The sequence below is a fragment of the Micromonospora citrea genome (assembly GCF_049629545.1).
Lineage (GTDB): Bacteria > Actinomycetota > Actinomycetes > Mycobacteriales > Micromonosporaceae > Micromonospora > Micromonospora citrea_A.
Genome location: NZ_JBNADX010000029.1, coordinates 1 through 55,926, shown reverse-complemented (window position 1 = coordinate 55,926; position 55,926 = coordinate 1). Strand labels below are relative to the sequence as shown.

At 72.3% G+C, this 55,926-nt stretch carries 54 protein-coding genes and 1 pseudogene (1 of these 55 only partly in view); 37 read left to right on the top strand and 18 right to left on the bottom strand.

Going from position 1 to position 55,926, the window contains the following annotated elements:
- Positions 1-1,723: the 3' end of a carboxyl transferase domain-containing protein gene (locus tag ACPFP2_RS25405; protein ID WP_424092104.1), read on the top strand. 3,734 nt of this gene lie to the left of the window's left edge; only the last 1,723 of its 5,457 coding nucleotides appear in the window; the start codon falls outside the window, past its left edge; its stop codon occupies positions 1,721-1,723.
- A 152-nt stretch (positions 1,724-1,875) separates the two neighbouring features.
- Here ACPFP2_RS25405 and ACPFP2_RS25400 read toward each other — a convergent pair whose 3' ends face one another.
- Genes ACPFP2_RS25400 through ACPFP2_RS25390 form a run of 3 tightly spaced genes read right to left on the bottom strand, consistent with a single transcriptional unit; the run spans position 1,876 to position 3,112 of the window.
- Positions 1,876-2,085, bottom strand: a complete 210-nt coding sequence (locus ACPFP2_RS25400; RefSeq protein WP_424092102.1) for a tautomerase family protein — start codon at positions 2,083-2,085, stop codon at positions 1,876-1,878.
- Positions 2,073-2,498, bottom strand: a complete 426-nt coding sequence (locus ACPFP2_RS25395) for a nuclear transport factor 2 family protein (protein ID WP_424092100.1) — start codon at positions 2,496-2,498, stop codon at positions 2,073-2,075. The genes ACPFP2_RS25400 and ACPFP2_RS25395 overlap by 13 nt, the downstream gene beginning before the upstream one ends.
- Entirely contained in the window at positions 2,495-3,112 is a 618-nt protein-coding gene (locus tag ACPFP2_RS25390; RefSeq protein ID WP_424092098.1) for a flavodoxin family protein, read from the bottom strand. Before ACPFP2_RS25390 ends, ACPFP2_RS25395 begins: the two co-directional genes overlap by 4 nt.
- A 120-nt stretch (positions 3,113-3,232) precedes the next feature.
- Between ACPFP2_RS25390 and ACPFP2_RS25385 the strand changes: the two genes are divergently transcribed.
- Together ACPFP2_RS25385 and ACPFP2_RS25380 are read left to right on the top strand one after the other, a co-directional pair.
- Positions 3,233-4,165 carry a LysR family transcriptional regulator gene (locus ACPFP2_RS25385; RefSeq protein WP_424092096.1) on the top strand — a complete coding sequence of 311 codons (933 nt, stop codon included), beginning with the start codon at positions 3,233-3,235 and terminating at the stop codon, positions 4,163-4,165.
- A gap of 127 nt (positions 4,166-4,292) precedes the next feature.
- Positions 4,293-4,427: pseudogene (locus ACPFP2_RS25380) on the top strand (ricin-type beta-trefoil lectin domain protein); the annotation flags it as partial.
- 111 nt (positions 4,428-4,538) lie between these two features.
- Here the strand turns inward: ACPFP2_RS25380 and ACPFP2_RS25375 are convergent.
- Both ACPFP2_RS25375 and ACPFP2_RS25370 read right to left on the bottom strand, forming a co-directional pair.
- Positions 4,539-5,447, bottom strand: a complete 909-nt coding sequence (locus tag ACPFP2_RS25375; RefSeq protein ID WP_424092095.1) for a CU044_5270 family protein — start codon at positions 5,445-5,447, stop codon at positions 4,539-4,541.
- Positions 5,440-6,054 (bottom strand): RNA polymerase sigma factor, encoded by a 615-nt coding sequence (locus ACPFP2_RS25370; protein ID WP_424092093.1) that lies wholly within the window; start codon positions 6,052-6,054, stop codon positions 5,440-5,442. The genes ACPFP2_RS25375 and ACPFP2_RS25370 overlap by 8 nt, the downstream gene beginning before the upstream one ends.
- A gap of 352 nt (positions 6,055-6,406) precedes the next feature.
- Between ACPFP2_RS25370 and ACPFP2_RS25365 the strand changes: the two genes are divergently transcribed.
- A complete protein-coding gene (locus ACPFP2_RS25365) occupies positions 6,407-7,333 on the top strand; it encodes an SCO6745 family protein (protein ID WP_424092091.1) in 927 nt (308 codons plus the stop codon).
- Between the two features lie 115 nt (positions 7,334-7,448).
- Here ACPFP2_RS25365 and ACPFP2_RS25360 read toward each other — a convergent pair whose 3' ends face one another.
- Both ACPFP2_RS25360 and ACPFP2_RS25355 read right to left on the bottom strand, forming a co-directional pair.
- Positions 7,449-8,474 carry an LLM class F420-dependent oxidoreductase gene (locus ACPFP2_RS25360; RefSeq protein ID WP_424092090.1) on the bottom strand — a complete coding sequence of 342 codons (1,026 nt, stop codon included), beginning with the start codon at positions 8,472-8,474 and terminating at the stop codon, positions 7,449-7,451.
- 17 nt (positions 8,475-8,491) lie between these two features.
- Positions 8,492-8,908, bottom strand: a complete 417-nt coding sequence (locus ACPFP2_RS25355) for a nuclear transport factor 2 family protein (protein WP_424092088.1) — start codon at positions 8,906-8,908, stop codon at positions 8,492-8,494.
- A 76-nt stretch (positions 8,909-8,984) separates the two neighbouring features.
- Between ACPFP2_RS25355 and ACPFP2_RS25350 the strand changes: the two genes are divergently transcribed.
- Together ACPFP2_RS25350 and ACPFP2_RS25345 are read left to right on the top strand one after the other, a co-directional pair.
- On the top strand, positions 8,985-9,548 hold the full coding sequence (locus ACPFP2_RS25350) for a PadR family transcriptional regulator (RefSeq protein ID WP_424092086.1): 564 nt from the start codon (positions 8,985-8,987) through the stop codon (positions 9,546-9,548).
- A gap of 167 nt (positions 9,549-9,715) precedes the next feature.
- Positions 9,716-10,456: an SHOCT domain-containing protein gene (locus ACPFP2_RS25345; RefSeq protein ID WP_424092084.1), complete on the top strand. Its 741-nt coding sequence runs from the start codon at positions 9,716-9,718 to the stop codon at positions 10,454-10,456.
- Between the two features lie 19 nt (positions 10,457-10,475).
- Here the strand turns inward: ACPFP2_RS25345 and ACPFP2_RS25340 are convergent, their stop codons facing one another.
- Both ACPFP2_RS25340 and ACPFP2_RS25335 read right to left on the bottom strand, forming a co-directional pair.
- Positions 10,476-11,129 carry a response regulator gene (locus ACPFP2_RS25340; protein ID WP_424092082.1) on the bottom strand — a complete coding sequence of 218 codons (654 nt, stop codon included), beginning with the start codon at positions 11,127-11,129 and terminating at the stop codon, positions 10,476-10,478.
- Positions 11,126-12,268, bottom strand: a complete 1,143-nt coding sequence (locus tag ACPFP2_RS25335; protein ID WP_424092081.1) for a sensor histidine kinase — start codon at positions 12,266-12,268, stop codon at positions 11,126-11,128. Before ACPFP2_RS25335 ends, ACPFP2_RS25340 begins: the two co-directional genes overlap by 4 nt.
- Before the next feature lie 245 nt (positions 12,269-12,513).
- Here ACPFP2_RS25335 and ACPFP2_RS25330 point away from each other — a divergent pair, with 245 nt between their 5' ends.
- From ACPFP2_RS25330 to ACPFP2_RS25315, 4 genes are all read left to right on the top strand, one after another.
- The gene (locus ACPFP2_RS25330; protein WP_424092079.1) at positions 12,514-13,386 is read left to right on the top strand and encodes an ABC transporter ATP-binding protein; all 873 of its coding nucleotides are present in this window, start codon (positions 12,514-12,516) and stop codon (positions 13,384-13,386) included.
- Complete coding sequence (locus ACPFP2_RS25325; protein WP_424092077.1) at positions 13,383-14,354, top strand: ABC transporter permease subunit; 972 nt, start codon at positions 13,383-13,385, stop codon at positions 14,352-14,354. The genes ACPFP2_RS25330 and ACPFP2_RS25325 overlap by 4 nt, the downstream gene beginning before the upstream one ends.
- Positions 14,355-14,587: 233 nt before the next feature.
- Complete coding sequence (locus tag ACPFP2_RS25320) at positions 14,588-15,055, top strand: SAM-dependent methyltransferase (RefSeq protein WP_424092075.1); 468 nt, start codon at positions 14,588-14,590, stop codon at positions 15,053-15,055.
- A gap of 103 nt (positions 15,056-15,158) precedes the next feature.
- Positions 15,159-15,764 (top strand): YdeI/OmpD-associated family protein, encoded by a 606-nt coding sequence (locus tag ACPFP2_RS25315; RefSeq protein ID WP_424092074.1) that lies wholly within the window; start codon positions 15,159-15,161, stop codon positions 15,762-15,764.
- Positions 15,765-15,800: 36 nt separating this feature from the next.
- Here ACPFP2_RS25315 and ACPFP2_RS25310 read toward each other — a convergent pair whose 3' ends face one another.
- A complete protein-coding gene (locus ACPFP2_RS25310; protein ID WP_424092072.1) occupies positions 15,801-16,187 on the bottom strand; it encodes a hypothetical protein in 387 nt (128 codons plus the stop codon).
- Between the two features lie 97 nt (positions 16,188-16,284).
- On the opposite strand from ACPFP2_RS25310, the gene ACPFP2_RS25305 reads away from it, so the two are divergent.
- From ACPFP2_RS25305 to ACPFP2_RS25295, 3 genes are read left to right on the top strand one after another with little or no spacing between them, the layout of a single operon-like run.
- Complete coding sequence (locus ACPFP2_RS25305; protein ID WP_424092070.1) at positions 16,285-16,743, top strand: AMP-binding protein; 459 nt, start codon at positions 16,285-16,287, stop codon at positions 16,741-16,743.
- Positions 16,638-17,423, top strand: a complete 786-nt coding sequence (locus ACPFP2_RS25300) for a glycoside hydrolase family 2 TIM barrel-domain containing protein (RefSeq protein ID WP_424092126.1) — start codon at positions 16,638-16,640, stop codon at positions 17,421-17,423. The genes ACPFP2_RS25305 and ACPFP2_RS25300 overlap by 106 nt, the downstream gene beginning before the upstream one ends.
- 27 nt (positions 17,424-17,450) lie before the next feature.
- The gene (locus ACPFP2_RS25295; RefSeq protein WP_424092068.1) at positions 17,451-18,740 is read left to right on the top strand and encodes a cellulase-like family protein; all 1,290 of its coding nucleotides are present in this window, start codon (positions 17,451-17,453) and stop codon (positions 18,738-18,740) included.
- Between the two features lie 178 nt (positions 18,741-18,918).
- Here ACPFP2_RS25295 and ACPFP2_RS25290 read toward each other — a convergent pair whose 3' ends face one another.
- The 3 genes from ACPFP2_RS25290 to ACPFP2_RS25280 form a co-directional block, all read right to left on the bottom strand.
- Positions 18,919-19,476 carry a TetR/AcrR family transcriptional regulator gene (locus tag ACPFP2_RS25290; protein ID WP_424092067.1) on the bottom strand — a complete coding sequence of 186 codons (558 nt, stop codon included), beginning with the start codon at positions 19,474-19,476 and terminating at the stop codon, positions 18,919-18,921.
- Positions 19,473-19,847, bottom strand: coding sequence for a DMT family transporter (locus ACPFP2_RS25285; RefSeq protein WP_424092065.1), 375 nt, complete (start codon positions 19,845-19,847; stop codon positions 19,473-19,475). Before ACPFP2_RS25285 ends, ACPFP2_RS25290 begins: the two co-directional genes overlap by 4 nt.
- Before the next feature lie 71 nt (positions 19,848-19,918).
- Positions 19,919-21,349, bottom strand: a complete 1,431-nt coding sequence (locus tag ACPFP2_RS25280) for a PLP-dependent aminotransferase family protein (RefSeq protein WP_424092063.1) — start codon at positions 21,347-21,349, stop codon at positions 19,919-19,921.
- A 47-nt stretch (positions 21,350-21,396) separates the two neighbouring features.
- Between ACPFP2_RS25280 and ACPFP2_RS25275 the strand changes: the two genes are divergently transcribed.
- The 4 genes from ACPFP2_RS25275 (at position 21,397) to ACPFP2_RS25260 (ending at position 25,797) form a co-directional block, all read left to right on the top strand.
- Complete coding sequence (locus ACPFP2_RS25275; protein ID WP_424092061.1) at positions 21,397-22,791, top strand: FAD-binding oxidoreductase; 1,395 nt, start codon at positions 21,397-21,399, stop codon at positions 22,789-22,791.
- A 263-nt stretch (positions 22,792-23,054) separates the two neighbouring features.
- The gene (locus ACPFP2_RS25270; protein ID WP_424092059.1) at positions 23,055-23,633 is read left to right on the top strand and encodes a DUF1062 domain-containing protein; all 579 of its coding nucleotides are present in this window, start codon (positions 23,055-23,057) and stop codon (positions 23,631-23,633) included.
- A 191-nt stretch (positions 23,634-23,824) separates the two neighbouring features.
- On the top strand, positions 23,825-24,922 hold the full coding sequence (locus tag ACPFP2_RS25265) for a winged helix DNA-binding domain-containing protein (RefSeq protein ID WP_424092057.1): 1,098 nt from the start codon (positions 23,825-23,827) through the stop codon (positions 24,920-24,922).
- A 116-nt stretch (positions 24,923-25,038) separates the two neighbouring features.
- The gene (locus ACPFP2_RS25260; RefSeq protein WP_424092056.1) at positions 25,039-25,797 is read left to right on the top strand and encodes a formylglycine-generating enzyme family protein; all 759 of its coding nucleotides are present in this window, start codon (positions 25,039-25,041) and stop codon (positions 25,795-25,797) included.
- A 41-nt stretch (positions 25,798-25,838) separates the two neighbouring features.
- Here ACPFP2_RS25260 and ACPFP2_RS25255 read toward each other — a convergent pair whose 3' ends face one another.
- Positions 25,839-26,834, bottom strand: a complete 996-nt coding sequence (locus tag ACPFP2_RS25255; RefSeq protein ID WP_424092054.1) for a DUF1152 domain-containing protein — start codon at positions 26,832-26,834, stop codon at positions 25,839-25,841.
- A gap of 269 nt (positions 26,835-27,103) precedes the next feature.
- Between ACPFP2_RS25255 and ACPFP2_RS25250 the strand changes: the two genes are divergently transcribed.
- From ACPFP2_RS25250 to ACPFP2_RS25240, 3 genes are all read left to right on the top strand, one after another.
- On the top strand, positions 27,104-27,880 hold the full coding sequence (locus ACPFP2_RS25250) for a hypothetical protein (protein WP_424092052.1): 777 nt from the start codon (positions 27,104-27,106) through the stop codon (positions 27,878-27,880).
- A 118-nt stretch (positions 27,881-27,998) separates the two neighbouring features.
- The gene (locus tag ACPFP2_RS25245; RefSeq protein ID WP_424092050.1) at positions 27,999-29,540 is read left to right on the top strand and encodes a hypothetical protein; all 1,542 of its coding nucleotides are present in this window, start codon (positions 27,999-28,001) and stop codon (positions 29,538-29,540) included.
- Between the two features lie 223 nt (positions 29,541-29,763).
- On the top strand, positions 29,764-30,342 hold the full coding sequence (locus ACPFP2_RS25240; protein WP_424092048.1) for a dihydrofolate reductase family protein: 579 nt from the start codon (positions 29,764-29,766) through the stop codon (positions 30,340-30,342).
- 147 nt (positions 30,343-30,489) lie between these two features.
- On the opposite strand, the gene ACPFP2_RS25235 is transcribed toward ACPFP2_RS25240, so the two are convergent.
- Positions 30,490-31,575, bottom strand: a complete 1,086-nt coding sequence (locus ACPFP2_RS25235) for a TIR domain-containing protein (protein ID WP_424092046.1) — start codon at positions 31,573-31,575, stop codon at positions 30,490-30,492.
- Positions 31,576-31,803: 228 nt separating this feature from the next.
- Between ACPFP2_RS25235 and ACPFP2_RS25230 the strand changes: the two genes are divergently transcribed.
- Positions 31,804-33,444, top strand: coding sequence for a hypothetical protein (locus ACPFP2_RS25230; protein ID WP_424092044.1), 1,641 nt, complete (start codon positions 31,804-31,806; stop codon positions 33,442-33,444).
- A 32-nt stretch (positions 33,445-33,476) separates the two neighbouring features.
- Here the strand turns inward: ACPFP2_RS25230 and ACPFP2_RS25225 are convergent, their stop codons facing one another.
- The 3 genes from ACPFP2_RS25225 to ACPFP2_RS25215 form a co-directional block, all read right to left on the bottom strand.
- Positions 33,477-34,025 carry a TetR/AcrR family transcriptional regulator gene (locus ACPFP2_RS25225; RefSeq protein WP_424092043.1) on the bottom strand — a complete coding sequence of 183 codons (549 nt, stop codon included), beginning with the start codon at positions 34,023-34,025 and terminating at the stop codon, positions 33,477-33,479.
- 11 nt (positions 34,026-34,036) lie between these two features.
- Positions 34,037-34,543, bottom strand: coding sequence for a hypothetical protein (locus ACPFP2_RS25220; protein ID WP_424092041.1), 507 nt, complete (start codon positions 34,541-34,543; stop codon positions 34,037-34,039).
- Between the two features lie 95 nt (positions 34,544-34,638).
- Complete coding sequence (locus ACPFP2_RS25215) at positions 34,639-35,535, bottom strand: DUF4253 domain-containing protein (RefSeq protein WP_424092040.1); 897 nt, start codon at positions 35,533-35,535, stop codon at positions 34,639-34,641.
- 283 nt (positions 35,536-35,818) lie between these two features.
- Between ACPFP2_RS25215 and rpmF the strand changes: the two genes are divergently transcribed.
- The 16 genes from rpmF to ACPFP2_RS25135 all read left to right on the top strand — a co-directional run.
- Positions 35,819-35,998, top strand: a complete 180-nt coding sequence (gene rpmF, locus ACPFP2_RS25210; protein ID WP_424092038.1) for a 50S ribosomal protein L32 — start codon at positions 35,819-35,821, stop codon at positions 35,996-35,998.
- A complete protein-coding gene (locus ACPFP2_RS25205; RefSeq protein ID WP_424092036.1) occupies positions 35,995-37,227 on the top strand; it encodes a GTP-binding protein in 1,233 nt (410 codons plus the stop codon). The genes rpmF and ACPFP2_RS25205 overlap by 4 nt, the downstream gene beginning before the upstream one ends.
- A 459-nt stretch (positions 37,228-37,686) precedes the next feature.
- Positions 37,687-38,865, top strand: a complete 1,179-nt coding sequence (locus tag ACPFP2_RS25200; protein ID WP_424092034.1) for an ROK family protein — start codon at positions 37,687-37,689, stop codon at positions 38,863-38,865.
- A 40-nt stretch (positions 38,866-38,905) separates the two neighbouring features.
- A complete protein-coding gene (locus ACPFP2_RS25195; RefSeq protein ID WP_424092033.1) occupies positions 38,906-40,495 on the top strand; it encodes a sugar ABC transporter ATP-binding protein in 1,590 nt (529 codons plus the stop codon).
- The gene (locus ACPFP2_RS25190) at positions 40,492-41,613 is read left to right on the top strand and encodes an ABC transporter permease (protein WP_424092031.1); all 1,122 of its coding nucleotides are present in this window, start codon (positions 40,492-40,494) and stop codon (positions 41,611-41,613) included. The genes ACPFP2_RS25195 and ACPFP2_RS25190 overlap by 4 nt, the downstream gene beginning before the upstream one ends.
- Before the next feature lie 129 nt (positions 41,614-41,742).
- Positions 41,743-42,798, top strand: coding sequence for a substrate-binding domain-containing protein (locus ACPFP2_RS25185; protein WP_424092029.1), 1,056 nt, complete (start codon positions 41,743-41,745; stop codon positions 42,796-42,798).
- Positions 42,799-42,851: 53 nt separating this feature from the next.
- Positions 42,852-44,063, top strand: coding sequence for a Gfo/Idh/MocA family protein (locus tag ACPFP2_RS25180; protein ID WP_424092124.1), 1,212 nt, complete (start codon positions 42,852-42,854; stop codon positions 44,061-44,063).
- 487 nt (positions 44,064-44,550) lie between these two features.
- Positions 44,551-45,711, top strand: coding sequence for an inositol-3-phosphate synthase (locus ACPFP2_RS25175; protein ID WP_424092028.1), 1,161 nt, complete (start codon positions 44,551-44,553; stop codon positions 45,709-45,711).
- A complete protein-coding gene (locus tag ACPFP2_RS25170; RefSeq protein ID WP_424092026.1) occupies positions 45,695-46,609 on the top strand; it encodes an SCO3242 family prenyltransferase in 915 nt (304 codons plus the stop codon). Before ACPFP2_RS25175 ends, ACPFP2_RS25170 begins: the two co-directional genes overlap by 17 nt.
- Positions 46,606-47,487: a sugar phosphate isomerase/epimerase family protein gene (locus ACPFP2_RS25165; RefSeq protein WP_424092024.1), complete on the top strand. Its 882-nt coding sequence runs from the start codon at positions 46,606-46,608 to the stop codon at positions 47,485-47,487. The genes ACPFP2_RS25170 and ACPFP2_RS25165 overlap by 4 nt, the downstream gene beginning before the upstream one ends.
- Before the next feature lie 62 nt (positions 47,488-47,549).
- Entirely contained in the window at positions 47,550-48,149 is a 600-nt protein-coding gene (locus ACPFP2_RS25160; protein WP_424092022.1) for an EboA domain-containing protein, read from the top strand.
- Position 48,150: 1 nt separating this feature from the next.
- Positions 48,151-49,002, top strand: a complete 852-nt coding sequence (locus ACPFP2_RS25155; RefSeq protein WP_424092021.1) for a TatD family hydrolase — start codon at positions 48,151-48,153, stop codon at positions 49,000-49,002.
- The gene (gene eboE, locus ACPFP2_RS25150; RefSeq protein ID WP_424092020.1) at positions 49,002-50,237 is read left to right on the top strand and encodes a metabolite traffic protein EboE; all 1,236 of its coding nucleotides are present in this window, start codon (positions 49,002-49,004) and stop codon (positions 50,235-50,237) included. Before ACPFP2_RS25155 ends, eboE begins: the two co-directional genes overlap by 1 nt.
- Positions 50,234-51,655: an alkaline phosphatase family protein gene (locus ACPFP2_RS25145; RefSeq protein ID WP_424092018.1), complete on the top strand. Its 1,422-nt coding sequence runs from the start codon at positions 50,234-50,236 to the stop codon at positions 51,653-51,655. The genes eboE and ACPFP2_RS25145 overlap by 4 nt, the downstream gene beginning before the upstream one ends.
- Positions 51,652-52,719, top strand: coding sequence for a polyprenyl synthetase family protein (locus ACPFP2_RS25140; RefSeq protein ID WP_424092016.1), 1,068 nt, complete (start codon positions 51,652-51,654; stop codon positions 52,717-52,719). The genes ACPFP2_RS25145 and ACPFP2_RS25140 overlap by 4 nt, the downstream gene beginning before the upstream one ends.
- 354 nt (positions 52,720-53,073) lie before the next feature.
- Positions 53,074-55,926 (top strand): PQQ-dependent sugar dehydrogenase (locus ACPFP2_RS25135; protein ID WP_424092014.1); only part of this gene is annotated, 2,853 nt, incomplete at its 3' end.

Genomic DNA, 55,926 nt, shown 5'->3' with positions numbered 1-55,926 from the left:
CGTCGGCGAGCCGCCGGTCGAGCCCGTCGAGCCGCTCGACGAGTACCGGCTGAAGGTGCTGCGCGCGAGCAGCCGCAACACGGTGTACCCGTACGAGCTGACCGGCCTGCTCGGCGAATTCGTCGAGCACGACCTGGACGACCACCACGCGCTGGTGCCGGTGGACCGGCCGCGGGGGCGCAACAGCGCCGCCATCGTCGCCGGGGTGCTCACCACGCCGACCGCGCGGCATCCGCAGGGTGTCACCCGGGTCGTGCTGCTCGGCGACCCGACGAAGTCGCTGGGTGCACTGTCGGAGCCGGAGTGCCGGCGCGTGATCGCCGCGCTGGACCTGGCGGAGCGGATGCGGGTGCCGCTGGAGTGGTGGGCGCTGTCCGCCGGGGCCCGGATCTCCATGACCTCGGGCACCGAGAACATGGACTGGGTGGCCGCGGCGCTCAAGCGGATCGTCGAGTTCACCCAGGCCGGCGGTGAGATCAACATCGTCGTCGCGGGCATCAACGTGGGCGCCCAGCCGTACTGGAACGCCGAGGCGACGATGCTCATGCACACCCGGGGCGTCCTGGTGATGACCCCGGACTCGGCGATGGTGCTCACCGGCAAGCAGTCCCTCGATTTCTCCGGCGGGGTGTCCGCCGAGGACAACTTCGGCATCGGCGGCTACGACCGGGTGATGGGGCCGAACGGGCAGGCGCAGTACTGGGCGCCGAACCTGCCCGGCGCGCGGGACGTGCTGATGTCGCACTACGACCACACGTACGTCGCGCCGGGGGAGCAGGCGCCGCGGCGGGCCGGCACCACCGACCCCGTGGACCGCGACATCCGCACCTTCCCGCACGACGTGCCGGGCAGCGCCTTCGCCACCGTCGGCGAGATCTTCTCCGCCGAGGCCAACCCGGAACGCAAGAAGCCGTTCGACATCCGCACCGTGATGCGGGCGCTGTCCGACCAGGACCACCCGGTGCTGGAGCGCTGGGCGGGCATGGCCGACGCGGAGACCGCGGTGGTGCAGGACGTACACCTCGGCGGCATCCCCGTCTGCCTGCTCGGCATCGAGTCGCGGGCCGTGCCACGGCGCGGCTTCCCGCCCACCGACGGCCCGGACACCTACACGGCGGGCACGTTATTCCCCCGCTCGTCGAAGAAGGCCGCGCGGGCGATCAACGCGGCCAGCGGCAACCGGCCGCTGGTGGTGCTGGCGAACCTGTCCGGCTTCGACGGCTCACCGGAGTCGATGCGCAAGCTGCAGTTGGAGTACGGCGCCGAGATCGGCCGGGCGATCGTCAACTTCCGCGGGCCCATCGTCTTCTGCGTGATCTCGCGGTACCACGGCGGGGCGTTCGTGGTGTTCTCCAAGGCGCTGAACCCGAACATGACCGTCCTCGCGCTGGAAGGTTCGTACGCGTCGGTCCTCGGCGGTGCCCCCGCCGCCGCGGTGGTGTTCTCCGCCGACGTCAACGCCCGCACGGCGGCCGACCCCCGGGTGCGGGACCTGGAGACCCGCGTCGCGGCCGCGTCCGGCACCACACGCGCCGCGTTGACCGCGGAACTCGACGAGTTGCGCGCCTCGGTGCGTGCGGAGAAGCTCGGTGAGGTCGCCGCGGAGTTCGACCGGGTGCACAACATCGAGCGTGCGGTCGAGGTCGGCTCGGTGGACGCCGTCATCCGCGCCGCCGAGCTGCGTCCGCGCATCATCGACGCCATCGAGTCGCGCCTGGGCTGACGCCCTGCCCGGGCGGGGACGATCCACGCCGAGCAGGTCCTCGGTTCCGGTGCGGAGGTGAGCAGGCGACAGGCCACCGACGCGAGCGCCCCGGTGGACGCCGCATCCCGGCGACCCGCGACAGTGCGGGTCGCCGGGCGGCGGTGGCACGGTCAGTCCTGTCGTCGGCGTCGCCGGTACTCCTCGGCCGGTAGGCCGCCGACGCCCCAGTTGGCCAGCGGCACCTCGTCGATGACGACGTGCGTGGTGGCCGGGTCCTTGCCGAGCACCCGTTGCAGCAACCCGGTGACCCCGGCGATCAGCGTGGTCTTCTCGTCGGCCGTCACGCCCTCGTCGGTGACGCGGATGTTCACGTAGGGCACGGTGTCGGCTCCTCGGTCGTCTCGAGGTCGTAGTGGAAGACCTTGCTGATGATCTGCCAGTGATCGTCCAATCGGATCAGGCTGAGCAGGTCGGTGAAGTGCTTGGGGCCGATGGCGCAGGTGACGACGGCGATGGCGGTCACCGGGCCGGCCAGGTGGACCGACACGACGCTGTCGTGACGCTGCTCGCCGCGGGACGCGGGGGAGGGGCGGGCGTCGACGACGGGGAAGTACTCGTCCATGGTGAGTCGGGTGAGGGTGCCGTTGGTCGCGGTCGCGTACACCGCGCCCGGGTGGAAGACCTGAGCCAGCAGGCCGGTGTCGCTGTGGTGCAGGCCGTCGAAGTAGCAGGCCAGGGTTCGCTCGATCGCGGCGCGGGTCATCGGGTCCGGTTCGGTGAGTGTGGCGCTCATGCCGGTACCGCCTGCGTCGCCTCGACACCCGTGTCGCTGTGCGCGGTGGGCCCCTGCCAGCCGAGCGCGATGCGGGCGACCCGACGCCCCAGGTGCTCCGCGGTACGCCGGTCCGACGTGGTGGGAGCAGCCTCCGGCCCCAGGTCGGTGAGGGACTGCGCCATCGCGCCGAGGAAGCCCGCCAGCCGGTTGAGTTCCTCCGCGGAGCCGCTGCTGGTGGTGTTGCCCGGCAGCAGGCCCAGCCCGACCCACACCATGCCGTGCTGCATTGCGAACAGGGCCAACTGCTGCAGGGTCGCCAGCTTGTCGCCGTTCGCGCCGGCGGAGTTGGTGAACCCGGCGGCCAGCTTGTCCTGCCACTGCTGCTGGGCCCAGCGGTCGGAGGAGGCGTCCAGGAACGCCTTGAACGCTGCGGACGCCCCGGCCATGTAGGTCGGCGTCCCGAAGATGATGGCGTCGGCCGCGTCGAGCACCTCCCAGTTGTCGGCGTGCTCCTCGACGGCGATCAGGTCGACGTGCACTCCGGGCACCGAGCGTGCGCCGTCGCGTACGGCTTCCGCCTGCACCCGGGTGTGGCCGTATCCGCTGTGATAGATGATCGCGACGTTCTTCACCGCTGTTCCCCTTGCTGGTCGTCCGGACCGTCTCGGCTGCATCCGGGATCTTCTTCACGCTAGGACCGCGCCAGGTATCAGTCCAAGACGATGTAGTCATGCCATGGATAAGATCAGCTTATGGATGTCGACCTGCGGGATCTGGAGCTCCTGGAGGCTCTCGATCAGCACGCCACGCTGACCGCCGCCGCCGCCCACCTGTTCCTCAGTCAGCCCGCTCTCAGCCAGCGACTGATCCGGCTGGAGGAGCGGCTCGGCAGTCCGCTCTTCGAGCGCCGTGGCCGCCGCCTGGTGGCCAACCAGGCCGGAGAACGGATGCTCCGCGCGGCTCGCACCGTCCTGTGGGAGGTGCGCGCGGCGACCCACGACGTCCGCGAGGCGAGCCGTGGCCGTCGGCAACCGGTGCGGCTGGCGTCGCAGTGTGCCGGCAACTACCAGTGGCTGCCGCCGGTGCTGCGCGCGTTCCGCGACCGCATGCCGGGCGTGGAGGTGCTGATCGACCGCGCCAACGACAGCGAGGTCATCCCCGCGTTGCTCGCCGGTGACCTGGACGTGGCCATCGTCAGCAAGCTGGATCCCCGGATGAGTCAGGTCCGCCTGGAACGTCTCTTCGACGACGAGCTCGTCGCCGTCGTCGGCACGGATCACGAGTGGTCCGCTCGCGCCCTGGTCCGCGCCGAGGACTTCGCCGACGTCCATCTCGTCCTCTACGACGCGTACGACCCGGCTCGGGTGCCGGCCGTTGCGCTGCCCGTCCCGCCCGGTGCCCGGCCGGGGCGGCTCTCCACCGTCCCCACCGTCACGGAACTGCTGATCGAGACGGTCGTCTCCACCGGCGCGGTATCGGTCCTGCCGTCCTGGACCGTGGCCCCGTTCCTGCGGACGCACCCGATCGTCACGGTACGCGTCGACGACCCGGGCCAGCGCCGCACCTGGTACTGCGCGACCCGGCACGCTCCGCGTCGTGAGCAGGTCGACGCCTTCGCCGACCTGCTGCGGACGACCCTCACCGGGCCACCGATCCTGGTGCCGGCGGCCGAGGCCAAGCCTTGATCCTCGCTGATGTCGACACGACGGGCCCGACGCCATGTGGAACTCGCAGTGAGGCACCTGGCGTCGACCGAATGGCAGCCGGCCTTCGCCCGCTCGGTCATCATCCGCTCCGACGGCACGGTGCTGCGGTTCCACCCCCAACGGCGCCGCCATCCGGATCGCCACGTGCTCCGGCAATCCGGCCCAGCAGTTCGTGCTCACCACGGCGGGTGCCCTGGTCAACCCGCAGGCGAACAAGTGCGTGGACATCGCCGGCTGGAATCCGGACAACGCCTGCTCCAGCTCTGGGGGCACCGGGGGTGTCCAGGGCCCTCTGCGGACACGTGCCGGCGGGCGGGCCGCGCTGGGGCGCCCCGCCCGCGTGGTACGGAGGTCAGTCGGTCTGACCGGCCTCGTCGACGACGGCGAGGTTCAGCACGGACGAGGCTCCCGAGGTGCCGAGGAAGGCGTGGGTCTCCGCGTCGAAGACCAGGACGATGTCTCCCTCACCCCTGGTCGACGGCCAGGCGATGCCGACGCCGGACCGGCCCGTGCCGTCCGTGACGTTCTCGACGGCGCGCAGACCCGGCGCCGTTGCCGCGGCCTCGTACAGGGCGGCCCGCGACGCCGGCCGCAGGTAGCGCTCGGCGAGGTAGAGCACGTCCTTGCCGGCGGCGTTCGGCGAACCGGGTTCGCCGCTGCCGTGTTCGGCCAGGTAGGCCCGCATGGCAGTCGCGTCGGTGGGCATGTCGGCGCGGTACGCCGGTTCCGGAGTGCACGGCTCGGTCTGGCTCTTCACCACCTGATCGCCCTTCACCACGGCGGCCCGTCCGTTCCGGCAGCCCGGAACGGGCGTTTCCGTGCGCTTGCCGGCGGAGGATTCCCGTACCAGGCCGTCGCGGGTTCCGTCGACCGACAGCCAGCTCTCGTGGGTCGACGGGCCGTCCTGGATGCGACGGTAGATGAACTGGTCGGGCCGGGGGGTGACGTCGGGCACCTGGAGCGCCGCCGTCGCCGCGTTGCGCAGCACCTGGGTGGCGTCGGCCCTGGCGGCCGGGGCGTCACCGCCGAACTGATTGGGGGCGAGCACGACTACCGAGGTGACCGCGGCGGCGGCACCCGCCGCCGCCACCCCACCGAGCACGAGCCGCCAGTTCCGTCGGGACGAGCGTCGGATCCTGGTGGGAGCGGGGGACGCAGGGGCTGTCGCGGCCATCAGCCGGTTGCGGGCCGAGGACAACAGTTCGGGGGTTGCCGGCGGGGTCTCCGCGCCGATCTGCCGGAGCAGTTGCATGTCATCCATTGCGCGACATCTCCTCGATCATGTTGATGGGATCGCTGCCGAGCGCCTCGCGCAGCAGCTTGCGGGCGCGGTGCAGTCGTGATCGCACGGTGCCGACCGGAATCGCCAGTGCGCCGGCGGCCTCGTCGTAGGTCAGTTCCTCCCAGGCGATCAGCAGCAGTACGTCGCGATCGCCGGTGGAGAGCCTGGCCAGGGCGTCGAACAGCACGTGGCGTAGCGACTGCGCGGTGACCACGGTGCTGACCCGGTCGGCGTGCGACGCCTCGTTCAGCGCGGGGATGTACGTCTGCCGCAGCCGGTATTCGCGTTCCTCCTCGCGCCGGTGCTGGCCGACGAGGTTGGTGGCGATCCCGTACAGCCAGGGCCGGGCATCCGGGTGGGCGGTGTCGAAGCGTTCCCGACGGCGGAACGCCGCCAGGAACGTCTCGGCGACCAGGTCGTCGGCGATCCCGGCACCGAGCCGCCTCGCCAGGTAGCGATGAATGTACGGCGCGTGCCGGTCGAAGATCACCGCGAAGCTCTCGGGGGCCCGCAGGGACCGTTCGATGACCGCCGCGTCGGTGAGTGTTCCGACGTCGACGGCCTCGACTCGTCTCGAGCGATGCATGTACGACCTTTCGCAGAGCAGGAAATCGTCACCTGTTATCCGTAGGCCGGAGCAGGACGGTTCACGGGCCGGCGCTGGTGCCCGGGGGAGACCCGGTCGGCAGGTGTACGTCCGCCGACTGTCACTGCCGAGAGCGTCCGCCCGTGGGGCGACGGCCGGCGGTAGGCAGCACGGCAGATCCAGTCGAATGCGGCGGGGTGAGATGTTCGCGGATCCATACGACCGGGCCGGGGGCGCCTGTCGGACCCGACCGGACCGAGCGTAAGGCGAGGCGGGGCGAACCGATGGGTGACAAGCCGCCGCCGACATGGAAACCTACCGGTCGGTAACGTACTCGGCGGAAGGCAGTGACATGACGGACCTGGCGGACTCCCGATGGCAGCAGCCGGCTTCGCTCGATCCGGCCGTGGTGCGCCGGGCCTGGCGGGTGGCCGAGCCCCTGCACGCGATGATCTATTTCGTGCCGGAGGCGCACGAGCGGTACGCCGCACTCGGCATCCCGGAGCCGGCCGGCTACTTCGCCTCCCGGGCGGCTGCCCTGGGGCCGGTCGGACCGGGCCCGGTGGTGGCCACCTTCTTCAACTTCAACCCGGACCTGGTCGCCCGGGTACTGCCGGCCGCCTGGGAGCGGGTGACGCCGGCGGCCGTGCTGGCCGCCCGGCTGGAGGCCGCCGATGCGGCCCTCACCCGCGCCCTCGGTGACGCGGTGCACGGCCCGGAGATGGTCGAGGCCGCCGAACTGCTCCGTCGCGCCGCCGAGTCCGCCGCCGCCCACCCCGACGGGCGGCCACTGTTCGCCGCCCACGCCGCGCTGCCCTGGCCGGACCAGCCGCACCTGATCCTGTGGCAGGCCCAGACGGTGCTGCGGGAGTTTCGCGGCGACGGGCACGTGGCCGCCCTGGTGCTGGCGGAGCTGACCGGACTGGAGGCGCTGGTGCTGCACGCCGCGTCCGGCGAGGTGCCGGTTCGCTTCCTGCGCCGCACCCGGGGCTGGAGCGGCGAGCAGTGGGCCGACGCGGTCGAGCGGCTGCGCGGGCGCGGGTTGATCGAGGGCGACGAGCCGACCCTGACCGATCGCGGACGGGCGCAACGCGCGTGGATCGAGGCAGCCACCGACCGCCTCGCCACGTCCGCGTACCTGGTGCTCGGCGCCGACGGGTGCGCCCGCCTCGCCGAGTTGACCCGGCCGATGAGCCGGGCCGTGGTCGACGCCGGACTGCTCAACGTCGACAACGCCGTGCCCGCACGTGCCGACCGGGCGACGCCCCGCGCGACGTGAGCCAGGTCGACCGCGCTGGTCGAGGCACCTGCCCGCCTGGTGGTGCGGGTCGACGCCGGTCGCGAGGATCCGGCGGCGATCCGGCCGTGCTGTTGTCGTGTGGGGATGCTGGCCGTCAGTGGATCAGCTCGGCGATCTGGCGCAGCTGCCGTGGGCTGCCCGACACCAGCAGGGTGGTGATCACGGTCTCGCGCCACCGCTGCAGCTCGTCCTTGATCTTCGCGGCCGGCCCGATCAGCGCGATGTCCTGCACCAGCGCGGTCGGCACCGCGGCGACGGCCTCCTGCTTGTCGCCCGCCAGATACGCCTCGGTGATGGCGTCGCACTCCCGCTCGTACCCGAGACGGGCGATGACGTCGCGGTGGAAGTTCGTCGACTTGGCACCCATGCCGCCGACGTACAGCGCGACGAAGGGGCGGATCCTATCGGCCGCCCGCTCCACGTCGTCGTCGATGACGATCGGCACCGTGGCGGCGATCTCGAACTCATCCGCAGTGCGACGGGCGCCGGGTCGGGCGAAGCCCTCGGCCAGCGCGGCCCGGTAGAAGCCGTCCGCCTTGGGGGAGAAGAACAGGGGAAGCCAGCCGTCGGCGACCTCGGCGGCCAGCGCCACGTTCTTCGGCCCTTCGGCGGCGAGGAAGATCGGGATGTCGGTGCGCAGCGGGTGGACGGTGGACTTCAGCGGCTTGCCCAGGCCGGTGCCGCCGCGGTACGGAAGTTGGTAGAAGTCGCCGTCGTACTGGACCGGGCCGGTGCGGGCGAGGACCGCGCGGACGATGTCGATGTACTCCCGGGTGCGGGCCAATGGCCGAGGGTACGGCTGGCCGTACCAGCCCTCCACGACCTGCGGGCCGGAGGCGCCGAGCCCGAGGATGAACCGGCCGCCGGAGAGGTGGTCGAGGGTGAGCGCCGCCATCGCGGCGGCGGTCGGTGTGCGGGCCGACATCTGCATGATGTTGGTGCCCAGCCGCACGCGGGAGGTGCTGGCGCCCCACCAGGCGAGCGGGGTCAGGCAGTCCGACCCGTACGCCTCGGCGGCCCAGACCGAGTCGAAGCCGAGTCGGTCGGCCTCGGCGATGGCCTCCACGACGCCGGCGGGCGGGCCGGAGGACCAGTAGCCGGTGGTGTATCCGAGTTTCATCGCACGACCTTTCGGTGTCACGGGGCGATGCCGTCTGCGCGGAGGCCGGCGACGACCGCCTCGCTCAACGTGGTGACGGCGGACAGCGGGCGGACCATGACCGTGAACTCCTGGATCAGGCCGTTGTCGTCGAGCTGGAGCAGGTCGAGGCCGTGGATCTGCTTGCCCCGCACGGTCGCGCGGAAGATGAGGATGTGCGACTCGACCGGCCGGCCCGCCGTGTCGAGTTCGACGTCGCCGGCCAGCTGACCGACGTAGCGGAAATCCTCGAACGTGCGCAGGAGCACGGCGAGGAGGGCGTGGACGGCCTGCGCCCCCTCGAAAGGCGTGAACTTCACCGGGCTGAAGAAGCGTACGTCCGGGCTGAACAGCCCGTCGAACGCGGCGAGGTCCCCGTCCTCGACGGCGGCACGGAACCGCTCGACTGTCGTCACGACCGCCCCCTCTATAGTCAACGATAGGAGTAGTCATATCACTGACTATGCGACGAGGGAAGCGGAGGTGTGGCCGATGGCGCTGCGCCACGCCGTGCTGGCGGCACTGCTCGACGGCGAGTTCAGCGGATACCAGCTGGCCAAGATCTTCGATGTGTCACTGTCGAACTTCTGGTACGCGGTCCCCCAACAGCTCTACGCCGAGCTGGCCAAACTGGAGCGCGAGGGGCTGATCGTCGGCCGGCAGGTCATCCAGCGGGATCGGCCCAACAAGCGCCTGTTCACGGTCACCGACGCCGGCCTCGCGGAGCTGGCCGCGTTCACGGCGACGCCGTCGAAGCCGTCGTCCATCCGTGAGGACCTGCTCGTCATGGTCCAGGCCGTCGACCGGCTGGACCCGGGCCCGGTCATCGTCCAGCTCGAGGAACGCGCGGTCACCGCGGCGGCGAAGGTGAAGATCTTCGACCAGATGTTGCAGCGGCTGCGCGGCGACCAGGACGAGGAGACGTACCTGCGCCGGAGCGACCGGATCGGGCCGTACCTGACGTGTCTGCGGGGCCGGCGGTTCGAGCAGGAGAACCGCGAGTGGTGCGAGCAGGTCGCGGCGCTGCTGCGCGCCCGGGCGCCGCTGCCGGGCTGACCCCGCCACCCAGGGGCATCGGCACGGAACAGTGCGCTACGCGCCAGGTGGCCTCCGCGCATGTCGGACGCCGCGCGGTCGGCTTCCGGACAGGACCCCTTGCACCGTGATGCCACCCTTGGCGAGGCTCGCGAACGGCGCGGCCACGATCGTCTCTGGGAGCGTGGATGAAGATCGCCGCACGTGAGATCGCGAGCCTGGTGATCGGCGTGACCGGCATCGTGCTGCTGGGCATCGGGCTCAATCGCGTGCTCGACATCGGCAGTTGCGCGTCGGGTGGTTCGTACGCCATCGCCCGTCCCTGCCCCGAGGGCACGGGGGCCTGGTTCTGGCTGGCGATGGCCGGTGCGCTCATGTGGATTCTCGGCATCATCGTGAGCAGGCAGAACTTCTCCGCACCGGGCGCCGGGCAGGTTCTGTGGACAGCCGGCTTCGCCGGCGGCGGCACCGCCATGCTGGTCAAGGTGCTCACCCAGCCGTCGATGCCACCGGACGCGAGGCTCGGGGCGTCCATCGTGGCCGCAATTTTCATTCCGATGGGCCTGGTCGTCGGGATCGTCGGGATCGTGCAACTCGTACGGCAGCGACGGACGAAGGACGGCACCCGCCCCGGCGGCCCGCGACGTCGAGGCGCTCCCACGGGTGCCGCGCGTGACCCCTGGTCACGGTTCAAGGCCTTGAACGATCTGCGCAGCACCGGAGCGCTCACCCGCGAGGAGTTCGACGCGCTCAAGGTCGACCTGGCCCGCTCCGAGCCGAACGGCCGGCGGGAGCCGGCGGTCGACCGCGTCGCCCGGATCCGGCAACTGGCCGACCAGCGGGCCTCCGGCGCCCTGAGCACGGCGGAGTTCGAGGCCGGCAAGCGCAGCGTCCTGCGCGGTGGGCGGGTCGACTCACCCGAGCGGTGACGTCGGCGCCCGGCCGCCGTCAGGCGGTGTCGACGATCCGGTTCTCCCAGGCCCAGGCGGCGATCTCGACGCGATTGCGCAGGCCGATCTTCGTCTGGATGGTCGACACGTGGCTCTTGACGGTGCTGAGGGAGATGAACAGTTCGGCGCCGATCTCCAGGTTGGTGCGACCGCGGGCGATCTCCCGTACCACCTCGATCTCGCGGGGCGACAGGTACGGCAGCTTCCGGTCAGCGCCTCTGGTCGGTGCGGTGAGGTGGCGCAGCAGCCGCACGGTGACGGACGGGGACACCAGCGCGTCGCCGTTGTGGGCGGCGCGGACCGCCTCGACGAGCAGGGCCGGGCCGGCGTCCTTGAGGAGGAAGCCGGCCGCGCCGCCGCGCAGCGCGCCGTAGACGTACTCGTCGAGGTCGAACGTGGTGACCACGATGACCCGCATCGGGTGGGGTACGCCGGGCCCGGCGAGCGCCCGGGTCACCTCGATGCCGTCGAGCCGGGGCATCCGGATGTCCACCAGGCAGACGTCGGGGCGCAGCCGGCGGGCCTCGGCGATCGCGTCGACGCCGTCGGCCGCTTCGGCGACGACGGCGATGTCGGGCTGGTCATCGAGGATGAGCTTCAGGCCGCTGCGGATCATCGCCTGGTCGTCGGCGAGCAGGACACGGATCGTCATCGCGACTGGCCGTCCTCGATGGGCAGGGTGGCCCGGACCGACCAGCCGCGACCCGGGCGGGGGCCGGCGAGGAGCGTACCGCCGAGGGTCTCGACGCGTTCGCGCATGCCGATGAGACCGTAGCCGCCGCGGTGGGCGGCGCGGGCGGCCGTCGGTGCCGCGTCGTCGGTCACGTCGACGGTGACGGCGGAGGGGGTCTGGTCGATGGTGACGGTGACCCCGTGTGCGTGCCGCGCGTGACGGGTCACGTTCGTCAGGGCCTCACGGACGATCCGGTACACGGTGCTGGTCACCTCCGGCGGCCATGTCCCGCTGTCGTCGGGTACCCGCAGGCGCACCGTGGGGCCCTGCCGGTTGAAGCGTTCGACGAGGACGCCGAGCTGCTCCGGCCCGGCCGACGCGGGTGGCGCGTCCCCGGTGTCGCGCAGCAGCCCGACCACGCGGCGCATCGCGCGCAGCGCTTCGGCGCCTGCGGCCTCGATGCCGGCCAGGGACTCGGTGACCTGACGCGGGTCCCTGCGGGCGACGAGATGGGCGGCCTGCGCCTGGATGAGCATGCCGGTGATGTGGTGGGCCACCACGTCGTGCAGCTCACGCGCCAACTCCAGCCGCTCCTCCTGGCGAATCTTCTCGGCGACGGTGGCCGCCCGGTCGTCCTGCCGCCGCAGCGCGAGCCCGACCGTGACCGCGCCGAGCCAGGCCACGACGTTCATCCCCAGGACGCCCGAGGGGCCGGCGGGCTGCGCCCGGACGGCGAGGAACGCGACGCCGACCACCGTGAGCCCGCCGGCGGCGAGCGCAGCAGCCGGTACGGGAGGTAGCGCGCGCACCGCCGACCCGACGAGAACGGCCAGCGCGAGCGCCATGGCCGGCCCTGGTTCGGTCGGAAGGTGGAACACCCGGGCCGCGACGACGGCCAGTGCGGCGATCCCGAAACCGGCGACCGCCGTCCAGGTCCGCTGCCGGTGCCGTACCAGCGCCAGCAGGCACACCACGACGGCGGCCGTCCCGCCGGCGAGCCAGTACCGGGCGCCCCACGTCTGCCCGATCGCCACGGCCTGGACGACGATCGCGGCGACGAAGGCCATGGCGAGTCCCGCCGTGGCGACGACCCCCGACAGCCGGTCCCCGACGCTCACCCGGTTCACCGTACGGGTCCGTGCCCGAGCGCACGCAGGGTGATCCCGAGCGCCACGGCGGCCAGCCAGGTGACCGCCGACCAGGCCCAGCACGGCGTTCGTCGCGGTCCGCTGCGTCGCGTTCATGCCGAGGACGCTAGGCAATCACCGTCCGACGCGAACCGGCCGAAAGTACGGTCGCGGGGCGTACCCGCCCCTGCTTCGGACCGATGCCCGGCGCTGCCGACCCTCCGCAGGATGAGCACATGCACACACCACTGCTCCTGCACGCCGAGCGGCTGACCAAGCGGTACGGTCGTCGTACCGCGCTGACCGACTGCGACCTGCAGATCCCGCGAGGGCACATCGTCGGGCTGGTCGGCCCGAACGGCGCCGGCAAGTCCACGCTGCTGCAACTGGCCTGCGGCCTGATCCGGCCGACCTCGGGCATGCTGTCGGTCCTCGGGTCGACACCGGCAGCCGACGCGGCGCACCTGGCCCGGGTCGGCTTCGTCGCGCAGGACACTCCGGTGTACGCCTCGTTGAGCGTCGCCGACCACCTGAGGATGGGTTCCTGGCTGAACCCGTCCTGGGACCCGGCGCTGGCCACCCGCCGGATCGGCGAGGTCGGCCTCGACCTGGCGCAGAAGGCGGGCCGGCTGTCCGGCGGCCAGCGAGCACAACTCGCGATGACCATCGCCGCCGCGAAGCGACCCGAGCTGCTCATCTTCGACGAGCCCGCCGCCGCGTTGGATCCGCTGGCCCGCAGGGGTTTCCTGCACAGCCTGGTGGAGTTCGTCGGTGAGCTGGGCGCCAGCGCCGTGCTCTCCTCGCACCTGTTGAGCGATGTCGAGCAGGTCTGTGACCACCTCGTCGTCCTGTGCGGCGGGCGCGTCCAGCTCGCCGGCCCGGTGCCGGACCTGCTCGCCTCGCATCACCGCATCGCCGACCATCCGGGCGCGACGGCCGGGGCCGAGGTCGTCTGGGCCGAGCACGGCCGGGCCGTGGTGCGCGGTGACGCGTCGGTACGGGCAAGCCACGCCGAGCCGGTCACGCTGGAGGAGGTGGTCCTCGCCCACATGTCGCGGGCCGCGAGCACCGGTGCCCGGCCGAACGCGTCCGCGGCGGTGGCGCGATGATCCGGATGAGCCTGCGGCAGTTCCGTGTCCAAGGGCTCGTCGCAGCGATCCTGTTGGCGCTGGCCGCCGTCTACCTGTTCCGGCTGGGCGGGGAGATCCGGGCGGTGCGCGACGCCACCCAACTCCCGAGCCGGTACGGGCAGAGCATGCTGTTCCTCGCCGCCGGTTTCGGTCTGGTGCCCGCGCTCATCGGTGCGTTCTGGGGCGCGCCGCTCGTGGCCCGGGAACTGGAGGCCGGTACCCACCGACTGGCGTGGAACCAGAGCGTGACCCGCCGCCGGTGGCTCGCGGTCAAGCTGACGGTGCTCGGCCTCGCCGCCGTGGCCGTCGCGGGTACGCTCAGCGCGCTGCTGACCTGGGCGGCGGACCCCGTCGACCAGGTGGCCGGCGACCGGTTCAGCGCGATCCTGTTCGGCGCGCGAGGTGTCGCGCCCATCGGGTACGCCGTCTTCGCTCTCGTCCTCGGCGCTGTCATCGGGCTGTCGGTACGCCGAACCCTGCCGGCGATGGCGTTGGTGTTCCTGGCGGTGATCGCGGTGCAGTTCGCCGTGCCGAACCTGCTCCGACCGCACTACCTGCCCGCCGAGCGGGTCACGGTGCCGATGAGCGCCGACGCCATCAACCAGGCCCGGGCGCTGGGCAGCATCACCGGCGGGCCGGTCATCGGGGGAGTGGAGGTACCGAACTCCTGGGTGACGGCGACCAGCAGGCTCCGGACGGCGGACGGTCGGCAACTGTCCGACGCCGCCTTCGACCGGTGCCTCGATGAGGCGCCGACGACCGGTGCCACCGGCAGGTTCGGGGACACCGCGGTGTGCCTCGGCGAGCTGGATCTGCACGTCGACATCGCCTACCAGCCCAACCAGCGTTTCTGGCCGTTCCAGTGGATCGAGCTGGCGATCTGTCTCGGTCTCGGCGCACTGATCGCGGTGGTGGGTCTGTGGGTCGTCCAGCGCCGGGTCACCTAGTGCCCTGACCACGAACGTCGCCGGTGTCACGGCGAGGTCGGGCGGCTCGCGGCGCGAGCGGACCGCTGCCCGACCGACGGGGCCATTGGCGGTGACGCTGAACACCCGATCTTCGGTTATCCTCACACACCCTCGATGATCAACATGGTGGCCGTGCTCATGTTGGGTCAGCCACGATCCTCTGGCCGACAGGAGACCTGGAACAAAACCCCCAGCCCGAAAGGTGTCCGACCATGCTGAGCTTCGAGATCACCCCGATCGGTACGGTTCGCAACGACCGGACCGATGTCCAGCACACGGACAACTGGGGCGCCGTCCGCAGCACGATCGTCGTCGACGAGCGCTTCGGCGAGGCGTGCCTGCAGGGCCTGGAGGGCTTCTCCCACGTGGAGGTGCTCTTCGTCTTCGACCAGTTCCCGGAGCACGGTGACTACCGCGAACTCCACCCCTACCGTGGCCGGTCGGACCTCCCGCCCGTTGGCATCTTCGCCGGTCGCGGTCCCCGCAGGCCGAACCGCATCGGGGTGACGAGCTGCGCCATCGAATCCGTGCACGGCCGGGAGTTGACGGTGGTGGGCCTCGATGCGGTGTCGGGCACCCCGGTCATCGACCTGAAGCCGACGATGGTGGAGTTCCTGCCGGTGGACGTCAAGCAGCCGGAATGGGTCAGCGGCATGATGTCGGAGTACTTCCGCCCGTGATCGGGGTTCGGGCTCGACACTGTGTGGCGCGGGGCGTCCGTCGGGGTGGTGGCGGGCACGAGGGGCAGAGGTTTCTGTCACCGCCCGGCGATAGCCTGCCGTCATGGGGAGTGCCGAGCTGGATGAGTTGATCGTCGCGGACGCCGAGGCGCTGCGCGCGTGGTTGTCGGTCCACCACGCCACGTCGCCCGGGGTCTGGCTCGCCCTGACCAGGAAGGGCGGCACGGTCACGACGTTGACCTGGCAGCAGGCGGTCGACGAGGCCCTGTGCTTCGGCTGGATCGACGGGCAGGCCCGTAAACGGGATCAGGAGAGCTCCTGGATCCGGTTCACGCCGCGCAGGCCCCGCAGCTCCTGGTCGCAACGCAACGTCGACAACGTGGCCCGGCTGGAGGCGCAGGGGCTGATGATGCCCTCCGGCCGCGCGGCGGTGGAGGCTGCGAAGGCGGACGGGCGGTGGGCGGCGGCCTACGCCCCGTCCTCGGAGGCGGAGGTACCGGCCGACCTGCTCGCCGCCATCGCCGCCGACGCGGCCGCAAAGGCCATGTTCGACGTCCTCACCAAGGCCAACCGGTTCGCTCTCATCCACCGGCTCAATGCCGTCAAGCGGGCGGAGACGCGCGAGCGGAAGATCGGCGAGTTCGTCGCGATGCTGGCCCGCCACGAGACGTTCTACCCGCAGAAGGTCAAGCCGCCGACACTGCCGTGACGGCGCCATGTGGGAGAGGGTCGACCCGGCGGTGGTTCAGGACGAGCCGGGCCAGGCGGCGAGGTAGCCGCCGCCCGCGTCGGACTGCACGGCCCGCGTGCGGTGGAACGGTCCCTTGTCGACCTTCGCCACGACGGCGGCCACCCCCGACGAGGCGGCCACGCCGCGGACCGCGCCGGAGCCGCCGTCGGTGAAGACCACCCAGGAGGTACGCCGTTTCAGGTCCGCCGAGAGGACCAGCACCCACGCGTCGCCACCGGCGTACGGGGCGAGGCGGCGGCCACCGAGGGTGATCCGGGACCGGTCGGCGATCTGGTACGCCGACACCCCACCGGCGTAGACGCGCCCCGACTCGTCGGCGGTGATCGCGTACGGCTTGATGGTGTTGCCCTTGTCGCCCTTGCTGTCGATCCGGCTGATCACCACCTGCCCGGCGAGGTGACGTCCGCTGGCCGGGTCGAGGCGGGCGAGGTAGGTGTAGTGCGCGTTCGAGGTGTTGAACGGCTGGGTGAACTTGTCGATGACGACGTTCGGCGCGGGCCGGGTCGGGTCGGTGGCCGAGCGGGCGAAGATGCGCGCCTACGTGCTGTACACCTCCGGGTCCACCGGCCAGCCCAAGGGTGTGCAGGTGGAGCACCGCTCGCTGGTCAACCTGTTGCAGGACTTCCGCGACCGGCTCGGCTCGGGTCCCGGGCACCGCTGGCTCGCCCTCACCGCACTGACCTTCGACATCGCCGCCCTGGAGCTGTACCTGCCGCTCATCAGCGGTGGCACGGTGGTGATCGCGCCACCTGAGGTCGCCCGCGATGGTCAGCAGATCGCCCGGCTGGTCGCCGACCGGGGCATCACCCACGTCCAGGCGACCCCGTCCGGCTGGCAGCTGATGCTCGACGGCGGCCTGCGAACCTGCTGCGCAACTCGGTCTACAACCGCCACCCGTACGTCTACCAGTGGGCGGACCGCAACGGCGTGCTCGTGATGGACGACATCGACAACATGTGGATGAACAAGGCCCAGGAGGACATCCAGACCCGCAGCTACGGGCTGTCCCGGGCGCTCGCCACCATGATGGCCTGGAACCAGCACAACAACCCGTCGGTGATCCTCTGGGGCCTGCAGAACGAGTCGGAGATCGACGGTGGGGGCGCGCCGGTCTACCGGGCCTGGATCAAGGACATGAAGGACGCGGTCAAGTCGGTGGACCTGCAGGACCGGCCGGTGACCTGGGCGTCGAGTTCGAGTTGGGATCCCGCGTTCGACCTCGCCGATGTGATCGGCTTCAACGAGTACTTCGGTTACTTCTACGGCAAGGACGCCGACCTGGGCCCGACACTCGACGCGGTGCACGCCAACCACCCGAACAAGCCCATCCTCATCACCGAGAACGGCACCTGGTCCTTCCTGGGCAACCGGGGGTCGAACACCGAGCAGGGCACCGAGGACTGGCAGGCGGCCAGCTTCCAGGCCCACTGGGCGCAGGTGACGGCCCGCCCCGAGTTCGTGGCCGGCTACACCTTCTGGGTGCTCAAGGACTACAAGCAGCGACTCGGGTACAACGAGGAGTACAACGGCCTCTCCACGATGGGACTGGTCGGCTTCGACTCGCGTACCCGTCGGCTGGTCTACGACGCCTTCTCCGTCGCGAAGCTGCCCCGCTGACCGCACACCCTCCCTGGTAAGAAAGGCATGGCGACGATCGTGACACCCTCCCATCCCGTCGGAGTTCCGGCGCACCTGCCGCCGCGGCTGACCATCACCCTCTGGGACTTCACCTGGTACACCCAGACCACCGAGGGTGAGCCCTTCCACGACCTCGACGCCGCCTTCGCCGAGGCGGTCGAGCGGGGATACAACACGGTGCGGATCTGCGCGATGCCGTACCTGATCTTCGGTGACCACGACATCGACACCTCGGCGCTGCGGTTCACCACCATGGGTGGCGGGGTGGGTCGACGGACCCGCTGGTACGACGTGGCCGGCGGCGCCGTCCTCGACGGCCGGCGCCGGCTGCGGGAGCTCTTCGAGGCGGCCCGTCGACACGACTGCCACGTGATCCTGTCGTCCTGGGAATACCAGCAGAGCCCCGCCTTCCTGCAGGGACGGCAGTGGTACGACGCGCTGATGGCCATCGAACCGGAGCAGCGACACGTCACCATCGCCCGGGCGATGGCCGACCTGGTGCAGTTCGTCAAGGACGCCGGCCTGGCCGACCGGATCGCCTACGCCGAACTGCACAACGAGGTCGACCTCAGCCGGTTGAACCGGCTCCCGGGCGGGGAGACCGACCCGTACTGGCCGCAGCGGCAGGCCGTGGCCGACGCGGTCGCGCTGATGCGCGAGCGGCACCCCGACATCATGGCCACGACGTGCTACGGCATCCCCCCGGACCTCGACATCGGTGCCGTACCCGACAACGGGCAGGTCGCGCACTTCCATGTCTACGTCTATGGCGTCCTCGCGGCGCTGGAGCGATGGGCAGGGGTACGGGTGGCGCCGCCGGAGTTTCCCCGGCCGCAGCTGCGTAGCCTGTTGCGGGAGGACGCCCCGCCGTTCGAGCAGTACGCGGAACAGGCCGACCCGTGGCGGCTGGAGGCCACCGGCGTCTCGGCGAGCATGTTCTACACCTACGACTGGGTGGACACTGCTCGGTGGGACCGGTGGCTGTACGAAAACTACGGCGACTATCGGGTTGCCATGACCTACGCCCTGGACGACCGGCTCTCGGTCATCGCCCGCTGGGCGCAGCGGCACCACGTTCCCACGGTGATCGGGGAGGGGTGGATCGGCTACACCCCGCTGCATGCCGAGTTCGAGGACGGTCCGGTCGGCCAGGGCATCGCCGAAGAGGCGTTGGAACGCTGTATGGCGCACGGGTTCTGGGGGGTCGTCCTGGGCTCCAACTCCGCGCCGCACCACCCCGGCTGGCGCAACGTCGAGTGGCAACGACGGTGGAACCAGCGGTTCCTGTCCAGCTGACCAACCTGCGCCCGGCCTTTCGGCTGGCTCGGCGGGACAGGTATGCCGGGGTGACACCGGCATACCTGTCCGCCGGAGGGGACGGCAGCGGCTATCGGCCAGCTGTACCGGATGTCCATGTACGGCATCGGGCTCGGCTTGTTGGGAGCGGGCGCGGGCGCGACGCCGGCGACCGGTGTCAGCGCCGGCACAGCCGGGTGAAGGCCGCTTCGAGCCTGGGCGCGTCGATCTGCAAGCCGGTGGCCAGGTGTTGGGTTACTGCTCCGTCAACGAGGGCGACGACCGCGTAGGCCGTGTCGGAGTCGGTCCGCGCTGCGACGAGATCCTGCAATCCGCCGATCCATCGCCGCGCCAGGTCACGCAACGCGGGCTCCCGAGCAGCCGCCAGGTACAGCTCGCTCTCCATGAGGGCACGCGGCCGGTCGGCCACGTAGTCGGTGACCAGCCGGGTGAGCGCCCGGGGCAGCTCCGCCTCCCCTTCCAGAGAGGCAGCCCATTCCGCGAGAAGGGCTTCGCCGAAGGTGTGGGCCTGCGAGAGTCCGGCCGCCACCAGGTCGGCCAGGTGAGGGAAGTAGTACGTCGTCGCGCCGAGCGGCACGTCGGCCCGAGCGGCAACGGCGCGGTGCGTGGCCCGGCCGACGCCGACTTCGGCGATGACCTGCGCAGCCGCGACGGCAATGGCTCGGCGTCGGCCCTCCGGGTCCCGGGCTCGGGCCGGCCGCCGTGCAGCGGTCAATGGGCACCGCCCAGGTTGAGGACCACCACACCGCCGACGACGAGCGCAATGCCGGCCAGCTTCGTGGGAGTGAGTGGCTCGCCGAGAAAGGCGGCACCGATCGCGGCGATTGCCGCAGTGCCGAGGCCGGACCACATCGCGTACGCGACGCTGACCGGGATGTCTCGTACAGCGTGGGAGAGCAGGTAGAACGCGGTGAGGTACGCCACGGCGAGGCCAAGGGTCGGCCAGATTCGGGTGAAGCCCCGAGCTGGTCGTCCCTGACGAAGCAGGGGTGACACGCCAGTCGCGCGACGACATCGTCTGGACTCAGGTAGGAACCTTGCGTCGGCGGTTGGTGGGGCTGTTGGACCGGTGGGTCGCGGCGGCATCGGTAGCCGAGCCGCTGGTCCAGGGAGATCCGGCGAGGGTCGGTGCCTTCCACCACCACCGGTAGCGAGAATCATCGGTGCCGACCGGAGCCACATCGGATCTCCGCGACCGCGTCGGCAAGGGCTTGCACCCCCTCTGTGATGGCGCGTTCGGTGAGGGTGGCGTAGCCGAAGATCAGCCCGCCGGGTCCGGCGGGGCTCAGTCGGTAGCGGGAGACGCCTTGCACGGCCAGCCCGTGCCGGGCGGCGGCGGCCACGACCGCGGCCTCGTCGAGGTCGTGCGGGAGCCAGGCGACGACGTGTTGGCCCGCCGCGACACCGACCGGTTCCAGTTCGGGCAGCCGTGTGCGCAGCGCGGCCAGGAGTGCGTCGCGGCGGCGGCGGTAGACCGGGCGCATGCGCCGCAGGTGCCGGTCGAATTCGCCGCGGGTGAGGAAGTCGGCGAAGGTCAGTTGGTCGATGACGGGAGAACCGCGGTCGGCCAGCACCTTGGCCGCCGTGATGTCGTCGACGAGGTGTGACGGTGCCAGCAGCCAGCCGAGGCGCAGCCCTGGCGCCAGGGTCTTGCTCGCTGTGCCGCAGTACACGACGGTGTCGGGCGCCAGCCCCTGCATGGCGCCGACGGGCGAGCGGTCGTAGCGGTACTCCGCGTCGTAGTCGTCCTCGATCACCACGGCGCGACGATGCTGCGCCCACTCGATCACCCGGGCCCGTGCGGTGGCCGACAGGACCCCGCCGGTGGGCCACTGGTGCGAGGGCGTCAGCACGATGGCGTCCGCGTCGGTTCGTTCCAGTTCCTCGACGAGGAGGCCGTCCGACCCGACGGGGACGCCGATCACGTCCAGGCCGGCGGCGGCCGCGACGGGGCGGGCGTCGTCGTCCGCGGAGGGGTCCTCGACGGCCAGCCGGCGGGCGCCGCGCGCCGCGAGCATCTGGATCAGCAGCGCGACGCCCTGGCCGTAGCCGTTGCAGATCACGACGTTCTCCGGGCGGGCCGACGTGCCGCGGACGCGGTTGAGGTAGTCGGCCAGGGCGGCGTGCAGTTCGGGTACGCCACGCCCGTCGAGGTAGGCGAAGCGTTCGTTCGGTGTGGTGGTGAGGACCGTCCGCACCGATCGCAGCCAGGCGGCCCGGGGGAACGACGACACGTCGGTGCGGCCGTACCCGAAGTCGATCCGTGCCGCCGGCCGATCGTCGGCGCGGCGACCGGCCGGCGCCGTGACCGGCTCGACCGCGACCCGGGTGTAGCTGCCCGCCCGGCTGGTGAGGTAGCCCTCGGCGACGAGTTGCTGGTAGGCCTCGACCACGACGCCGCGGGACACTCCCAGATCGGCGGCGATGGTGCGGGTGGGGGGCAGGGACGTCCCGAGACGCAACCGGCCGGCCCGGATGCCGCCCCGGATCGAGGCGGCGATCTGCCGGTGCAGGGGTTCGGCCGCGGACCGGTCGACATCGATGAGCAGGTCCGCCGCCGTACTCGAATTGGTCCTGGTCCGGCCCATACGATCGGACCTTAGCGGGTGTACCGATCTCCGTCAGGCTCGAACGTATGACGACAGCGACCGGCCCGCGCTTCGACGGCAGCCTCCTCACCCCGGGCGACCCGGGCTACGACGCGGCCCGCACCGTGTGGAACGCCATGATCGACCGCCGCCCGCGGATGATCGTGCAGGCCGCGAGCGTCACCGACGTCGTGACCGCGGTACGCCTGGCCCGCGAACTCGATCTGGAGATCGGAGTGCGCTGCGGCGGGCACAACGTGGCCGGCCTCGCCGTCCCCGCGAACGGCCTGATGATCGACCTGACCCCGTTGGACAGCGTCCGAGTCGACCCGATCCGGCGACGCGCCCGAGTCCAGGGCGGCGCGCTGCTCGGCGCACTCGACCGGGCGTCGCAGCGGTACGGTCTCGCCACGACTGCGGGCAACGTCTCACACACCGGGGTCGGTGGCCTGACGCTCGGCGGCGGCATGGGCTGGCTCGCCCGACAGTACGGGTTGTCCTGCGACAACGTCGTCTCGTACACCATGGTCACCGCCGAGGGGGAGGTGGTGACCGCGAGCCGAACCGAGAACCCCGACCTCTACTGGGGCCTGCGCGGCGGGGGCGGCAACTTCGGCATCGTCACCGACTTCGAGTTCCAACTGCACCACACCGGAACGCAGACCCTGGTCGCCGAGTTCGACTTTCCCGCCGCGGACGCCGTGCCGGTGCTCGAAGGCTGGCGGGACCTGAACGTCGTCGCGCCACGGCAGGCGACCTTCACCGCCGATGTCCGTGGCACGGCCACTGGTCCGATCGCCACGGTCGGCTTCGTATGGGTCGGCGACCCGGCACGCGCGTACCGGTTGCTGCCGGCGATGCGTGCCCTCGGGCGTCCGGTCGCCGAGCGGGTCACCACGCCGTCGTACCTCGAACTCCAGCAACGCGACGACACCTCCGGCGGCCACGCCTACCGCCGGTACTCCAGCGCGCACTACCTGCGGCAGTTCCCCACCGCGGCGATCGAGGCGTTCCTGCTCCGCGGCGCGACAGACCTGCACGCCGGCACCCCACTGCCCGGCGTCGGGCTGCAGGCGCACGGCGGGGCCATCGCCGACGTCGCCGAAGCCGACGCCGCGTTCAGCCACCGGGGCACCATGTTCGAGTTCGGCGCCGACTCCCGCTGGACCGACCCCACCGAGGACGACGCCCGGATGGCAGCGGCCCGCACTGCCGCAGCCGCGCTCGCCCCCTACGCCGACGGTGTCTACGTCAACTCACTTGCCGCCGACGAGGGGCAACGAGGGGTACGCCGCGCGTACCCGGCCGCCAAACTCGCCAGGCTCACCGCACTCAAGACCAGCTGGGACCCGCACAACGTCTTCCACCTCAACCACAACATCCGGCCCCGCCCCGCCTGCGCCGGCGCCGATAATGCCGACAGGTCGAAGGGACGCTCATGACCTCATCGCCCCACCGTACGAATGGTCGGGGCTGAGCTCGCCGATCCCCGCCCCGCACTGCTCGGCACCAGTAAATCGGGTGGCCGCGCCAACCAGCGCCGCCCTACCTTGTAACCGGATCTTCTTCTCCAGCCGACCCACGAGAGGACCTCACCCCGCGTGACGCCGCCTGCTCTCTAGACCTGACACCTTTCCCGTGCAACGGTCGCCGACGTCGCCGTCGGCTCATTTCCCGTGCCCTCCGTCAGGTCTTCGGAGAGATCATGTCTACGCGTCCTCATATCGTGCTGCCCGTCCGCGTCGATACCCACGGCGAACTCCTCGACATCCGGCTCCTGGTCGCCTGCGTTCCCTGCAACCGCACCGGCACATTCACCATTCACGATCGCGTTCCGGTCCGGTACCTGGATCCGATCCTCCTGGCGCGCTCCTCCGGCAACTGCACTGCCCTCGTCGCCCGCGTCCGTCCCGACCCGATGATGGCCCGGCGCAACCGGTTCGCCTCGGATCGGGACTCATGCCTTGAACTGCTCGCCCCGCCCCCTCCCGAAAGCCGGCCCGTCCATGTCGACGACTCCGTGCCCCCTTCGCTTCGAACGGCTCATCGCCCAGCGATTGGGCCTCAGCCGCGGGGAGATCGTTCGCCGGGTCACGATCGGCATTCCGCGCTGAACTCGCAGGGAGATTTCGTTCGTCCTGCCATGAGCCGCTGTGGACCTGAGCCGGGGCGGGAGGCAAGGTGGCCCTGCCCCGCACCGCATCACGCGGCGGTCCGCGCGCGGTCACTCATGCCCGGGTGCGAACGCAGGCCGGGGCCGGCCCGATACCGGCGCCGAAGGTGAACGTCCGGGGGCGTACATCCGGACGTAGCCCATGAGCGGATGCTGGTGGCGGTACCGGCCGGCGGCACTGGGTCCCTGCCATTGCGTGGCGTGGTGGGGTGAGGGCGCTGATCACAGATGTCGGCGCACCTGCCCGGCTCGTCTGTGCTCACTTCCCCAGGATGTCCGGGGTGGGCGATAGCGTCACCGCCATGAGCGTGCTCGACCGCCGTGCCCTCAATCGGGCACTTCTGGCCCGTCAGCTCCTGCTGCAGCGGCACGACATGCCGGTCGTCGACGCCCTCGAGCACTTGGTGGGGTTGCAGGCGCAGGAGCCCCTGGAGCCGTACGTCGGGTTGTGGAGCCGCCTGGCCGGCTTCCAGCCGCCGGCCTTGGCCGAGCTGCTGCTGAGCCGCCAGGCGGTCCGCACGCTGCTGATGCGCCGCACCCTCCACCTGGTGACCGCCCGGGACTGTCGCACGCTGCGGCCCGTGCACCAGGCGATGGTGGTCTCCCGCATGTGGTCGACGCTGCGCCGGGTGCTGCCCGGCGTCGACCTCGACGAGCTCGCAGGACTGGGCCGGCCGCTGTTCGAGGAGCGGCCACGCAGGCTGACCGAGGCGGCCCGCGCAGTCGCCGACCGCTGGCCGGGTGTGGAGCCGCGCTGGTTGGGCGACGCGCTCAGCACGCTCGTGCCGCTCGTGCAGGTACCACCCCGTGGTATCTGGGGCGAGCGCGGCGCCGCGTACCACACCACGATCGAGCAGTGGCTGGGCCAGGCGTTGGAGCCGGCGTCGCCGCACACCGTCGACGCGCTGGTCCTGCGCTACCTCGCCGCCTACGGTCCGGCGTCCAGCGCCGACATCCGTGCCTGGTCGGGGTTGAGTGGGCTGCGGGACTCCGTCCACCGGTTGCGCCCGTCGTTGCGCACGTTCCGCGACGAGCGTGGCCGCGAGCTGTTCGACGTGCCCGACGGCGTGCTGCCCGACCCGGAGACCCCGGCGCCGCCGCGCTTCCTGCCGGCGTTCGACAACGCGGTGCTGGGCTACGACGACCGCAGCCGCGTCATCGACACCGCGCATCGCGGGCTGAGCGTTACAGGTGCGCGCTTCCTGCTGGTCGACGGCCGGGTGGCGGGGACCTGGACGGTCGCCGTCGACGACGGCGCGGCGACGGTGCGGATCACGCCGCTGCGCGCGCTCACGACGGGCGAGCGCGACGCCGTTGTCGCCGAGGGCGAGAGCCTGCTGACCCTGTTCGAGCCCGAGCCACGGTGCCGGCGTACGGTCGGGTTCACTTCGATCCCGTAGCACGTACGACGATGTCGTCGAACAGGATCTGGAGCAGGCGGAAGCCTCCGGGGCCGTACCGCCGTGCCGCCGTACGGTCCGGCAGCCGGGGGACCGGACTGCTAGCGTTCGGCGCCATGTGGACCGAGGAGATCGTGGCCGGACGCCCGGCCCGGCGGCACGTCCCGTCCGGCGTCGTCTTCCGCGAGGTGCCGGGCGGAACCTTCCGCATGGGCCTGTCCGAGGCGGAACTGGCGGCGGTCCGCGCGATCGAGCGCAGCGGGGGAGCCGAGGACACTCTGGAGCCGTTCTTCGCCGCTGCCGGGAACGCCCAGCCGGTACGCGAGGTGCGGGTGGAGCCGTTCCTGATCGCCCGGCACCCGTTGACGGTCGCACACGTCCGGCACTGGTTGCCCGAGTACGAGGACGACTACGCCGACGCCGACTCCGGCACGGCCCGGATCGAGGACGACCTGGACGACCTGCTCGGGGCGATGCCGTTCCGGCTGCCCAGCGAGGCCGAGTGGGAGTACGCGGCCCGAGCTGGCACCACCACCTTGACCTTCCGCGGCGACGGGAAACCCGGCGAGGACCACCTGCTCGACGACTTCGGTCACGAGCAGCGGACAGCCGCCGCGGAGAACCCGTTCGGGCTGGCCGCCATGGGCTCGGCGAACGAGATCTGCGCCGACGTGTGGATGCCCGGTTTCGTGGGCGCCCCGGCGGATGCCCGCCCGCGCACCGGCGCCGGTCCCAGGGCGGTACGCGGCGGCGCCGCCGACCTCTACCCGTGGCAGGGCTGCGACGAGTGGCTGTTGCTGCTCGCCGCCACCCGGGGCGAGCACGCGCAGTTCACCGCGGTCCGCCCGGCGGCACCCCTGCCACCCCGCGAGTAGCCACAGCCGCCGTCTCCGTCGGCGAGGCGGTCCCAAGGCGATCAGTGGGGGAACGCGCGGGGGATGCGGGCGGTGCGGAGTTCGTCGCGGAATGCCTGGATGCGGGTGATGACCTGTCGTCTGCCGATGGTGTTCTCGATGCGGTCGAGGTACAGGCACCGGGCGGCGAGTTTGTCGAGGTCGACGGTGAAGTAGATCGCCATCAGCGGATTGACGAACAGATCGCCGCTGCCGGTGCGCCTGGTGAACCGGACGTCTCCGAACGCGCCGCTGGTGGCGGCGGCGATCTGGCCCTGGACGATGCTTGGCCGGTCCGGGGTGGCGGCCTGGGCGTCGGCGACGGCATCGCGGTACAGCGCCGCCTCCCGGCTGGAACCGGGGATGGACAGGGCACCGAGGTAGCCGCCGTCGCGGTCGAGTGCGGCGAGGTTCTCCAGCACCTGGACGTGGTTGACGCCGTCGTAGGCGTCGATGCCGAAGCCGAGACTGGACACCAGCTTGACCGGCACGTCCAGCGCGGTCACGGCGGCCAGGCTGGTGATGTCCTCCACCGGGGTGCCGAGGTCGCTCTCGTCGCCGCGCAGCAGGACATCGGTGCCGCCGTCGACCAGCACCACCGCGTCGATGTCGAGGCGCTCCACCAGGTGCCGGTACGCCGCCCGTAACGGCTGGACGCCGAGCGGCGGAAACGCGTACACGGTCGGGGGCAGTTGCTGAGCCGCCAACCAGCGGGAGAGCGTGCGTTCCGGGAAGTACCAGTCCGGGCTGGTCGTGTCCGGCCGCACCGCGGCGACGTGCTCCGCCACCCAGGCGTCCCGGTCGATCAGCTCGAGTTCGGAGAAGGACAGGCTGGCCAGGTGCACCTGCCTGCCGCCGCGCCACAGGGCGAACGCCAGGGGCAGGCCGGCGTACACGTCGAACCCGCCGCCCGCTCCGGCGATGAGGATGTTCCGCGCCGGAGCCAGCGCGGCGAACAGCGGCGGGACGGCCAACGAGAACACACCGGGGTCGGCCGGCGGCGCGGGGGGATTCGTCACCGCTCCATGATCAGCCACGCCCGTGCTGCCCGGGATCCCGTGGCCCACCGGGACCGGCACGAGCGCTTTGGCGTACGCATGTGTGGCTCCCGGCGGCCAACGGTCGATGCGTCGGTGTTTCGGCAGGCCGCGACGCCTGCGACCGCCGATATCGGTGCGGCGGTTCGTGCTCCTCGGCGCCGACGGTCCCGGCTGTTGCGCAGGCTCAGTACGCTCTGCACGCGATGCGGCCGAGCCTCAGTCTGGGCGACGAGCAGACAGGAGCGGACTTGACGAGAGAGCTCATCGCGGGTGTCGTCTCGAGCCTGCTGGCAGTCCTGTTCGTCGAGAGTTACCTGCGCCTGCGGCGTGGTCTGTCGAAGCGGTCGCTGCGACTGGCGCTCGGTCGGCCATCGAGTGTCGCCGTCGTCGCCTCGGTGTTCCCGGCCAAGGTGGAATCGAGTTCGGTACCGTTGATGGGCACGCACGACGCGTACGCCATGGCGCACATACTGACCGCCTACCGTGCAGTCGGCGTCCAACCTTCCCTCGTGTCCGCGTCGGTCCTGCCGGACGGGCTGGACGATGACCTGGTGTGCATCGGTGGCCCGATCGTCAACTCCTTGACGAGGGCGCACATGGATCTCTTCTGCGCTCCGTTCCGCCGGGTCGACGCCGAAGACGACGGGGTTCTGAAGCCACCTGTCTACCGGTGCGGGGAACACGAGTTCGTCGACACGCGGGACCGCGCCTGGGGCTTCATCGTCAAGCTGACACCGCAGCTCACCGGCCGCGTGCACACGACTCTGCTGGTCTGGGGTTCGGGCGCAGTCGGTACCTCAGGAGCCAGCTACTTCCTCGCCGAGCTACATCGGGCGCTCCCGCGGTCGCGGCGTGAGTCGTTCTTCGTGGCCGTCCCGGTCCAGCGGGCCGTGGGATACAAAGGTGTGAGCACCGCGATCGTCGACCTCAGTGCCGATGTCTGGCCGGGCGGCGGACTTGCCCCGCCGGCCGGGCAGGTAGAGCCGGTGACAGAGCGAGCCGGACACCACGATCCCTACGTCTGAGGGCTCGCAGACCGTCCGCCCCGGCAGCTGCCAATGCCCCCGGGCGCAAGCCCGACCTGCCCTGTTCCGGACGGTCGTCGGGTCCTCGGTGAGACGAGAACGCCCCTAGGATCTGCCGGTGGACCTTGTACCGGGCGCAGACCACCGACCTGCGGAATTCGTGACCGACCGGGCGCGGCTGTTCGTCAGCTACTGCCAGTACGACGTGTTCACCGTGCCGGGTGCGTCCGGCGTGGGGATCTACGTCCGCGGCGACGACCTGGTGCACGTCGGCGGGGCGAACCAGTTCACCGGCTTCTGCGGCATCCACACCGGCTGGATCGAGGCACGCGTCCGGGTCCTGCCCGCGCCGCCGCTGGTGACCGACACCGGCTGGGACGCGATCAGTGAGGCGACCCTGTGGAGTCCCAGCGGCCGGCTGTCGGTCGTCGGCCTGATGGGCGGCGGCGCCGAGGCCCTCACCGACGTCGCGGTCCCGCGTGGGCTGATCCGGGTGCGGGTGCACGCGCGTGACCGCCTGCACGAGACCGTACGCACCGACGGCGACCCGCCCGAGCTGCACGAGCTGCACGTCTGGGCGGTGTCCGAGGAGACGCCGTGGCGCACCGTGCTGGCCGACCCGGGAGGCCGCGCCTGGGAGCAGAAACCGGCGACGGCCGCCGAGCAGGCGATGCTGTCACTGGTACCGCGTCCCTCCGGCCGTCCGGCCATCCTTCCGCCGCCACCTGACCCGTACGAGGACGACGCCGGCCTGTCCCGCGTGGCGGTGGTCCGCCACCGGCCCGCGCCGGTCGAGGTCCCGGTGGGCGTACTGCCGGTCGGTGACCTGGCGGTCCGGCTGGAGCGGGTCGACGGCGAGACTCTCCGATGGTCGTGGACCACCGCCGACGAGCCGATCTTCCCTGAGCCGTTGGCCACGCTGCCGGACGACGAGCCGAGCACTGTGCGGCTGACGTCCGGCCCGGACGGCGTCACACTGCGGCACGAGGGCGTTTTGGGCCGGCACGCCGTCGCCCTCGGGCTGATCTGGGACCATCTGCTCGACAGCGCCGGCTCGTATCCGTGGCAGGAGACGTTGCGTGGGCAGGCTGCCGAGGCGACCGCGCAGGCCGAGAAGACCCGCCGCCTGCGGGCCGCGCGCGACGCCGAGCGGTGGGGAGGCCCGCCGCCGCCGGAGCGGCTGCGCAAGCTTCCCAGTCAGGCGCAGTCCCTGGCCCGGATGGACCGCCCGTTGCTCGACCGCATCGACGCGCTGCCCGCTGCCCGCCAACGCGAGGCAGCCTGCTGGGCGGCCCGCCACGCGATGCGGGTGGCCGGGTTGGAACAGATCGGGTGGATCGCCGACGCGCTCGCCGCCGCCGAGACCGCCCGCACTCTGCCACGCTCCTTCACCGAGCAAGGTGGCGCCGATGCGTTCCGTCGGCTCCTGTCCGATCCCGAGGTGCCGCACACCACCGTCACGCTCCGCCGGGAAGCAACGGCGTTTCGCGCACCTCGCGTCACCGAGATGCTCCAGCAGGCCGCCGCGTTCCCCGCCCTGCTCGCCCTGGCGAACGACGATCCGCTGATCGCCGCGATCGACGCCGTCCACCACGCGGCACTCGCCCACGGCGACGACCGCGACCGGTTCCTCGCCGACACTCACACCGCCCTGCGCTGAACCGCCGATCCGGCTTGCGAGGCGGCGGCGCCCGTACCGATCGCTGCCACCTGCTGAGGCGAGTCGACGACCGCCCCACCGAACGAGCCCTCTTCGTCGTACCGAGCGGGTAGCTTCAGGCCGGCGACACGCGGGGATCCGATGTCGGTTCCGTCCGAGACGGCCGCCGCGGCCGCGATCTAGCGTGGACCGACAGCCCGCCCGAACGTGAGGGGACAGCACTATGCGTGACCTGGTCTACACCGGTTTCATGTCGCTCGACGGCGTCGTGGACTCGCCCGGCGGCGGCCCGGGGGAGGAGCACCGCAGCGGCGGATGGGTGTTCAAGGACCTCGAGTTCGTCCCGGAAGCCTGGTCGTTGAAGGGCGAGGAACTCACCGACACGACGGCGCTGATGTTCGGCCGCCGCAGCTACGAGGCGTTCGCGCCGGTCTGGCCCGGATCGGAGGACCACGCCGCCTACAAGGAGCTGCCCAAGTACGTCGTGTCGAGCACGCTGTCCGACGACGCCCTCGTCGACGGCTGGGGGCCGACGACGATCCTGCGCTCGACCGACGACGTCGCCGCGCTGAAGGAAGGTGAGGGCGGCGCGATCTTCATCCATGGGAGCGCGGAGCTGGCCCGGCGGCTGTCGGACGCGGGCCTGATCGACCAGTACAACCTGCTCGTCTTCCCCGTGCTGCTCGGTGCCGGTAAGAGTCTGTTCGGTCGGGCCGACCGGGACAAGCAGATGCTCAGGCTACGGGAGTCGGAGAGCTACTCCAACGGCATCCTGAAGCTGATCTACGACGTCGCGCGCTGATACAGGTCGAGGGCGATGTCCGTGAAGGTCGCGCCCTCCGGCACCGTGCCGGTCCGCGTCTCGAACCGCAACCCCACGGGCGCACGATACGCCGCAGCACGTCCTGGTGGCGGGCTCGGCCGTGCGGACGTCGTGCGCGGCGTTCTCTCACAGGTACGACGGATCCTGCGCGAGGAAGGCCTCCGCCGTCACGGTGTCCGGCGCCGACCACAGGTTCTCGATCGCGGACAGGTACCGCTGGGCGACGGCACCGTCGTTGCGGGCCTCGAAGACCGGGAGTGGACGGGAGGGGGACCGATTGAGGTACGGCACGAAGAAGCTGGTGCCGTCGGGCTGGTCGAATGAATAGCTGCGCATGCGCGGCGGTGCGTCGTAGAGGCGGATGGCCACGGTCCCGGGCCGTGCCGCCCCCGGCCCGCAGGCGAGCGAGAAGTCGCGCAGATCGATCAGCGAGCGTAGGTGCAGGCGGTTCTCCTCGCGCAACTGCACCGCGGAGATCATGAACTCGCGCGCGGTCGCCTCCACGTGGGCGCTGCGCGGGTTGAGGACCAGGAACCGGACGTCCACGCCCTCCCGGATCCGCTGCTGCAACTCGGCCACGTTGAGGGCCGGCGTAAAGGCCAGGTTGGTCGCCGTCAGGAGGATGCTCCGCCGGGCCGTCATGATCGCCCGCCCGATGGCCGCCTGCGCTTCCGTCAGGTTCGTGTAGCAGCGCAGCAATCCCGATGTCCTCAGCTCCGCATCGGCCGCCAGTGCGGTCCAGCCACTGATGGTGTCCCGGATCCGGTCGCACGCGGCACCCAGCGCGGATATGAAGTCCTGGAGCCCGACCCGCTGCCCCGCGGCCCCATCGGGCCACGGGCACGACAGCGTGGTGACGCCGAGCAGGTCCGACGGCAGCCGTAGGTCGTGCTGCTTCGGGTGGACCAGGAAGGTCCGGCCCCGGCCGAGGCGTCCCATGATCAGGCCGAACTCGAAGAGCACATTGTCCCGGGGCGTCAGGGCGGACGTGCCCCGTGAGATGCCGGTGTCGTCCGGTGTGGCGACCAGGATCGCGAAGTCGAACAGGTCCAGCGATCGGACGAGTGTCTCCAGGTAGCCGTCGCCGCTGCGGAAGTGGCCCTCGTTCCAGAGGGTCACCTGCGCGTCGTGGGCGAGCAGACTGCGGATCGCCTGGGCCGCCCCCAGCCCTTCGCTGGACGACCCGATGAAGACCCGTGCTCGCCGGGTCATCCGGTCTCCCGGTCGCGACACCACATGGCATCCGACCATAGCGGAGAACGGCATCGACACCGCGTCACCTGCTCCGTGGCCGACACCGTCGATCACCGGTCGCCGTCGACGGACGGAGCCCGACGCCCGTCGACGAGCGCCGTCGGTACGGCTCGCGGCGACGGCTCAGCCGGTTGAGCCAAACGGCCCTCACCGACCCGCCATTCACGAAATTCTGCATCCGACGGGATGGGGGCCTGGGTGGCGAGAGTCGGTCGAGGTGCGGCAGTGCTGCTGCTCGGCGCCCTGCCACCGATGGTGGAGATGGCGGCGTTGGTCGGCTTCGGCCTCGGGGCGGCCCAGGCGCTCGCGCCGCAGTCGACGGCGACGTGGCCGTACGACTCGTATCACGACCTGCGGTGGCTGCTGGTCTATCACGACTCGTGGCTGACCTTCGTCGCCGGGCTGGTGGCCGTCGTCGCCGCCCGAGGCGTGTTGTCGGCCGGGTTGACCGCGCTGTCCTGGCCGGCGGAGGTGCCGCGTCCTTCGATGCGGCAGCTGGTACGCCGCAACGTCGAGGTCGCCGCCCTCGCCACGGTGATCATCTCGCCGTGGGCGGCGATCTCGGTGGCCTTCTCCGCGGTCGCGCTGTCCTGGTATCTCCTCGCCTCGGTGGTACCGCTGTTGGTGATCGCCCCGTTCCTGCAACGCGCCGGCGTGACGGCACACTGGTGGAAGGGGCTGCCGTCGGTGCAGCTGCTGCTCTGGTCCGTGGTCAACTTCCTGGTCATCACCGCGGCCGGCGCGGTGATCGTCAGCGTCCCGCAGTGGTGGCGGGTGCCGGTGGCCGGCCTCGCGGGGGTGGCCAACGGGCTGCTGTGGCGCGTGACCGTGACCGCGGCCGTCCGGCACGAGCGTCCGCGGTGGGCGGCGGTGCCGGTGACACCGGTGGCGATCATCCTCACCATGGCCACCGCCGTCGCCGCGCCGTCGCTGATCAGCGTCGCCTCCGGCACGACCGGTCAGTGGCGACCACCCGTCACGGTGGAGCCGCTGCCGGCGAGCGTGCCGTACGCGGTCGTCGTCCTCGCCGGCTTCGAGTCCAGCTGGGACGGGCAGCTGCCCGCGGACCCCCGGGTCGCGCACTTCTCCTACGCGGGCGTGACCCAGGACGGCAGACCCCTGCCGTACCCGCCGGAGGCGACCCATCGGTCACTGGACTCCAGCGCGGTGCTGCTCGCCGCCCAGGTCGACGCCCTGCACCGGCGTACCCGTCGCCCCGTCGCGCTCCTCGGAGAGAGCGAAGGAGCCCTGGTGATCCGCACCTACCTGGAGAAGTTCTCCCACGGCCCGGTCCGGGCGGCCCTACTGTTCAGCCCGTTGATCTGGCCGGGACGCGCCTACTATCCGCCTCCCGGCCACGAGGGCTGGGGAACGGCCGCCGGATGGGAACTGCGCCTGATCGCCGCGCTGACGAACCTCACCAAGGCCGTCGACGCGAGCCCGGACGAGCCGTTCGTGCGCTCGGTCATGGTCGAGGCCCCCTTCTACCGCAACCGCATCCTGTGCCCGGTGCCCGGAATCCGCATGATGGCCTTCCTGCCTCTGGTCAGCGCCGCCGAGGCGCCCTCCGGGGAGTACTCCCGGATACCGGTCGTCGAGGTGCCGGCCCTGCACGGTGGCCTGCTCAACCGCCGCGCCATCCACGAGCGCGCGATGCGGTTCCTGTCCGGGCAGCCGGTCACCCAACCCTGGCGCGGCTACGTCGTGCTGCAGCGACTCGGCGCCGCCTGGCAGTCCCCGCCGCTCGTGCTGGCCGTCAACCCGCTCTGGAGCACCGCCCGCGAAGGGGACCCGGCGCTGAGCGGTCGCATCTGCCAACCCCGATGACCTCACGACGGCCTGCGGCCGTCGGATCACCGTCACGCACGCCAGACCGCTCGCAGCACCGCCTCCAGATCTGCCGTCGACACGCTGCCCGGCTCGGCCAGTTCCACGGTGTCCGTCGCCGCGAGGATCGCGCCCGTGGCCACCCGGGCGAGACGGCGCCGCTGCGGGGACACCAGCCCGAGCGCGCACGCGTTCGCGAAGAAGGCGTCCACCCAGTCGTCGAGTCCGCCGCCGGTGACGGTGGCGAGGGCCTGGCGGAGTTCGGGAGCCCCGGCGAGACAGGCGGAGAGCCGCTGCGCGCCGGCGCGGAACTCGGCCCAGAACGCCTCGGGGTCGGGCTGCGTGGTCCAGTCGCCGAGCGCGGCGGCGACCTCCCTGACGGCGGCGGCGCGGACAGCGTCGACGAGGTCACCCTTGCCGTCGAAGTAGTTGTAGATGGCGGAGCGGGAGAGGCCGGCGTAGTCGGCGATCTCGTTGACCGACATGCCGGCGAGGCCGCGAGCCGAGAGGTGGCGGGTGGCGACGGCGAGGATGCGGGCCTGCTCGTCGGGAGGCAGCCGGTGGAAGCGGGGGAGGGGCACGGGTGGCCTGCCTAGGCGGTGGTGGCGGCGGTCAACCGGCGACCGATGACGGCGGTGTGGCGCCAGTGCCACGCCCAGACGGCGAGGGCGAGCACGCCCGAGGCCACGCCGACCGTTCCGGGAAGCAGCGAGGCGATCTGGAAGGAACACCAGGTCGCACCGGCGACCGTCCATACCCGGACGGCGGCATCCGGTACGCGGCCGTCGCGGCGGAGGCTGCCGCCGAGGTCGGCGATGATGACGAAGTCCTCCACGAAGTTGAACGGGACGGCGAACATCAGCCAGACCGATCGGGGTGACCGCGAGCGCGCCTCGGGCGTGACGCGCTCCTGGAGCCGTTGCAGGCAGCGGCAGTAGAGGGCGACGAGGCCGAAGAAGACCACGGTCGCCGTGATCGCGCCCGGGACGCCGAGTGCCCCGACCTCGCCGAGGATGCCCGCGCCCCAGGACGGCGCCCAGAGCGGCTGGGTCAGCAGGGCCACCACAGGGACCGTCAACAGGACGGTGCGGAGGGACATGCCGCGAGCCTAGGCGCGCGTGGACACGGTGTCCACACGCAATGTCCACGCCGATGCACGCTGGTCCCCGGGCGAGTGAGTCGGGCGTCCGCGGCTCACGGTCGGGAGAACAGGACCCATCGATCCAGGTGCGGCAGCAGGTGTGCGTGCTCGCGCAGCGTGACGGCCGGTGTGGCGAGCGTGTTCTCGGCGAGCGTGTAGTGCGCCAACGCCAGACGCCACGCCTCCTCCGGGTCGGTGGGTGGCCGGGCGACCGTGAGCCAGGTCGTCACCTCCAGCGCGGCCACCGGCTCCGCGCCGTAGCGCTCGTGCCAGTGCCGGGCCGCCGCGACCAGCAGGTCGTGACCGTACCCGCAGGCGTCGTGCAGGGCGTTGACGTAGGCGTAGACCGCCCACGGCTGCGCGGCCGGCAGCAGCACGAGCGTCACCGGCTCGTCGGTCGACCCGTACCAGTCCTGGACGCTCATGTCGGGCCCGACCAGCGGCTCGCGGTCACCTTCCCAGTCGAACAGGTGCCGGTTGACGGCGATCTCCACCCGGTCGGCGCCGGTGACGGCGGCGCGGATCTCCCGCGCGGCCGGGGCGTCGCCGTAGCGGGCGTGGGTGGTCTCGCGCTCCAGCTCGATCGTCTCGTCGACCCAGTCGACGAGGCCGTCGGGGAACTGCGCGTGCCGCTCGGCCAGGCGGGCGTCGACATCGATCGTCTCGGCCCGGGCCAGCACGGCCTCCGGGCTGCCGTCGCCGCCGTCGCTGCCCTCGTCGAAGTAGAACCGCGAGAACAGGTCGCCGTCGCGCGCCGAGTGCCGCGGGCACAACACCGGCCAGCGGCCCGTGCGCTCGACGGCCGCCCGGGCCACCGCCCACACGTCGAGCATCTCGTCCGGGGACACGTCGACCAGCAGCGCCGTGCCGCTGCCTGCGGCGTCCTGCGCGTACGCCTTCCGGCCGCCCAGGCCGGCGGCGTCGAGGATGGACTGTTCCTGCGGAGTCACGGGCGGAGCGTACCGACCACCGGAGGTGTCGTGGGGTCCCTGCGGTGGTTCGGGCGACGGGTCGGGCGTGAGTCCCGGCTTACCGGGATTGCCGTGCGGTCCGGATCCGCCGCCTGCCGGCGCACGACGCCCGGCGGACGCGGATGCCGGCGGCGTCGGTTCGCTCACCGTCCAGGCCCTCGCAACGCCCTCCGACCGTGCCGCTCAGTCGACCGACCCTCAGGACGCTAATGGAAATGATTACCGTTACTATCCTGCTGACGGCAACCAAGGGGAGGACGGCATGGCGGTACCCAAGCGGAAGGTGTCGCGGGCGAACACCCGGCACCGGCGCGCGCAGTGGAAGGCGAGCGTGCCGCAACTGACCCCCTGCCCCTGTCCCCGCAAGGAGATGGTGGTCCCGCACCGGGCCTGCGCGCACTGCGGCCTGTGCAAGGGACGTCAGGTGGTGGACCAGCCGTGACCGGCCGGCTGCCGGTGACGGTGCTGTCGGGATTCCTCGGCGCGGGGAAGACCAGCCTGCTCAACCACGTCCTCGCCAACCGGGACGGGCTGCGGGTGGCGGTGATCGTCAACGACATGAGCGAGGTGAACATCGACGCCGCGCTGGTGCGCGACGGCGCGACGCTGTCGCGCACCGAGGAGCGGCTGGTCGAGCTGACCAACGGGTGCATCTGCTGCACCCTGCGCGAGGATCTGCTCGACGAGGTGGCCCGGTTGGCTCGCCAGGGCCGGTTCGACTACCTGCTGATCGAGTCCAGCGGCATCTCCGAGCCGATGCCGGTGGCCGCCACGTTCGCCTTCGGGGTGGAGGACGGACAGGTCCTCGACGACCTGGCCCGGCTCGACACCACCGTCACGGTGGTCGACGCGGCGGGGCTGCTGGCCCTCGTCGAGGCGGGGGAGACGCTGCAGGCGCGCGGGCTGGCCGCGTACGAGGGCGACGACCGCAGCATCGCCGACCTGCTGGTCGACCAGATCGAGTTCGCCGACGTGCTGGTGGTCAACAAGACCGACCTGGTGGCCACGGACGATCTGGCGGTGGTGCAGGCGCTGCTGACCCGGCTGAATCCGGCCGCCCGGCAGGTGCGCGCCGTGCACGGACGGGTGCCGCCGCGCGAGATCCTGCACACCGGCCGGTTCGACCTGGACCGCGCGGAGACGACACCGGGCTGGGTCGCCGAGCTCAACGGCGCGCACGTGCCGGAGACCGAGGAGTACGGCATCGCCAGCATCGTGTTCCGTGACCACCGGCCGTTCCACCCGCAGCGGCTGTGGGACCTGTTGACCGGTGGCCTCGACGGCTACGGCGTGCTGCGGTCGAAGGGCTTCCTCTGGCTGGCCAGCCGCCCGGACGTGCAGGCCCTGTGGTCACAGGCCGGACCGTCCGGGCGCTGCGATCCGGTCGGCATCCCGGTGGCGGTGTCCGGGGACTGGCCGCAGGACGCCGCCGAGCGGGCGGAGCTGGAGTCCCGCTGGCATCCGGTCTTCGGTGACCGGCAGCAGGAACTGGTCCTCATCGGCGTCGGCCTGGACGGCGACGGCCTGCGCGCGGCGCTGACCGCCTGCCTGCTCACCGACACCGAGATCGCCATCGGGGAGTCCGCCTGGCGGGCCCTTGCCGACCCGTTCCCCGAATGGGACCTCGGCGGCCTGCACGACCACGACATCGCCGACCCCGTCCCGGCCTGACCGTGCCGACCGCCCTGACGCCCGAGGACGTCGCCCGGTGGCGGCGCGACTGGGAGACCATGATGCGCCACTACCAGCCCGGCCGCGACGATCTCCTCGCCGCCGCCGGCCTCGCCGCTGTCGGGGAGATCCGTCGGCCTCTCCGGCGGGGAGTTCGTCGCCCCGGTCCCGTGGCACCGCGAGGCGGCCCGACGAGCCGGGTTCCTCGACCCCGCGGTGCCCCACCACCGGGCCGGTCACGCCCTGATGGCGTTCCGCCGTCCTCCGGACGGGCGGTGATCGGACGCGGCCGAGGACCGTCTTTCCTTGATCCACTGACAACTTTTGTCCTGAGCGACAAAAGTTGGGATCAGATCGGCTGAAGCTCTGGACATGCGCCACGGAAGCCTCCTACTGTGTCGGACACAACACATCGACGTGACGCCGATGTGAACGACTCCGGTGAAGAGGTGAGTCCCGGTGCGGACCGTCGACCCCCTGCACGTACGGCTGTTGCGGATGCTCCGCGACGAGGGGGCGATGTCCCGGGCCGAGCTGGGCGACCGGCTGCAGATGCCCCGCCCCCGCCTGCTGGCCGAGCTGCAACGCCTGGTCAGCCTCGGCTACGTCGCCGAGGCCGGACTGGCCGCCTCCCGGGGCGGCCGCCGCTCCACCCTGGTCGAGTTGAGCCCCCACCTTCGCTTCGCCGCCGTGGACCTGGGCGCCAGCTCCATCGACGTCGAGGTGGTCAACGGCCGCCTCGAACCGGTCGCCGCGTACGCCGAGGCGGCCGACATCCGCAACGGCCCGAAGGTGACCCTGCACCGGGTCAACGAACTGCTGCACAAGGCCCGGGTCGACGGCGCGTACGAGAAGCTGGACGCCGTCGGCGTCGGGGTGCCCGGCCCGGTCAGCTTCCGCGACGGCGTCCCGGTCTCCCCGCCGATCATGCCGGGCTGGGACCGCTTCCCGGTCCGGGAGCTGCTCACCCGGGAGCACGGCTGCCCGGCGGTGGTCGACAACGACGTCAACATCATGGCCATCGGCGAGCGGCACGGCGGGGTCGCCCACTCCGTGGACGACTTCCTCTTCGTCAAGATCGGCACCGGAATAGGGTGCGGGATCTACCTCAGCGGCGAGGTCTACCGGGGCACCGACGGCTGCGCCGGGGACATCGGCCACATCCAGGTCGACGCGCACGGTCCGATGTGCTCCTGCGGCAACATCGGCTGCCTGGAGGCGCTGTTCAGCGGCGCCGCGCTGGCCAAGGACGCGACCGCCGCCGCCCGCAGCGGCGCCTCGCCCGCGCTGGCCGAGCGGCTCGCCGCCCGCGGCGCGGTGACCGCCATGGACGTCGCCGAGGGCGCCGTCGAGGGCGACGTCACCTGCATCCAGCTGATCCGCGACGGGGGGCGGCGGGTCGGCGGCGTGCTCGCCGGGCTGGTCAGCTTCACCAACCCGTCCATGATCGTCATCGGCGGTGGGCTGGCCCAGCTCGGGCACATCCTGCTCGCCGAGATCCGCAGCGTGGTCTACCGCCGGTCGCTGCCGCTGGCCACCGGCAACCTGCCGGTCGTCCTGTCCGAGCTGGGTCCTCGCGCGGGCGTGGCCGGCGCCGCCGTGCTCGCCAGCGACGTGGCCTTCGCGGAGGCGTCGTGAGCACGGCGACCGACCGCCGGCAGCACCACGGAGCGCCGGCATGACCGAACGAGCCGAGGAGACCGTCGTGTCAGACGCGCCGTTGCTCGAAGCCCCCGCCGACGCCGTCGCGGGCGAGGTGGTCCTGCGCCTCACCGACGTGGTCAAGACCTTCCCGGGCGTACGCGCGCTCGACGGGGTGCAGCTGGAGGTGCGCGCCGGCGAGGTGCACTGCCTGCTCGGGCAGAACGGCGCCGGCAAGTCGACCCTGATCAAGGTGCTGGCCGGGGTGCACCGCCCCGACTCGGGGCTCGTCGAGTGGCGCGGCCACCCCGCCGCCTTCGCCAGTCCGCAGGCTGCCATGCGCGCCGGCATCGCCACCATCTACCAGGAACTCGACCTGGTCGAGGACCTGTCGGTCGCGGAGAACGCCTTCCTCGGCCACGAGCCGCGCCGCCTCGGCTTCGTCCGGCGCGGGCAGATGGCGCGGCGCACCCGGCAGATCCTCGGCCGGCTCGGGCACCCCGAGATCCCGCCCGGGCGGATGGTCCGCGCGCTGCCCGCCGCCGGCAAGCAGGTGGTCAGCATGGCCCGCGCGCTGTCGCACGAGGCCCGCCTGATCATCATGGACGAGCCGAGCGCCGTGCTGGCCCACGACGAGGTGGGCAACCTGTTCCGGATCATCCGCGAGCTGACCGCACAGGGCATCGCCGTCGTCTACATCTCCCACCGGCTGGAGGAGATCCGCGAGATCGGCGACCGGGTGACCGTACTCAAGGACGGCCGGACCACCGCGGCGAACCTGCCGGCCCGCGACACCCCGACCCGCGACCTGGTCGCCCGGATGACCGGCCGCACCATCGAGTACGTCTTCCCGGACCGCCCGGCCGACACCGCCACCGGCGATCCCCTGCTCACGGTGGACGCACTCACCCGGTCCGGCGAGTTCACCGACGTCTCGCTCACCGTGCGGGCCGGGGAGATCGTGGGCATCGCAGGGTTGGTCGGCTCCGGCCGCTCGGAACTGCTGGAGACCATCTACGGCGCCCGGCGCGCCGACTCCGGATCGGTGCGGATGGCCGGCCGGGCGTTGCGCGCCGGCAGTGTGGGCGTGGCCGTGCGGGCCGGCATGGGCATGGCCCCCGAGGAGCGCAAGAGCCAGGCGCTGCTGCTCGGCGAACCCGTCTACCGCAACGTCACACTGGCCACCTTCGGCCGCTACGCCCGCGCGGGCTTCACCGACGCCGGCCGGGAACGCGCCGAGGCCGACCGGATCGCCGAGAGCCTGCAGTTGCGCCCGCGCGACGTACGCCGCCCGGTGCGCACCCTCTCCGGCGGCAACCAGCAGAAGGTGGTGGTCGGGCGCTGGCTGCTCGGCGACACCAGGCTGCTGCTGCTCGACGAGCCCACCCGGGGCGTCGACGTCGGCGCCCGGGCGGAGCTTTACCAGGTCATCCGCGCCCTCGCCGCCCGTGGCGTCGGGGTGCTGCTGGTCTCCAGCGAGGTCCCCGAGGTGCTCGGCCTGGCCGACCGGGTGCTGGTGATGCGGGAGGGGCGGGTCGTCCACGAGGCCCCGGCCGGCGAACTCGACGAGAACACCGTGCTCGACCTCGTCATGGCGGGGTCCCTGATGGAAGGAGCCGCGGCATGACCGACGTGACCCCCACCGCCGCGCCGGAGCGGGCGGCGCAGCTGCCGGCCCAGTCGCCGCCGGTCGATGCGGCCGAGACCGCGGCGGCGGGCGGGAAGACGGCCACCGCCGGTCGGCTCTCCTGGTGGCGCGGCGACGGCGGCGAGGGCGCCCGGCGCAATCTCGCTCTGATCGGCGTGCTCGTGGTGCTGATCGCGATCGGCGCCCTGACCCGTTCCGACCTGTACTCCGACCCGGACTGGGTCTGGGACAACGTGCTGAGCATCCTGCAGCTCGCCTCGGTGGTCGGCGTGGTCACGGTCGGCATGACGTTCGTGATCATCGGCGGCGGCATCGACCTCTCGGTCGGGGCGATCGTCGCCCTGGCCGGCGTCTGGTGCACGACGGTGGCCACCCAGAGCTACGGCGCCGGCGGCATGATCTTCAGCGCGCTCACCGTCGGCCTGGCGGTCGGCCTCGTCAACGGCCTGCTCATCTCGTACGGCCGGCTGGTGCCGTTCATCGCCACGCTGGCGATGCTCGTGGCGGCCCGCGGTCTGGCCGCGGAGATCTCCGCCAAGCAGACCCAGGTCTCCGGCAACGAGTTCATCAACGCGATCGCCAGCGACAAGCTGCTCGGCATCCCGCTGCTGGTCTACATCCTCGCCCTGGTGGGTGCCGCCGGCTGGGTGCTGCTCAACCGCACCACCTTCGGCCGCCGCACCGTCGCCGTCGGCGGCAACCCGGAGGCCGCCCGGCTGGCGGGCATCGACGTCAAACGGCACACCGTGCTGCTCTACGCGCTCTCCGGCCTCTGCTGCGGGATCGCCGCCATCATGCTCACCGCCCAGGCCAACTCGGCCCAGGCGGCGATGGCGAACCTCTACGAGCTGGACGCGATCGCCGCCGCGATCATCGGCGGCACGCTGCTCAGCGGCGGGCGGGGCACCATCATCGGTTCCCTGCTCGGGGTGGTCATCTTCGCCACCATCACCAACCTGTTCGCCATCAACGGCCTCACCACCGAGGCCCAGAACATGGTCAAGGGCGGCATCATCGTCGTGGCCGTCCTGGTCCAGCAGGTCCAGTTCCGCAGCGTCAGCCGGTTCCTGGGCCGTAACCGGCTCACCACCGGCTGATCCGTCCCGAGCCGGGCAGCACCGCCCGCACCCGAGAACGCACGTCCCGCACCTGGGCCACCCGAGCAGACGACGGTGGCCGGACCGCACACACCCTTTTTCCCTCCACCGTGAACCCAGGAGGTCGTCATGACCCAGCACAGTCGCGACCTGTCACGCCGCCGACTGCTCCTCGGCGGGGCCGCCGCCGGCGCCGGCGTCCTGCTCGCCGGCTGCACCAGCAACGAGGCGTCGCCGACCGAGGCCCAGACGAAGGCGGCCGCCGCCCCGGGCGGCAACAACGAGCCCGGCAAGCGGGTGACGATCGGCTTCTCGGCGCCCGCCGCCGACCACGGCTGGATCGCCGCCATCACCAACAACGCCAAGGCGCAGGCCGGCGCGTACTCCGACGTGGAGTTCAAGACGGTCGAGGCCGGTGCGGACGCGGCGGCCCAGCGGGCGGCGCTGTCCACCCTGGTCTCCCAGAAACCCGACGTGATCGTGCTGCTGCCGCACGACGGCAAGGAACTCAACGCCTTCGGCCTGGAGGCGATGCGGGCCGGCATCCCGGTGGTCAACCTCGACCGGGCCTTCCCCGACGCCCGCGCATACCGGCTGCAGATCAAGGGCGACAACTACGGCATGGGCGTGGCCGCCGCCACGTACATGGTCGCGCAGTTCAAGGCCAAGGGCGTCAGCAACCCGGTGATCGCCGAGATCGCCGGCATGGACGAGCTGGAGCTGACCCAGGAACGGTCGAAGGGCTTCGCCGACACCCTGACGGCGAACGGCTTCCGGATCGCCAACCGGCGGGCGGCCCGGTTCACCGCCGACTCCGGCCAGCAGGAGGCCTCGCAGCTGCTGCGGGCCCTGCCGAAGATCGACGCGCTCTGGAACCACGACGACGACCAGGGCATCGGTGTCCTCGCCGCCGTCAACCAGGCCAACCGCAAGGAGTTCTTCATGGTCGGCGGCGCCGGCTCGAAGAAGGCGATGGAGGACATCCAGGCCGACAACACGGTGCTGAAGGCGACCGTCACCTACAGCCCGTCGATGGCCTCCTCGGCCGTCTCCCTGGCCCGGCTGATCGGCCAGGGCAGGGGCATGTCCGACCTGGTGGAACTCCAGGTGCCCAAGGAGATCATCCTCGCCTCCGAGACGATCACCAAGGAGAACGCGAGCAACTACCTCAAGCTCGGGTTCTGACACACGGGGGGAGACCCACCTTGTCCACGACAGACAGAGAACTGCGGGTCGGCATGGTCGGCTACGCGTTCATGGGCGCCGCGCACTCGCAGGCGTGGCGCACCGTGAACCGGGTGTACGACCTGCCGGCGCGGGCCCGGATGGCGCTGATCTGCGGCCGGGACGCCACGAAGGTGGCCGACGCCGCCGACCGGCTCGGCTGGGAGGCGTACACCACGGACTGGCGCGACCTGATCGCCCGGGACGACATCGACGTGGTCGACGTCTGCACGCCGGGCGACAGCCACGCCGAGATCGCCCTCGCGGCGCTGGCCGCCGGCAAGCACGTGCTGTGCGAGAAGCCGCTGGCCAACACGGTCGCCGAGGCCCGGGAGATGGCCGCCGCGGCGGCCACCGCGCAAGCGGCCGGGGTGCGGTCGATGTGCGGGTTCAACTACCGACGGGTGCCCGCGGTCACGCTGATGCGGCAGCTGATCGCCGACGGGCGGCTCGGGGTGATCCGGCACGTCCGCGCCACGTACCTGCAGGACTGGATCGTGGATCCGCAGTTCCCCCTGGTCTGGCGGTTGCAGCGGGACAGGGCCGGCTCCGGCGCGCTGGGCGACATCGGCGCGCACATCATCGACCTGACCCAGTTCGTCACCGGCCGGCGGATCACCGGGGTCAGCGCCGTCACCGAGACGTTCGTCAAGGAGCGGCCGTTGCCGGCGGGGTCGAGTGGGCTCGCGGCCACGGTGAACGGCGCCGGGGCGGCCGACGGGCACGGCGTCGTCGACGGCCAGGGCCCGGCCACCGGGACGGTCACCGTCGACGACGCGGCGGTCTTCGTGGCGCGGCTCGACGGCGGCGCGCTGGCCACGTACGAGGCGAGCCGGTTCGCCACGGGCCGCAAGAACGCCCTGCGGGTGGAGATCAACGGCTCGCTCGGCACGGTCGTCTTCGACCTGGAGCGCCTCAACGAGCTGGAGTTCTACGACGCGACGCGACCCGCCGCCGAGCAGGGCTTCAGCCGCATCCTGGTGACCGAGGGCGAGCACCCCTACATGTCGGCCTGGTGGCCGCCGGGCCACATCATCGGCTACGAGCACTCGTTCACGCACCAGATGCGCGACTTCATCGAGGCGGTCGCCACCGGCGCCGACCCGGCCCCCTCCTTCGCCGACGCCTTGCAGGTCCAGCTGGTGCTGGACGCGGTGACCCGGTCGGCGGAGCTCGGTTCCTCGTGGACCGAGGTGGAGCCGGCACTGGCCACGATCGCCGCCTGAGCCACCTCCGGCGCTGGCCGGCGAGGGACCGGCCGCGGTTGCGCCCCGCGGCCGGGACGAGGCCGGCACCGGAGGGACGTGTCGCCGGGCCACCCGGCCCGACGGCGCGAGCAGGACGGTCGTCCGGTGCGGCCGGACCGGGATTCCCCGGTCGCACCGGAGGACCGCCACCACCTGCGGAGGCGACCCGTCGAGGGCCGCGTTCGCGCGAGACGTCCGATCGGGGCGCGCCGTCGCCCCGGCCGGCCGGATGCGGGGGAGGCAGGGCCGAGACGCCGACCGACCCTGCCTGCCAGCCCCGTCCGTCCGTAACCGCACCGGGTTCCGGCCGGCGTCGTCGCCGCCGACTTCGACGCCGACCGGTGGGCTCCGCCGGGGCGACCGGTGGACGGGGCCCATCCGCACAGACCGGTATCTTTGCCAGCAAAACTCTGATATTCATATTCTTCAATGCACGGCTGGTTCCTCCTGATCGGGAAGGAGCACCATGCGTACGGGTGTCTGGCTGGTGGGTGCGCGCGGCTCGGTCGCGACCACCAGCATCGTCGGGGCGCTGGCCCTGCGGGCCGGGCTCACCGGGTCGACCGGCTGCGTCACCGAGCTGCCCGATGTGCGTGGCCCCGCCCTGCCGGCCTTCACCGACCTGGTCCTCGGCGGACACGACGTCGTCACCACCCCGCTGGCCAAGCGCGCCGAGGCCCTGGCGGCCGCCGGCGTGCTGCCCGGCCGGCTGGTCGCGGCTCTCCCCGACGAACTCGCCGCCGTCGAGCGCGAGCTGCGCCCGGCCCCGACGGGCGGCACCCAGGCCGACCGGGCCGCCGCGACCGTACGCGACCTCACCGCCTTCCGGGACCGGCACGCGCTGGACCGGGTGGTCGTGGTCAACGTCTCGGCCACCGAGCCGGCCGCCCGGGCGCACCCGGCGCACGCCGACCCCGACGCGCTGCGGGCCGCGCTCGCCGGCCCCGACGAGGTGCTCCCGGCCAGCTCGCTCTACGCGTACGCGGCGGTGCTCGCGGGTTGCCCGTACGTCGACTTCACCCCGTCCACCGGGCTGCGGCTGCCCGCCCTGACGGCGTTGGCCGCCGGGCGCGGCCTGCCGTACGCCGGGCACGACGGGAAGACGGGGGAGACCCTGGTCAAGTCGGTGCTGGCCCCGATGTTCGCGATGCGACACCTGAGGGTGCGCTCCTGGTCCGGCGTCAACCTGCTCGGCGGCGGCGACGGCGCCACCCTCGCCGACCCGGCCGCCAACGCCGCCAAGGTGCACAGCAAGCAACGGGTGCTCGGCGAGACCCTCGGCTACCAGCCGCAGGGCGGCACCCGCATCGAGTACGTCGAGGAGCTGGGCGACTTCAAGACCGCCTGGGACCTCGTCACCTTCGCCGGCTTCCTCGGCACCGGGATGCGGATGGAGTTCACCTGGCACGGCTGCGACTCCGCGCTGGCCGCGCCCCTGGTGCTCGACCTGGCCCGGCTCACCGCCGCCGCGCACGCCGCCGGGCACGCCGGCCCGCTGGAGGACCTCGCCTTCTTCTTCAAGGACCCGCTCGGCGCGCCCACCCACTCGCTGGCCGAGCAGTGGACCCGCCTGTGCGGGTTCGCCCGTCGGCTGCACGCCGGAGGTGCGCATGCCCCGCATGACTGACCTCGCCGAACTGGTCCGGGCGCCGGCCGCGCTGTCCGTGCCCGGGGACGTCGTCGCCGGGGCCGCCGCGGCCGGGGCGCTCGGTCGGCGTACACCCGCCCTGGCCGCCGCCTCCGTGTTGCTCTACTGGGCCGGCATGGCCGCCAACGACTGGGCCGACCGGCGGTTGGACGCCGTCGAGCGTCCGGAGCGGCCCATCCCCAGCGGCCGGGTCGCCCCGGCGACCGCCCTCGGCCTGGCCGCCGGGCTCACCGGCGCGGGAGTGGGACTCGCCGCCGCCGCCGGGGGCCGGCGGGCCGCCGCGGTCGCGGTCCCGCTCGCCGCCACGATCTGGGGGTACGACCTGGCGGCCAAGAACAGCGCCGCCGCACCGGCGGTGATGGCCGCCTGCCGGGGCCTGGACGTGCTGCTCGGCGCGTCCGGCGGGCGGGTGCTGCGGGCGCTGCCGGCGGCGGTCACCGTCGCCGCACACACCTGGACGGTCACCGCGCTCTCCCGGCGGGAGGTCACCGGCGCCGACGCCGCGCTGCCGCTGCGTACCCTCGCCGGCACGGCCCTGGTGGCGACGAGCGCCGCCACGGCCCGCGTGGCCCGGCCGCCCGCCCAGGCCGCGCCCGGCCGCGCCGCGTTCGGCGATCGGCCGGCGCAGCAGGTCGCCGCCGCGCTGCCGGCCCTGCTCGCCGGGTGGTACGCCGCCCGCTACGGCGCGGCGCAGGCCCGGGTGGCCGTCGAGCCCTCCGCCGCCCGGGTGCGGGCGGCGGTCGGGGCCGGGATCACCGGGCTGCCCGCGTTGCAGGGCGCACTGATCGCGCGGGCCGGCGCGGGGCCGCTCGGGCTGACGGTCGCCGCGGCGGCGCCGCTGGCGCGTCGGCTCGCCCGGAAGGTCTCCCCGACATGACCGCCCCGCGACCGGCCCCGGTGACACCCGGCGCCCTGCGATTCGGGTACGGCACGAACGGCTTCGCCAACCACCGGCTCGACGACGCGCTCGCGGTCGTCGCCGACCTGGGCTACCAGGGGGTCGCCCTCACCCTGGACCACGACCACCTCGACCCGTTCGCGCCCGACCTGGCCCGGCGGGTGGCGGCCGTCGGTCGCCGGTTGGCGGCGCTCGACCTGGCCGTGGTCGTCGAGACCGGCGCGCGGTACCTGCTCGACCCGTGGCACAAGCACGCCCCGACGCTGCTGCACGACGACCCGGCGCCGCGGATCGAGTTCCTGCGCCGGGCCGTGCGCATCGGCGCGGACCTGGGCGCGGAGGCGGTCTCCTTCTGGGCCGGCGTACGCCCCGACGCCGTCGCGCCCGACACCGCCCGGGACCGGCTCGTCGCCGGCTGCGCGGCGGTGCTCGACACCGCCGACGCCGCCGGGGTGGTCCTGGGCTTCGAACCGGAGCCGGGCATGCTGGTCGAGGACATCGCCGGCTGGCGGTGGCTGCGCGCGGCGCTCGGAGACCCGGCCCGCTTCGGTATCACGCTCGACATCGGACACTGCCGCTGCCTGGAGCCCCTGCCGGTGCCCGACTGCGTGCACGAGGTGGCCGCGCACCTGGTCAACGTACAGATCGAGGACATGCGCCGGGGCGTGCACGAGCACCTGGAGTTCGGCGCCGGTGAGATCGACTTCCCGCCGGTGCTGCGCGCCCTGGCCGACGCCGGCTACCGGGGCCTGGTCGCCGTGGAGCTGCCCCGGCACTCGCACGCCGCCCCCACCGTCGCCGCCCGGTCGCTGGACTTCCTGCGCGCCGCCCGGGCCGACGCCGCGGACCCGCCGTGAGGTGACGCAGCGCGGCGGACGCGCGCAGGTACCTGCCCGAGCAGCACCAGGGAGGAGACGGGATGACACCGGATTCACTACGGGCCGCGCTACGGGGCGTACCCGATCCCGACTGGCTGGACGCGGCGCTGCGTCGGGTGGCGGCCGACCCGGCCACCATCACGGCGGCGTTCGCCGTGGCCCGCCGGCGATGTGGCCGCGCGCCACTGCCCGGCGCGGACGGCTGGAGCGCCGACGAGGCGGCCCGGGCGCTGTTGCTGACCGCCCTACCGAGCGACCACGCCCGGCACGCCGACGCCCTCTACCGGTACGGCGACGCCGCCGAGAAACGGGCCGTGCTGCGGGCCCTGCCGCTGCTGCCGATCGGCGCGGCCGGCGTGCCGCTGCTGCAGGACGCCATCCGCACCAACGACACCCGGCTGCTCGCCGCCGCCCTCGGCCCGTACGCCCGGCACCTCGACCCGCCCGCCTGGCGGCAGGCGGTGCTCAAGTGCGTGTTCACGGGCGTGCCGCTGGCCGTGGTGCACGACCTCGACGCCCGCGCCGACGCCGAGCTGGCCGCGATGCTCGCCGGGCTGGCCGCCGAGCGGCGGGCCACCGGTCGCGCCGTGCCCGCCGACGCCACCGAACTGCTCGACCGGCTCACCATCAGGGAGGTGTGACATGCGCATCTTCGACCCGCACATCCACATGACCTCACGGACCACCGACGACTACGAGCGGATGGCCGCCGCCGGGGTGCGCGCCGTGGTCGAGCCGGCCTTCTGGCTGGGTCAGCCGCGCACCAGCGCCGCCTCCTTCGCCGACTACTTCGATTCCCTGATCGGCTGGGAACCCTTCCGGGCCGGGCAGTTCGGGGTACGCCACCACGCCACCGTCGCACTCAACCCGAAGGAGGCCAACGACCCGCGCTGCCGCCCGGTGCTCGACCTGCTGCCGCGCTACCTCGACAAGGACGCCGTGGTCGCGGTCGGTGAGATCGGCTACGACGCGATGACGCCGCAGGAGGACGACGCCTTCGCCGCCCAGCTCGCCCTGGCCGTCGCGCACGACCTGCCGGCCCTGGTGCACACCCCGCACCGGGACAAGGCCCGGGGCGTCGCGCGCAGCCTCGCCGTCGTCGCCGAGTCCGGCATCGAGCCGGGGCGGGTGGTGCTGGACCACCTCAACGAGCCAACTGTCGAGCTGGTCCGCGACACCGGCTGCTGGCTGGGCTTCTCCATCTATCCCGACACCAAGATGTCGCCGTCGCGGATGGTGGCGCTGCTGCGGGCGTACGGGACCGAGCGGATGCTGGTCAACTCGGCGGCCGACTGGGGGCGCTCGGACCCGCTGCTCACCCGGGCCACCGGCGAGGCGATGCTGCTGGCCGGGTTCACCGACGACGACGTCGACCGGGTGCTGTGGCGCAATCCGGTGGAGTTCTACGGCCAGTCCGGGCGACTCGACCTGAGCGACCTGGACCGCCCGGAACAGAGCTACGCCGGCAACTCGATCCTGCGCGGCGGCAGCTGATGCGGCTGCGGCACGCCGGCGGCGCCACCGTCCACCTCGGCTACTGCACCAACGTGCACCCCGCCGAGGACCTCGCCGGCATCCTCGCCCAGCTCGACACCTACGCCGTGCCCGTGCGGGAGTCGCTCGGCGTCGACCTGCTCGGCCTCGGACTCTGGCTGGCCGCCCCGGTCGCCGCCGAGCTGGCCGCCGACGCGCGGCTGCGCCGCCGGGTACGGGCCGAACTGGGCCACCGCGGGCTGGAGGTGGTCACCCTCAACGGCTTCCCGTACGCGGCCTTCCAGGCCCCGGTGGTCAAGGGCGACGTCTACCACCCGGACTGGACCACACCCGAGCGGCTCGCGTACACCCTGGACCTGGCCCGGGTGCTGGCCGACCTGCTGCCCGACGACGCCGCCCGGGGCTCGGTCTCCACCCTACCGCTGGCCTGGCGGCGGCCCTGGGACACCGCCCGCGCCGACGCCGCCCGCCGTCGCCTGGACCAGCTGGCGGCCGGTCTCACCGCCGTCGAGCGGGACAGCGGCCGGCCGGTCCGGGTCGGCTTCGAACCCGAGCCGGGCTGCGTGGTGGAGAGCACCGGGCAGGCCTGCGCCCTGCTGGCCGGGGCGGATCCCGAGCGGCTCGGCGTCTGCCTGGACCTGGCCCACCTCGCCTGCGCCTGGGAGGAGCCGGCCGAGGCGCTGGCCCGGCTGGCCGCCGCCGGGCTGCCGGTGGTGAAGGTCCAGGTCTCCGCCGCCCTGGAGGCGGCCGACCCGGCCGGGTCGGCCGACGCGCTGCGCCGCTGGGTGGAGCCGCGTTTCCTGCACCAGACCCGCGCGGCCGGTTGCGCGGCGGCGACCGGCGTGCCTGCGCCCGCGGGCCCGTACCCCGGTGACCCGGCAGATCCGGCGTGGGCCGCCGACGACCTGGACCTCGCGCTGGCCGCCAGACTGCCCGGGCCGTGGCGGGTGCACTACCACGTGCCGCTGCACGCCCCGCCCGAGCCGCCGCTGGGCTCGACCGTGCCGGTGCTGCGCGCCGCGCTGACCGCCCTCTACACCGGCCCGGAGGTCGGCTGCGACCACCTCGACATCGAGACGTACACCTGGGGCGTGCTGCCGGTGGCGCGGCGCCCGCGCGGCGACGCGGAGCTGGCCGCCGGGATCGCCGCCGAGCTGGCCTTCGCCCGAGACGAGCTGGTCGCCCTCGGACTCACCCCGACCGGCCGGGCCACCCCGGCGGGGGTACGGCGATGAGCCGGCGGCTGGTGGTGCTGGACGTGGTGGGCCTGACCCCACGCCTGCTGGCGCACATGCCCCGGCTGCGCGCGATGGCCGACGCCGGGTTCGCCGCCGAGCTGGGCACGGTCCTGCCCGCGGTGACCTGCACGGTGCAGTCGACGTTCCTCACCGGGACGCTCCCGGCCGCGCACGGCATCGTCGGCAACGGCTGGTACTTCCGGGATCTCGGCGAGGTGCTGCTCTGGCGGCAGCACCACGCCCTGGTCGAGGGGGAGAAGCTGTGGCAGGCGGCCCGCCGGCGCGAGCCCGGCTACACGGTGGCCAACGTCTGCTGGTGGTACGCGATGGGCGCGGACGTGAACTGGACGGTGACCCCCCGGCCGGTCTACCACGCCGACGGGCGCAAGGACCCGGACTGCTACACCGACCCGCCGGACCTGCACGACGCGCTGACCGACCGGCTGGGCGTCTTCCCGCTGTTCAGCTACTGGGGGCCCGGCGCCGGGCTGGCCTCGTCACGCTGGATCTGCCGTGCGGCCGAGCGGATCCTCGCCGACCACACCCCGGACCTGACCCTGGTCTACGTGCCGCACCTGGACTACGACCTGCAACGTTTCGGCGCGTCCTCGCCCCGGGCCGCCGTTGCGGCGGCCGAGTTGGACGCGGTGCTCGGGCCGCTGCTGGACGCCGCCCGAGCCCGCGACGCCACCGTGGTGGTGCTGTCGGAGTACGGCATCACCGACGTGTCCCGGCCGGTCGACGTCAACCGGTCGCTGCGCGCCGAGGGGCTGCTGCGGGTGCACACGCAGGCCGGAATGGAGTACCTGGACCCGTGGACCTCGCGCGCGTTCGCCGTCGCCGACCACCAGGTCGCGCACGTCTACGTGCGGGACGCGGCGGACGTGCCGGCGGTGGCGAAGCTCTGCGCCGCCCTGCCCGGGGTGGCCGAGGTGCTCGACGCCGACGGCAGGGCCGCCCACGGGCTGGACCATCCGCGCGCGGGCGAGCTGGTGCTGATCGCCGAGCCGGACTCGTGGTTCACCTACTACTACTGGCTCGACGAGGCCCGCGCGCCGGACTTCGCCCGGCTGGTGGAGATCCACCGCAAACCCGGGTACGACCCGGCGGAGCTGCTCTTCGACCCGGCCGCCCCCGGCGCGGCGAAGCGGCGGGCGGCGGTGGCGCTGGCCCGCCGGACGCTCGGCCTGCGGTACCTGATGAGCGTCGTCGGGTTGGACGCGGGCGCGCAGGCGGTACGCGGCTCGCACGGGCGGTTGCCCGCCGATCCGGCCGACGGGCCGGTGCTGCTCTGCTCCGAGGCGTCCGCCGCCCGGGACCGGGTCGCGGCGACCGAGGTCAAGGCCCTGCTGCTGGAGCTGGCCGGGCTGGCGGCGCCCGACGCCTGCCGGCGACCCGTCGGGGAGGCGTCGTGACGGTCACCGTCGCCCCCGCCGACGCCAGTGGCCTGAGGGCCCGCTTCGATGCCGAGCTGGCCGCGTTCCTCGACCGGCAGGGCCCGCAGTGGCCGGACGGCGCTCCCCGGGGCGTGTTCACCGCGTTGCACCGGTTCGTGCTGGCCGGTGGGAAGCGGCTGCGTCCCCTGTTCTGCTACTGGGGCTGGCGCGGCGCGGGCGGCGGGGACGGCAGACCGATCGTGGTGGCCGCCGCCGCGCTGGAGCTGTTCCACGCCTTCGCGTTGATCCACGACGACATCCTGGACGGCAGCGACCGCCGCCGGGGTGAGCCGTCGGTGCACCGGCTCTTCGCCGACCTGCACGCCCGGTCGGCGTGGCGGGGCGACCCGGAGGCGTACGGACGCAACACCGCCCTGCTCTGCGGTGACCTCTGCGCCGCCTGGTCGGATCAGATGTTCCACGAGTGCGGGCTGAGCAGCGAGCAGGTGCAGCGGGGGTACGGCGTCTTCTCGCTGATGCGCACCGAGGTGATCGCAGGGGAGTACCTGGACCTGGTGTCCGGGGTGGGCGACGGGTCGGTGGCCAGCGCGTTGACCGTCATCCGGATGAAGGCGGCCCGCTACACGGTGACCCGGCCGTTGCAGATCGGCGCGACGCTGGCCGGTGCCGGGCCGGAGCTGGTCGCCGCGCTGGCCGAGTTCGGCGATCCGCTGGGCGACGCGTTCCAGTTGCGCGACGACGTGCTGGGGGTCTTCGGCGACCCGACGGTCACCGGCAAGTCCGTCCTGGACGACCTGCGTGAGGGTAAGCCCACGGTGATGATGGCGCTGGCGCGCAGCGCCGCCGACCGGGCGCAGACGGCCCGGCTGCGGGAGCTGTTCGGCAACCCGGCGCTGGACGCCGAGGGCGCCGCCGAGCTGCGGGCGGTCATCGAGGGCACCGGCGCGCGGGAGCGCATCGAGCAGATGATCCGGGTACGCGCCGAGGTCGCGCTGGCCGCCCTGGCCGCCGCCCCGGTCGACGCCGGGACCCGCGACGCCCTCGGTGACCTCGCCGCCCAGGCGGTCCACCGCCCGCGCTGACCCTGCCTGCGGCGCGTCGATCCGAGGCTCCCGCACTGCGGAGCCTCGGATTGACGTGCGCCACAGGACGAACTTTTGGCCGAATCGACGAAAGTCCACGATGGATGGGCAGAAGGTCTGGACACATCGACGTACACAATTTAATGTCGTGGCCATCACGAAGTTGTTCCGTCGAGGTGAACCGGCGGCGCGGGAACCCATCGACTGGTGACCACCGAACACGTGGCCCCACCCCATCCATGGCCACGGCCGGCCGGGCGGCACCCGGCGGGCCGAGGAGCACCTCCCCGCTACGGCATCCGGCGCGACGGCGCGCGCCCGCCCTGGCAGTCACTCGTCAGGAAGGGACGGCACATGTCCACCCAGGACACCCCCACCACATCCCGAACGCGACGGCGGCTCTGCACCGCCGCGACGCTGCTGCTCGCCGCCACCGCCGGCCCGCTCGCCCTGAGCGCCGGCCCGGCAGCGCTCGGCGGCGCGACCCCCGCCCAGGCGCATCCCATCGTCGCCACCGACTTTCAACAGGTCACCCTCGCCAAGGGCGTCGCCGAGGTCGGCGAGCCGATGACCATCGCGGTGCTGCCCGACCGGTCGGTCCTGCACACCGCGCGCAACGGCACGGTGCGCCGCACCGACGCCGCCGGCAACACCTCGGTGATCGGCACGCTGCCGGTCTACACCCACGACGAGGAGGGGTTGCAGGGCATCGGGGCCGACCCGAACTTCGCCAGCAACCGGCACATCTACCTCTACTACGCGCCGCCGCTGTCCACCCCCTCCGGCGACGCGCCCGCCACCGGCAGCGACTTCTCCGCCTGGCAGGGTGTGAACCGGCTCTCCCGCTGGACGCTCAACAGCGACTTCACGCTCAACGCCGCCAGCAAGGTCGACATCCTGGACGTACCGGCCGACCGCGGCATCTGCTGCCACGTCGGCGGCGACATCGACTTCGACGCCGCCGGCAACCTGTACCTGTCCACCGGCGACGACACCAACCCGTTCGACTCCGCCGGCTACGCCCCGCTCGACGAGCGCACCAACCGCAACCCGGCGTACGACGCGCAGCGCACCTCGGCCAACACCAACGACCTGCGCGGCAAGATCCTGCGGATCAAGGTCAACGCCGACGGCACCTACGCCATCCCGGCCGGAAACATGTTCGTCGACTCGGACCCGAAGACCCGCCCCGAGATCTACGCGATGGGCTTCCGCAACCCGTTCCGAATGAGCGTCGACCGGGCCACCGGCATCGTCTACGTCGGCGACTACGGACCGGACGCCGGCACCACCACCGCCCGCGGCCCCAGCGGTCAGGTCGAGTTCAACCGGATCACCGGCCCGGGCAACTACGGCTGGCCGTACTGCACCGGCACCAACACCGCGACCGAGACGTACGCGGAGTGGGACTTCGCCACCGGCACGGCCGGCGGCAAGTACAACTGCGTCGGCGGCGCGACCAACAACTCGTTCCGCAACACCGGCCTGACCACCCTCCCCGGCGCCAGGGCCGCCTGGATCCGGTACGCCGGCGACGCCGGCAGCCCACCGGAGTTCGGCAGCGGCTCCGAGTCGCCGATGGCCGGCCCGGTCTACCGGTACAACGCCTCGTCGACCTCCACCACCAAGTTCCCGCAGTCCTTCGACGGGCAGTTCTTCGCCGGCGAACTGGGCCGCGGCTGGGTCAAGCCGATCCACCTCAACGCCGACGGCTCGCCGGGCGTCATCGACACCTTCCCGTGGAACGGCAAGCAGGTCATGGACATGGCCTTCGGGCCCGAGGGCGCGCTCTACGTCCTGGACTACGGCACCGGCTACTTCAACGGCGACGCCAACTCGGCGCTCTACCGCTACGACTACATCGCCGGCGGGAACCGGGCGCCGACCGCGGCGGCCTCGGCCGACAAGACCTCCGGCGCGGCCCCGTTGACCGTGAACTTCTCCTCGGCCGGGTCGACGGACCCGGAGGGCGGGACGCTGACGTACTCCTGGAACTTCGGCGACGGCACCAGCTCCACGGCGGCCAACCCGAGCAAGACGTACACCGCCAACGGCACGTACACCGTCACCCTGACGGTGCGCGACCCGCAGGGCGCGAGCGGCACCGCCAACGTGCAGATCGGCGTCGGCAACACCGCCCCCACCGTCACCATCACCAACCCCGGCAACGGCCAGGTGTTCAGCTACGGCGACACCGTGCCGTTCAGCATCACCGTCACCGACCCCGAGGACGGCGCCATCGACTGCGCCAAGGTCAAGATGACCTACGTCCTCGGCCACGACAGCCACGGCCACCAGATCACCTCCAGGACCGGCTGCACCGGCTCGATCACCATCCCCGTCGACGGTGAGCACGACGACGCCGCGAACATCTTCGCCATCTTCGACGCCGAGTACACCGATGCGGGCGGACTCACCACCCACAAGCAGCACACCCTGCAACCGAAGAAGCGCCAGGCCGAGCACTACAAGACCTCCGCCGGCATCGCCACCTTCGACAAGGCCACGGCCGAGGGCGGCAAGACCGTCGGCAACATCAACAACGGCGACTGGATCGCCTTCGAGCCGTACCGCCTCGACACCGTCACCTCGTTCAGCGCCCGGGTCTCCTCGGCCGGCGCCGGCGGCACCCTCCAGCTGCGGGCCGGCTCGGCCACCGGCACGGTGCTCGGCTCCGCCACGGTGCCCGTAACCGGCGCCTGGGACACCTTCACCACGGTCAACGGCACCATCTCCGGAGCGCCCGCCGGCACCACCACGCTCTACCTGACCTTCGCCGGCTCGGGCACCGCCGCCCTCTACGACGTGGACTCGTTCACCCTCAACACGGCAGCCGTGAGGACCGGGCCGATCGTCGGACTCGGCGGCAAGTGCCTCGACGTCCGCAACGCCGCCACCGCCGACGGCACCCAGATCCAGATCTACACCTGCAACGGCTCGGCCGCGCAGACGTGGACGGTGACGCCGAACTCGACGGTCAAGGCGTTGGGCAAGTGCCTGGACGTCTCCGGTGGCGGCTCCGCCGACGGTACGAAGATCCAGCTCTGGACGTGCAACGGCACCGGGGCGCAGAACTGGTCCGCCCAGGCCGACGGCACGTTGCGCAACCCGCAGTCGGGCAAGTGCCTGGACGTGTCGGGCAACAACTCCGCCGACGGCACCGCGGTGCACCTGTGGACCTGCCACACCGGCGCCAACCAGAAGTGG

What these genes read in the sequence shown, in the direction of transcription:
- ACPFP2_RS25185 (WP_424092029.1), top strand. Translation starts at nt 41,743, where the DNA reads ATGACCCAGCACAGTCGCGACCTGTCACGCCGCCGACTGCTCCTCGGC.
- ACPFP2_RS25315 (WP_424092074.1), top strand. Translation starts at nt 15,159, where the DNA reads ATGGGGAGTGCCGAGCTGGATGAGTTGATCGTCGCGGACGCCGAGGCG.
- ACPFP2_RS25340 (WP_424092082.1), bottom strand. Translation starts at nt 11,129, where the DNA reads ATGACGATCCGTGTCCTGCTCGCCGACGACCAGGCGATGATCCGCAGC.
- ACPFP2_RS25360 (WP_424092090.1), bottom strand. Translation starts at nt 8,474, where the DNA reads ATGAAACTCGGATACACCACCGGCTACTGGTCCTCCGGCCCGCCCGCC.
- ACPFP2_RS25370 (WP_424092093.1), bottom strand. Translation starts at nt 6,054, where the DNA reads ATGCATCGCTCGAGACGAGTCGAGGCCGTCGACGTCGGAACACTCACC.
- ACPFP2_RS25265 (WP_424092057.1), top strand. Translation starts at nt 23,825, where the DNA reads ATGAGCGTGCTCGACCGCCGTGCCCTCAATCGGGCACTTCTGGCCCGT.
- ACPFP2_RS25325 (WP_424092077.1), top strand. Translation starts at nt 13,383, where the DNA reads ATGATCCGGATGAGCCTGCGGCAGTTCCGTGTCCAAGGGCTCGTCGCA.
- ACPFP2_RS25395 (WP_424092100.1), bottom strand. Translation starts at nt 2,498, where the DNA reads ATGAGCGCCACACTCACCGAACCGGACCCGATGACCCGCGCCGCGATC.
- ACPFP2_RS25190 (WP_424092031.1), top strand. Translation starts at nt 40,492, where the DNA reads ATGACCGACGTGACCCCCACCGCCGCGCCGGAGCGGGCGGCGCAGCTG.
- ACPFP2_RS25330 (WP_424092079.1), top strand. Translation starts at nt 12,514, where the DNA reads ATGCACACACCACTGCTCCTGCACGCCGAGCGGCTGACCAAGCGGTAC.
- ACPFP2_RS25275 (WP_424092061.1), top strand. Translation starts at nt 21,397, where the DNA reads ATGACGACAGCGACCGGCCCGCGCTTCGACGGCAGCCTCCTCACCCCG.
- ACPFP2_RS25270 (WP_424092059.1), top strand. Translation starts at nt 23,055, where the DNA reads ATGTCTACGCGTCCTCATATCGTGCTGCCCGTCCGCGTCGATACCCAC.
- ACPFP2_RS25240 (WP_424092048.1), top strand. Translation starts at nt 29,764, where the DNA reads ATGCGTGACCTGGTCTACACCGGTTTCATGTCGCTCGACGGCGTCGTG.
- ACPFP2_RS25350 (WP_424092086.1), top strand. Translation starts at nt 8,985, where the DNA reads ATGGCGCTGCGCCACGCCGTGCTGGCGGCACTGCTCGACGGCGAGTTC.
- ACPFP2_RS25235 (WP_424092046.1), bottom strand. Translation starts at nt 31,575, where the DNA reads ATGACCCGGCGAGCACGGGTCTTCATCGGGTCGTCCAGCGAAGGGCTG.
- ACPFP2_RS25145 (WP_424092018.1), top strand. Translation starts at nt 50,234, where the DNA reads ATGAGCCGGCGGCTGGTGGTGCTGGACGTGGTGGGCCTGACCCCACGC.
- rpmF (WP_424092038.1), top strand. Translation starts at nt 35,819, where the DNA reads ATGGCGGTACCCAAGCGGAAGGTGTCGCGGGCGAACACCCGGCACCGG.
- ACPFP2_RS25305 (WP_424092070.1), top strand. Translation starts at nt 16,285, where the DNA reads ATGACGACGTTCGGCGCGGGCCGGGTCGGGTCGGTGGCCGAGCGGGCG.
- eboE (WP_424092020.1), top strand. Translation starts at nt 49,002, where the DNA reads ATGCGGCTGCGGCACGCCGGCGGCGCCACCGTCCACCTCGGCTACTGC.
- ACPFP2_RS25280 (WP_424092063.1), bottom strand. Translation starts at nt 21,349, where the DNA reads ATGGGCCGGACCAGGACCAATTCGAGTACGGCGGCGGACCTGCTCATC.
- ACPFP2_RS25155 (WP_424092021.1), top strand. Translation starts at nt 48,151, where the DNA reads ATGCGCATCTTCGACCCGCACATCCACATGACCTCACGGACCACCGAC.
- ACPFP2_RS25285 (WP_424092065.1), bottom strand. Translation starts at nt 19,847, where the DNA reads ATGCCGCCGCGACCCACCGGTCCAACAGCCCCACCAACCGCCGACGCA.
- ACPFP2_RS25320 (WP_424092075.1), top strand. Translation starts at nt 14,588, where the DNA reads ATGCTGAGCTTCGAGATCACCCCGATCGGTACGGTTCGCAACGACCGG.
- ACPFP2_RS25345 (WP_424092084.1), top strand. Translation starts at nt 9,716, where the DNA reads ATGAAGATCGCCGCACGTGAGATCGCGAGCCTGGTGATCGGCGTGACC.
- ACPFP2_RS25260 (WP_424092056.1), top strand. Translation starts at nt 25,039, where the DNA reads ATGTGGACCGAGGAGATCGTGGCCGGACGCCCGGCCCGGCGGCACGTC.
- ACPFP2_RS25385 (WP_424092096.1), top strand. Translation starts at nt 3,233, where the DNA reads ATGGATGTCGACCTGCGGGATCTGGAGCTCCTGGAGGCTCTCGATCAG.
- ACPFP2_RS25220 (WP_424092041.1), bottom strand. Translation starts at nt 34,543, where the DNA reads ATGTCCCTCCGCACCGTCCTGTTGACGGTCCCTGTGGTGGCCCTGCTG.
- ACPFP2_RS25195 (WP_424092033.1), top strand. Translation starts at nt 38,906, where the DNA reads ATGACCGAACGAGCCGAGGAGACCGTCGTGTCAGACGCGCCGTTGCTC.
- ACPFP2_RS25295 (WP_424092068.1), top strand. Translation starts at nt 17,451, where the DNA reads ATGGCGACGATCGTGACACCCTCCCATCCCGTCGGAGTTCCGGCGCAC.
- ACPFP2_RS25175 (WP_424092028.1), top strand. Translation starts at nt 44,551, where the DNA reads ATGCGTACGGGTGTCTGGCTGGTGGGTGCGCGCGGCTCGGTCGCGACC.
- ACPFP2_RS25170 (WP_424092026.1), top strand. Translation starts at nt 45,695, where the DNA reads ATGCCCCGCATGACTGACCTCGCCGAACTGGTCCGGGCGCCGGCCGCG.
- ACPFP2_RS25165 (WP_424092024.1), top strand. Translation starts at nt 46,606, where the DNA reads ATGACCGCCCCGCGACCGGCCCCGGTGACACCCGGCGCCCTGCGATTC.
- ACPFP2_RS25365 (WP_424092091.1), top strand. Translation starts at nt 6,407, where the DNA reads ATGACGGACCTGGCGGACTCCCGATGGCAGCAGCCGGCTTCGCTCGAT.
- ACPFP2_RS25160 (WP_424092022.1), top strand. Translation starts at nt 47,550, where the DNA reads ATGACACCGGATTCACTACGGGCCGCGCTACGGGGCGTACCCGATCCC.
- ACPFP2_RS25230 (WP_424092044.1), top strand. Translation starts at nt 31,804, where the DNA reads ATGGGGGCCTGGGTGGCGAGAGTCGGTCGAGGTGCGGCAGTGCTGCTG.
- ACPFP2_RS25180 (WP_424092124.1), top strand. Translation starts at nt 42,852, where the DNA reads ATGGTCGGCTACGCGTTCATGGGCGCCGCGCACTCGCAGGCGTGGCGC.
- ACPFP2_RS25375 (WP_424092095.1), bottom strand. Translation starts at nt 5,447, where the DNA reads ATGGATGACATGCAACTGCTCCGGCAGATCGGCGCGGAGACCCCGCCG.